Annotated in this window: 40 protein-coding genes; 28 read left to right on the top strand and 12 right to left on the bottom strand. The window is 67.7% G+C overall.

The features are described from left to right. Positions 1-106: 106 nt before the first annotated feature. Positions 107-2,995: a TonB-dependent receptor gene (locus VNF92_11755; GenBank protein HVA58552.1), complete on the bottom strand. Its 2,889-nt coding sequence runs from the start codon at positions 2,993-2,995 to the stop codon at positions 107-109. Between the two features lie 105 nt (positions 2,996-3,100). Beyond that, positions 3,101-3,712 (bottom strand): CDP-alcohol phosphatidyltransferase family protein, encoded by a 612-nt coding sequence (locus VNF92_11760; GenBank protein ID HVA58553.1) that lies wholly within the window; start codon positions 3,710-3,712, stop codon positions 3,101-3,103. 123 nt (positions 3,713-3,835) lie between these two features. Between VNF92_11760 and VNF92_11765 the strand changes: the two genes are divergently transcribed. From VNF92_11765 to VNF92_11785, 5 genes are read left to right on the top strand one after another with little or no spacing between them, the layout of a single operon-like run. Next, positions 3,836-4,099, top strand: coding sequence for a hypothetical protein (locus VNF92_11765; GenBank protein HVA58554.1), 264 nt, complete (start codon positions 3,836-3,838; stop codon positions 4,097-4,099). After that, positions 4,096-4,635, top strand: a complete 540-nt coding sequence (locus tag VNF92_11770; GenBank protein ID HVA58555.1) for a DUF2911 domain-containing protein — start codon at positions 4,096-4,098, stop codon at positions 4,633-4,635. Before VNF92_11765 ends, VNF92_11770 begins: the two co-directional genes overlap by 4 nt. A gap of 50 nt (positions 4,636-4,685) precedes the next feature. Then, positions 4,686-5,129: a DoxX family protein gene (locus VNF92_11775; GenBank protein ID HVA58556.1), complete on the top strand. Its 444-nt coding sequence runs from the start codon at positions 4,686-4,688 to the stop codon at positions 5,127-5,129. 24 nt (positions 5,130-5,153) lie between these two features. Continuing rightward, complete coding sequence (locus VNF92_11780; GenBank protein ID HVA58557.1) at positions 5,154-5,636, top strand: glycine/sarcosine/betaine reductase selenoprotein B family protein; 483 nt, start codon at positions 5,154-5,156, stop codon at positions 5,634-5,636. Positions 5,637-5,639: 3 nt separating this feature from the next. Next, on the top strand, positions 5,640-5,894 hold the full coding sequence (locus tag VNF92_11785) for a hypothetical protein (GenBank protein HVA58558.1): 255 nt from the start codon (positions 5,640-5,642) through the stop codon (positions 5,892-5,894). 34 nt (positions 5,895-5,928) lie between these two features. Here VNF92_11785 and VNF92_11790 read toward each other — a convergent pair whose 3' ends face one another. From VNF92_11790 to VNF92_11800, 3 genes are read right to left on the bottom strand one after another with little or no spacing between them, the layout of a single operon-like run. Beyond that, complete coding sequence (locus tag VNF92_11790) at positions 5,929-6,789, bottom strand: patatin-like phospholipase family protein (protein HVA58559.1); 861 nt, start codon at positions 6,787-6,789, stop codon at positions 5,929-5,931. Further along, positions 6,786-7,466 (bottom strand): VTT domain-containing protein, encoded by a 681-nt coding sequence (locus VNF92_11795; protein HVA58560.1) that lies wholly within the window; start codon positions 7,464-7,466, stop codon positions 6,786-6,788. The genes VNF92_11790 and VNF92_11795 overlap by 4 nt, the downstream gene beginning before the upstream one ends. Then, a complete protein-coding gene (locus VNF92_11800; protein HVA58561.1) occupies positions 7,463-9,019 on the bottom strand; it encodes a mercuric reductase in 1,557 nt (518 codons plus the stop codon). Before VNF92_11800 ends, VNF92_11795 begins: the two co-directional genes overlap by 4 nt. Before the next feature lie 158 nt (positions 9,020-9,177). On the opposite strand from VNF92_11800, the gene VNF92_11805 reads away from it, so the two are divergent. The 3 genes from VNF92_11805 to merA all read left to right on the top strand — a co-directional run bounded on the left by VNF92_11805 (position 9,178) and on the right by merA (position 11,443). Then, positions 9,178-9,591, top strand: coding sequence for a MerR family transcriptional regulator (locus VNF92_11805; GenBank protein ID HVA58562.1), 414 nt, complete (start codon positions 9,178-9,180; stop codon positions 9,589-9,591). Beyond that, positions 9,572-9,967, top strand: coding sequence for a MerC family mercury resistance protein (locus VNF92_11810; protein ID HVA58563.1), 396 nt, complete (start codon positions 9,572-9,574; stop codon positions 9,965-9,967). The genes VNF92_11805 and VNF92_11810 overlap by 20 nt, the downstream gene beginning before the upstream one ends. 75 nt (positions 9,968-10,042) lie before the next feature. Beyond that, positions 10,043-11,443, top strand: a complete 1,401-nt coding sequence (gene merA, locus VNF92_11815) for a mercury(II) reductase (GenBank protein ID HVA58564.1) — start codon at positions 10,043-10,045, stop codon at positions 11,441-11,443. A gap of 77 nt (positions 11,444-11,520) precedes the next feature. Here the strand turns inward: merA and VNF92_11820 are convergent, their stop codons facing one another. Beyond that, complete coding sequence (locus VNF92_11820) at positions 11,521-11,970, bottom strand: DUF6789 family protein (protein ID HVA58565.1); 450 nt, start codon at positions 11,968-11,970, stop codon at positions 11,521-11,523. Positions 11,971-12,063: 93 nt separating this feature from the next. Between VNF92_11820 and VNF92_11825 the strand changes: the two genes are divergently transcribed. Together VNF92_11825 and VNF92_11830 are read left to right on the top strand one after the other, a co-directional pair. Next, entirely contained in the window at positions 12,064-12,312 is a 249-nt protein-coding gene (locus VNF92_11825; GenBank protein ID HVA58566.1) for a carboxymuconolactone decarboxylase family protein, read from the top strand. Continuing rightward, entirely contained in the window at positions 12,313-12,597 is a 285-nt protein-coding gene (locus VNF92_11830; protein HVA58567.1) for a peroxidase-related enzyme, read from the top strand. It begins immediately after the preceding gene. A 33-nt stretch (positions 12,598-12,630) separates the two neighbouring features. Here VNF92_11830 and ytxJ read toward each other — a convergent pair whose 3' ends face one another. Beyond that, a complete protein-coding gene (gene ytxJ / locus VNF92_11835; GenBank protein ID HVA58568.1) occupies positions 12,631-12,996 on the bottom strand; it encodes a bacillithiol system redox-active protein YtxJ in 366 nt (121 codons plus the stop codon). A 210-nt stretch (positions 12,997-13,206) separates the two neighbouring features. Between ytxJ and VNF92_11840 the strand changes: the two genes are divergently transcribed. Then, positions 13,207-13,809: a sigma-70 family RNA polymerase sigma factor gene (locus VNF92_11840; protein ID HVA58569.1), complete on the top strand. Its 603-nt coding sequence runs from the start codon at positions 13,207-13,209 to the stop codon at positions 13,807-13,809. After that, entirely contained in the window at positions 13,806-14,078 is a 273-nt protein-coding gene (locus VNF92_11845) for a zf-HC2 domain-containing protein (GenBank protein HVA58570.1), read from the top strand. The genes VNF92_11840 and VNF92_11845 overlap by 4 nt, the downstream gene beginning before the upstream one ends. A 35-nt stretch (positions 14,079-14,113) precedes the next feature. On the opposite strand, the gene VNF92_11850 is transcribed toward VNF92_11845, so the two are convergent. Beyond that, positions 14,114-15,367, bottom strand: a complete 1,254-nt coding sequence (locus VNF92_11850; GenBank protein ID HVA58571.1) for a glycoside hydrolase family 57 protein — start codon at positions 15,365-15,367, stop codon at positions 14,114-14,116. Then, positions 15,360-16,592 carry a glycosyltransferase family 4 protein gene (locus VNF92_11855; protein HVA58572.1) on the bottom strand — a complete coding sequence of 411 codons (1,233 nt, stop codon included), beginning with the start codon at positions 16,590-16,592 and terminating at the stop codon, positions 15,360-15,362. Before VNF92_11855 ends, VNF92_11850 begins: the two co-directional genes overlap by 8 nt. 159 nt (positions 16,593-16,751) lie before the next feature. Here VNF92_11855 and VNF92_11860 point away from each other — a divergent pair, with 159 nt between their 5' ends. The 16 genes from VNF92_11860 (at position 16,752) to VNF92_11935 (ending at position 37,447) form a co-directional block, all read left to right on the top strand. Beyond that, positions 16,752-19,427, top strand: coding sequence for a hypothetical protein (locus tag VNF92_11860; GenBank protein HVA58573.1), 2,676 nt, complete (start codon positions 16,752-16,754; stop codon positions 19,425-19,427). Further along, a complete protein-coding gene (glk, locus tag VNF92_11865) occupies positions 19,424-20,434 on the top strand; it encodes a glucokinase (GenBank protein HVA58574.1) in 1,011 nt (336 codons plus the stop codon). Before VNF92_11860 ends, glk begins: the two co-directional genes overlap by 4 nt. Positions 20,435-20,481: 47 nt before the next feature. After that, on the top strand, positions 20,482-21,480 hold the full coding sequence (gene gnd / locus VNF92_11870; GenBank protein HVA58575.1) for a decarboxylating 6-phosphogluconate dehydrogenase: 999 nt from the start codon (positions 20,482-20,484) through the stop codon (positions 21,478-21,480). Then, positions 21,477-22,847 (top strand): glucose-6-phosphate dehydrogenase, encoded by a 1,371-nt coding sequence (gene zwf / locus VNF92_11875; GenBank protein HVA58576.1) that lies wholly within the window; start codon positions 21,477-21,479, stop codon positions 22,845-22,847. Before gnd ends, zwf begins: the two co-directional genes overlap by 4 nt. A 3-nt stretch (positions 22,848-22,850) precedes the next feature. Beyond that, on the top strand, positions 22,851-23,444 hold the full coding sequence (locus VNF92_11880) for a histidine phosphatase family protein (protein HVA58577.1): 594 nt from the start codon (positions 22,851-22,853) through the stop codon (positions 23,442-23,444). Beyond that, the gene (gene pgl, locus VNF92_11885) at positions 23,444-24,142 is read left to right on the top strand and encodes a 6-phosphogluconolactonase (GenBank protein HVA58578.1); all 699 of its coding nucleotides are present in this window, start codon (positions 23,444-23,446) and stop codon (positions 24,140-24,142) included. Before VNF92_11880 ends, pgl begins: the two co-directional genes overlap by 1 nt. A 10-nt stretch (positions 24,143-24,152) precedes the next feature. Next, entirely contained in the window at positions 24,153-26,204 is a 2,052-nt protein-coding gene (gene tkt / locus VNF92_11890) for a transketolase (GenBank protein HVA58579.1), read from the top strand. Then, the gene (locus tag VNF92_11895) at positions 26,201-27,790 is read left to right on the top strand and encodes a glucose-6-phosphate isomerase (protein HVA58580.1); all 1,590 of its coding nucleotides are present in this window, start codon (positions 26,201-26,203) and stop codon (positions 27,788-27,790) included. Before tkt ends, VNF92_11895 begins: the two co-directional genes overlap by 4 nt. A gap of 51 nt (positions 27,791-27,841) precedes the next feature. Then, on the top strand, positions 27,842-28,993 hold the full coding sequence (gene tal, locus VNF92_11900; GenBank protein ID HVA58581.1) for a transaldolase: 1,152 nt from the start codon (positions 27,842-27,844) through the stop codon (positions 28,991-28,993). A 14-nt stretch (positions 28,994-29,007) separates the two neighbouring features. Beyond that, entirely contained in the window at positions 29,008-29,742 is a 735-nt protein-coding gene (locus tag VNF92_11905) for an NAD(P)H-hydrate epimerase (GenBank protein HVA58582.1), read from the top strand. Next, entirely contained in the window at positions 29,742-31,736 is a 1,995-nt protein-coding gene (locus tag VNF92_11910; protein ID HVA58583.1) for an amylo-alpha-1,6-glucosidase, read from the top strand. The genes VNF92_11905 and VNF92_11910 overlap by 1 nt, the downstream gene beginning before the upstream one ends. Positions 31,737-31,794: 58 nt before the next feature. Then, positions 31,795-32,481 (top strand): haloacid dehalogenase type II, encoded by a 687-nt coding sequence (locus tag VNF92_11915; GenBank protein HVA58584.1) that lies wholly within the window; start codon positions 31,795-31,797, stop codon positions 32,479-32,481. A gap of 153 nt (positions 32,482-32,634) precedes the next feature. Continuing rightward, positions 32,635-34,197 carry an efflux transporter outer membrane subunit gene (locus VNF92_11920; GenBank protein ID HVA58585.1) on the top strand — a complete coding sequence of 521 codons (1,563 nt, stop codon included), beginning with the start codon at positions 32,635-32,637 and terminating at the stop codon, positions 34,195-34,197. A 9-nt stretch (positions 34,198-34,206) separates the two neighbouring features. Beyond that, entirely contained in the window at positions 34,207-35,406 is a 1,200-nt protein-coding gene (locus VNF92_11925) for an efflux RND transporter periplasmic adaptor subunit (protein ID HVA58586.1), read from the top strand. Then, positions 35,403-36,716: an FtsX-like permease family protein gene (locus tag VNF92_11930; GenBank protein HVA58587.1), complete on the top strand. Its 1,314-nt coding sequence runs from the start codon at positions 35,403-35,405 to the stop codon at positions 36,714-36,716. The genes VNF92_11925 and VNF92_11930 overlap by 4 nt, the downstream gene beginning before the upstream one ends. Positions 36,717-36,727: 11 nt before the next feature. Next, positions 36,728-37,447: an ABC transporter ATP-binding protein gene (locus VNF92_11935; protein ID HVA58588.1), complete on the top strand. Its 720-nt coding sequence runs from the start codon at positions 36,728-36,730 to the stop codon at positions 37,445-37,447. A gap of 837 nt (positions 37,448-38,284) precedes the next feature. Here the strand turns inward: VNF92_11935 and VNF92_11940 are convergent. From VNF92_11940 to VNF92_11950, 3 genes are all read right to left on the bottom strand, one after another. Further along, the gene (locus tag VNF92_11940) at positions 38,285-39,526 is read right to left on the bottom strand and encodes an IS256 family transposase (protein HVA58589.1); all 1,242 of its coding nucleotides are present in this window, start codon (positions 39,524-39,526) and stop codon (positions 38,285-38,287) included. A gap of 506 nt (positions 39,527-40,032) precedes the next feature. Further along, a complete protein-coding gene (locus VNF92_11945) occupies positions 40,033-40,914 on the bottom strand; it encodes a hypothetical protein (GenBank protein ID HVA58590.1) in 882 nt (293 codons plus the stop codon). A gap of 264 nt (positions 40,915-41,178) precedes the next feature. Next, positions 41,179-41,820: a hypothetical protein gene (locus VNF92_11950; protein ID HVA58591.1), complete on the bottom strand. Its 642-nt coding sequence runs from the start codon at positions 41,818-41,820 to the stop codon at positions 41,179-41,181. Positions 41,821-42,308: the final 488 nt, after the last annotated feature.

Consider the following 42,308-nt stretch of genomic DNA (forward strand, 5'->3'; position numbering starts at 1 on the left):
TTCAGCCGCGCGGCGCCCGGCGGCGCCGCGGTCCGTCCGCAACCACCAAGTACGGCGGCCGCGCAGAGCGCGCCACCGATCGCGCGGTGATGTCTCATGCCGAAAGCTAGAACGTGTACCGCGCCGACAGCTGCACGCGCCTCGGCTGTGCTGCCGTGGTGTACACAATCGGATCCCCGGGGCGCCCCACCTGCACCCGCGGGCCGCCGCCCGCGATGCCGTTGGCGAACCCGGACTCCTGCACCGAGTTCAGCGCGTTGAACACGTCCAGCCGGAGTTCCAGCCCCCGGGACCGGCCCATGGGCACGATGTAGCCGGCCCCGAGGTCCAGGTTGAACACGCTGGGCAGCCGTCCGCTATTGCGGCCCAACCCCGGAAACCGATCGAGGTTGCCCAAGTAGACGTCGCCGAAGCCGGGGGTGCTCCCGTTCAGATCGTAGTAGGTGGCCGTGCCCGTGGCCGGGTCGTACTTCCCAGCCACCCAGTTGATCGGCTGGCCGGTCTGGAAATCCGCGATGCCGCTCAACTGCACCCGCGGCACGGGCGTGTACACGGAGCGCAGGCGGACCACGTGGCGGCGATCGTTCACCGCGTCCGCCCACTCGTTCTTGAAGTTGTTCCCCTGCGTGGCGGCAAAGTTCACGTCTTCGGTGTTGTTCCGCGCGTGCGACCAGATCCAGTTGAGATCCGCCGTCCAGGTATCACTGAAGCGGTGCTGGACTTCCGTATAGAGGCCGGCGTACTCGCTCCGCCCGCCCGCGTCGGTGGTCGTGAGTTGGCGGAAGCTCCCGGGCCGCGGAGTGACGGGCCGGTGGGCATCGCCGAACGATGGCGGCCGATTGATCGTATCGCCGGCGGTGAGCGTGTAATTCACCGCGTTGAGGTCCCACAGCCGGGGCAGGTGTTCCGTGGCCGCGTACACGACATCGAACGACACGCCCCAACTCGGACCGAATTGCTGGCTGTAGCCGAGCGTTGCCTGGTAGCTGCGCGGATTCTTCAGGCCCCGCGCGAACGTCTGCCGGATCTCGCGCGGCGGGAGCTGCCCGCGAGCGGCCAGCAGTTGCTGCTCGCTCGGCGCCTGACCGAACGCTGGCGCGCCCGCGCCGTCGAAGGTCACGGCGGCGCTTCCGTTCGAGCCGAACTGCGTGGCGTCCGAATAGACCGTATACGGGAACTTCCCGATGTAGACGCCAGCCCCACCGCGGAAGACGCGATCGGGGGCAAAGGTCCAGTTGAAAGATGCCCGTGGTTGGAAGTTGGTGAGATCGGGCGAACTGGCGCCCCGGGACGTGATATCATCGTAGTCCCACCGGAGCCCGTAGGTGACGTTGAGCAGCGGCGTGGCCCGCCACGCATCCTCGACATAGAGCCCGTACACGGCCTGCGACTGGTCCACGTGCTGCAGGATCGCGTCCACGGTATAGCTCTTGACCTGAACGTTGGCCGGGATGTCCCGAATCGAAATGAACCCGCCCGACCGGGTGATATTGCCCGTGTTGGCCACTTCGTACAGGCCGTGCGGATTCGTGCCCGCGCCGTCGAGCCGGAACCCGGCGGCGATGACATCCGTTCCAGCCTTCAATGTGTGCGTCCCCGCCTGGCGGACGAGCTCATCGCGCAGACTCACCTGGGTCTCGCGTTCGTCGAACTGAAAGCCCGAAGAGCCAACGATGGCCTGCAGCGCACCCTGCGGCGACTCGATGTACACCTGCGGCGTGTTGAGAGAACTCGCCGTGGGCGGGTAGTACCAGTGGTAGGTGGCCACCTGCACTGACACCATGTTGGACGTGTGAGCCGTGACGTCGCTGCGGTGGGTAACGCTTCCGATGATTCCCAGCCGGTACTGGCCCACATCCGCCTCGGGCACCACCAGCCCCCCGCCCTCGCCACGCAACTGCAGGTTGCTGGCCGCAACCTTGAACGTCGTTGTCTGCGTACCGCTCCACACCTCATCCAGTCGGCCGAACAGCTTGAGCTGCCGCCGCTCCTGCGCCCCCGCTCCGTTTCCGAACGCCGTGGTCACGGCCTGGGGAGTCTTCTCGTCCAGGTACTCCGCCGCGCCGAAGACGAACGTCCGGTCGCGGTCCAGCGCTCCTCCGCCGGATCCGCCCAGTTGGTATCGATGAAATCGCTGCGGATCAGTGTTGGATGGCGTGAATGTCGGTCGGGCATCGAATCCACGGCCGGGGCGCCCGTACGCGAAGAGATCGCCGTGCCAGTCGTTGGTGCCGCTGCGGGTGACGTAATTGACAATTCCATTGGAACTCCGCCCGAATTCCACGCCGTATGTGTTCGTCTTCACGTCCACGCGGCGCAGGGCGGACAGCGGCAGGTCCACCCGCGTTCCGCCCAGGAACCCCTCGTTGTTGTCCAACCCGTCAATGAAGTACTGGGTATACAGGGAATTGGAGCCGTTGATGCTGAGCACGGGGGCCGTATCGAAGAACCCCGTGGCCTGCGTGACGCCCGGCACGTAGAACGCGAGCTTCAGGGGATCGCGTCCGTCCGAGGGGAGCGCCTCGAGATCCCGCGCCGTGAGCGTGCCACCGGTGGCGGCATCGGTGTGATTCACCAGGGGCGGCTCCACGGACGCGCGCACGGCGAACACCCCGAGCTGCGTCATGCGCGTCAACACCACGTCGACCCGGTGCACGTCGCCAGGCTGCAGCGCGGGAATCGCGATGGTGAACTCCGCGAACCCGGCACGTTCCACGTGCAGGGCGAATGGCTCGCCCGACGGAACGCGCAGGGAGAACGCACCGGCCGAGTCCGCGCGTACCGCGTGAGCGCTGTCTATCCGCACACGAGCGCTCGGGACGGGCGCACCGCGCGGGGTATGAACCGCGCCCGCCACGATCGAGGAGTCGGCGCGCTGGGCGTGTGCAGGCGCAGGAAACGCAGGCACCGCGGCAAGAAGCAGCAAAACGAAGGACCGGCGAATAAGCATGGAATGGATCTGCGTGGTGTCCACGGGGGAAATGGCCGCCGACATCCCGTGCCGCCGCCCGCAGAGGCGGCGGCCCGGCGGGCGGTCATGTCGCACCCGGGCAACACACAGGGGGCCCCGATGGTTCCGTGATGCTGGCCTGCGGCCTGTTCAGCGCAGAATCCGCCACGCCCATACGAGGCGCTGGGCCACGGTTGCCGCGACGAGCACGGCCATGGCCCCAAATAGCAGGACGATGTGCCCAGGCCAGATGAAGAACAGCGTGTACGCGACCGCGGTCTCGGTTCCGGCAACCAGCCCAGGCGGCATCGTGACGCTGGTCAACTCGCCGTTCGCCGCGGCGCCGAGCGCGCGCCGCTCGAGGAGGGCGGCAAGGTACATCCACGACGCGGCGTTCACGTAGAACACGCCGACGAGCACCACCGCCGCCAGAATGGTCGTGCGGCTGGCCGCCGCGATGGCGAACCCTATGGGAATCGCGGCGTAGACGGCGAAATCCAATACGATATCCAGGTAGCCGCCAAAGTCGGACTGGCGGCCCGACGCGCGGGCCACGGTGCCGTCGAATCCATCGAGGAAGCGATTGACCAGCCAGAGCATCAACCCCAGCGTGTACGCCCCGCGCGCGCCGGCCCCGGCACTCCCCATTCCGACAACGAACCCGATCACGGTGACCGCGTTCGGATGCACCATCCCGCCCAGCCGCCGCGCCAGCGGGGCCAGCAGCCGGTCTTTCAGCGCACGCAGATAGTCGTCGAACATGGGAGGTGAATGGCCGGGGACTGGGTTGGTTGGGAAATATACGGTCGGTGGAACGATTCCGACCCATCGACGGTTGCCCCGTCTGAAACGATCTCGGCGCGTGCGCCATCAGACGAGGACCCCATGGCTCGACCCGATCCAGAAATTCCCGCGTGCTGCCGGGGGCGCCAGGTGCTCTCGGCCTCGGTGCGCACATCGGTCATCGTGGGCACGGCACTCACCGCGATCAACCAGTGGCCGGCGTTGATCGGTGGCGGAATCGCGGCCGGCGTCCTGGTGCGGGTGGCCTTCAATTACCTGGTGCCGTTTCTGGTGGCGTACTATTCGCGCGCCGCGTTGGCCCGTGAACTGATGACGACATTCGTCCGCGGGCCGGTGGACGCATGAAGCGTTGGAAGGCAGCCGCCACCATCGCCGGCGTGGTGGCCGTTGCGGCCGGGGGAGTCGCGTACTGGCGATATTCCACCCGCGCGCCGCGGAAGAGCCAGCCGGCGAGCGTCATGCAGATGCTGGGGGCCACCCGGATCAGTGTTCACTACAACCGCCCGTCCGCCCGCGGCCGCACCCTCTTCGGCGGCATCGTGCCATACGGCCAGGTGTGGGATCCCGGGGCCGACGAGGCAACGACCTTCGAGACCGACAGGCCGATAATCTTTGCCGGCCAGGCACTCGCGTCGGGCAGCTACAGCGTGTGGGCCATTCCAGATTCGGCCGAGTGGACGGTGATCCTCAGTCGCGCGGCCCACGTGTACCACATCCCGTATCCCGAAGGTCACGACGCCCTCCGGGTGCGAATTCGGCCGGCGATCGGGCCATACGTCGAAACGTTGGCGTTCGAACTCCCGCAGGCGGATGCGACGCACGCGCTCTTGGTGCTGCATTGGGGCACTACGATGATCGACATTCCCATCGCGACGCGGTGATGCCGCCCGTCGGGAACAGAACGACTCTCGCACCCACCGGAGGATAGGCCGTGGAACGTACGTCCCGTTGGACCATGCCCCTGCTGCGGATCAGCATGGGAGTATTCCTGTTGCTGTGGGGAGTGGACAAACTGCTCGCCGCGCAGGGCGCGGGGCGGATCTTCAGCCACTTCTATCACGTGCCGGCGGGGCCCGTCCTGGTTCGCGCCGCCGCGGTGTTGGAAATTCTCGTGGCGATCTGCGTGGCCATCGGCCTATTTCGCCGCGCGTCGGCGTGGGCGGCGCTGGTCATGTCCGCCGCGTCCACGATCGGCAGCTGGAAGGAGATCCTGGACCCCTGGGGGCTGCTCGGCCTCACGACGGGGGGCACGCATCTCTTCCTGGCCTCCATCCCCCTCACGGCGGTCGCCGTGGTGCTGGTGCTGAATGCGTCCGACGACACGCTGGCACTCGATGCGCGCCTGCACAGACCGTCCAGGCCCGTATCGCCATGACCCCGCACGGTAGGAGCACCGCGAATGGCTGATTTTTCGGAGCTACCGCTCGGCATGCGCATGCAGCTCGCGCTGTATCCGTGGCGGCGCATCGATCCGGTTCCGTGGACGCCGATGCGGGTGCCGCTCGCCTCCGCGCGGGTGGCCCTCGTCACGAGCGCCGGCATGTATCGCGTCGGGATAGACGCGCCGTTCGCCCCCGTGCGGGGCGGCGACTCGAGCTATCGCCTGATCCCCGACGACACGGCGACGCAGGACCTAGTGGTCGGCCAGGTCAGCCACGCGTTCGACCGCGGGCCGGCCGAGCGTGACCCGAACATCGCGTTCCCGCTCGACCGCCTCCACGAAATGGTGGCCGATGGCACCATCGGCCACGCCGCGCCGCGGCACGTCAGCATCAACGGGTCGATCACCGCCCCTGGGCGTCTCGTGCGCGACACGGCGCCTCGCATTGCCGCGGAGCTGCGCGACGACGGGGTAGACGTCGCGCTGCTCGTGCCCATATGACCGATGTGCACGCAGTCCGTGGGACTGCTCGCGGGTGTGTTGGAAGGTGCCGGCATCAGTACCGTATGCGTCGCATTGGTCCGGTCGGTAGCGGAACGGGTGCGGCCTCCACGGGCGCTGGCCGTGCCGTTCCCGTTCGGCTCGGCACTCGACCGCGCCGGGGACCCGCCGCGCCAGCGTGCCGTCATGAGAAGGGCATTCGACCTGTTGCAGTGTGACGGGCCGGGGCCGATCCTCAAGGATCTACCAACCGACTGACCACACGGTCCGCTCGGGGCCCCGATACGGCGTTCTACATCACGTGTTCGTGTGGGCCCAACGCCACCGGGATCTTCGACGATTCAAGCCCTCCGTCTCTGATCCACGCTCCCGTCGCCTCGGCGGCCCGGTCTTCCAGCAGGGCTGCCTGCGAGAAGTCGTAGGCGCTCACGGGAAGCGGACACAGCGGCGGAACGATCGCGATCGGCGCACGCGCGCCGAGCCGCTCGACATCGTACACGAGCTGGCGCGCGACCAGCAGCGTCATCGTATGCAGCACCATCGCGATGGCGTTGCTCGGGGGTTGCGACGTGGCGCAGGTGAATCCGGTGGGCAGCACAATCACCCGCGAAGCGCCCATGGCGAGCGCCGTCGAGATCGGCGCGTTGTTGGCGATCGCCCCATCCACGAGATCGCGCCCACCGACGCGCACGGCCGGCAGGAGCACGGGAATGGACGCGCTGGCCATCAGCGCATCGCTCGCCGGCCCGCTCGTCAATACCACTTCCGCGCCGTTGCGCACGTCCGAGGCGACGATGGCGCACGGGAGCACGAGGCTCTCCAGCCGGGCATTCCCGAAGTGTGTGGTCAACAGGCGTCGCAGCCCCGATGGCTCGAGCAGGTGCTCCCGATGGCCGAACACGCCCCGCATGGCGCCTAGCGGATTGAGCGGAAACACGTCGCGTCTCGTGATCGATGCCCAGATCTGCCCGAGGCGCGCCACGCCGGCAAGCGTCGGATCGGCCGCGAAGTACGCGCCGTTGATGGCGCCCACCGACGTTCCAACCACGAAGTCAGGCCGCACGTCGGCCATCAGGAGCGCGCGCAGCATCCCGACCTGGATGGCGCCGAGGCTTCCGCCACCGGCCAGGACGAAGGCCGTGCGCTCGTTCATGACTGGCGCCTTGTCCGGCGGACCAACGACGGCAGAAACGACAGCGCCAGCAGCAGGAAACTGGCGGCTACTACCTGGAGCCATGCGGTCCGCGACGTGCCCGAGATGCCCAGCGCCAGACTCTGCGCGAACCAGGTGTACACGAGTGTGCCGGGGATGATGCCCAGCGCCGTGCCCACGACGAACGCGCGCGTCGGCACACGCGCCAGTCCGGACGCGACACTCAATCCGTCGAACGGAATGAGCGGAATCAAGCGAAGGCGCCCGATGGCCATCGCACCCGTCCGCGACGACAACGTGTCGAGCCGCGCGGCGTGGCGGCCCAGCAGGAGCCGGATCGCGTCGGCGCCGAGCGCACGCGCCAGAATAAACGATCCGGTGGCGCCAATCGTCGCGGCCATCCAGTTGAGCGCCGACCCCTTGGCGAATCCAAACACGATGCCTCCGGCGAGCGTGAACGGCGTGGCCGGCAGCGCCAGCGTGGCCGCCACGGCGTACACCAGCACGAACAGTGCCGACGCTCCCGGGGCACTGCGGAGGCGCGCAGCCAGTCCCAGCGGATCGCCGAGCATTCCGGCCGCCGTCCCCCGGAGGGCCAACCCGGCGGCCGCGATCAGGGCGACGAAGATGCCCAGCCGAATGAGGGCCGCACGGCGCGAGATGGACGGCGTACTCATCGAAACAGCGAGAACCACGCGCCGAACAGCCGGCGCGCCAGCGGCGTCAACCGCGTGCGTCGCCAGGCGTCCGCGGCTCGACGATACACTTCGGCCTGGGTCGGATACGCGTGGATGGTACCGCCCAGCGCACCCAAGCCCAAACGGTTGGTGATGGCCACCGCCAGCTCGCCGATCATCTCCCCCGCGTGATCCGCAACGAGCGTTCCGCCGAGAATACGATCGCTGCCGGCCCGCAGATGGACCTTGAGAAATCCACCGTCGGCCCCGTCGAGCACGGCGCGGTCCACGTGCGACAACTCCACGGTGACGGTCTCCACCTTGCGCCCGGCGGCCTCCGCCTCGGCCGGCGTGAGCCCCACGTGCGCCACTTCGGGCGACGTGTAGGTCACGCGAGGCACGACAAGTTTGCTGTTACGTCCCCCACCGATGCCGAAGAAGAGCGCGTTGGGGACGGCCAGCCGGGCCTGGGCATCAGCGACGTGCGTGAACTGGAGCGGCGACGAGACGTCGCCGATAGCGTACACGCGACGATTGCTGGTGCGCAGCCGGTCGTTGACGGTGATTCCGGTCGGCGAATACGCAATGCCGGCCGCGTCGAGCCCGAGGTTGTCCACGTTCGGCGCCCGCCCGGTCGCGATGAGCAGCCGGTCGCCCCGAATCGTCACGCTCCCCTGCGCGCCCGTCGCCGTCACGGTGAATTCCGCTCCGGCATACGACACGGACGTCAGGCGGTGATCGTGGTGCTGCGCGACGCCGTCGGCCCGGAGCGACGCCGAGACCAACTCGGCCGCGTCGGCGTCTTCGCGCGGCAGCAGGCGCGGACCGGCATTCACCAGGGTGACGGCCGTGCCCAATCGCGCGAACGCCTGCGCCAACTCCGCGCCGATCGGTCCGCCACCCACCACGATCAGATGTCGCGGGCGTTCGGTCACGGTGAAGATGGTCTCGTTGGTGTCGAACGGCGTGTCGGCAAGGCCGGGAACGAGCGGCACGGCGGCGCGCGCGCCGGTCGCGACGATGGCGCGACGGAATCGCACCGTGCGGTCTCCGATGCGCACCGCATCCGGCGCCACGAATGCCGCGTCGCTCAGAAAGACGTCGACGCCCAGGCCGCGGAACCGCGCGGCCGAATCGACGTCGCTCAACCCCGCTCGCAGGCCGCGGAGCCGGGCCATCGCCGCGGCGAAATCGCCGTCGCCCGATGCGCGCGGCCCCCCGAAAGCGGCGGCCGAGCCGCGCGCGTCATGCCACCCGCGGGCGGCACGGATGACCGCTTTGGACGGCACGCATCCCACGTTGAGGCAGTCGCCGCCGAGCATGGCGCGTTCAACCAGGGCAACGCGCGCGCCCAACCCCGCGCCGATGGCGGCGCTCACGAGACCGGCGGTGCCGCCACCGATCACGACCAGGTGATAGCGATCGCGTTTCGGCGGCAGCGGCCAGCCGCGAGGACTCACATTGCCCGCCCAGTGCGCGTTCGGCGCATCGAACGGCGGCGCCGCGAAGCGCCCGGGCCAGTCAGCCGGCGGGTCAGGGAATGTTCGTGTCACGTCGGCGACGGTCCTTGAAGAGTTGCGTGCGGTGCGTCGTGTAGCGGGGCAACCGGCAGCTGCCCGGAAAAGTTCAATGCACGACGCGGCGATGCCTCTTGACCCTATACCAAGGTATAGGGTGTAGGATTCAGGATCACGCGATGAGGAGGGGGGCGATGGCGCTGTCAATCGGTCAGGTCGCCGCAGCGGCCGATGTCAACATCCAAACCATTCGGTACTACGAGCGCCGCGGCATTCTTGTCCCCGCGAGTCGGACACCCGCGGGGTACCGCAAATACGGGGACGACGCGGTGTCCCGGCTGCAATTCATTCGCCACGCCCAGGCGCTCGGGTTCACGCTCGGCGAGATCGACGAACTGCTGGCCCTCCGCGTCCGCGATGCCGGCGCTTGCCGTCACGTCGAGAAACGGACGCGCGAGAAGATCGATGACGTGGACCTCCGCATTCGCGAGCTCCGGAAGATCAAACGGACTCTGGAGCGCCTCGCGGCGACCTGCGAGAGTCGACGGACCACGAACGCGTGTCCCATTCTGGAGGCACTGGAAGACAATGCCGATTTTGGAAGATAAGGGAACGACCTCGGCCGTTGGCGGACTCGCCGGGGCCGCCGCAAGTTCCGTCGCGTTGCTCTGTTGCGCAGGCGCAGGCCCGGCGCTCGCATTAGCCACTGCCCTGGGTCTCGGCTTTCTGATCCACGATGCAGTGCTGATCCCGCTGCTCGTCATCGCGCTGGGCGTCACCATGTGGGGGCTGAGCGATGGGCGAGGCCGCCATGGCAAGCCGTGGCCCCAGCATCTCGGAACCGTGGGTGCGGTGTGTACCCTGGGCGGGATGTTCGTCTGGCTGCCGCTTGCGTACGCCGGACTCGGCATGATCATCGCGGCCAGCGCGTGGAATCTCTGGCTGACGCATCGGTGCGCGGCCCCCGACCGGCAGACCATTTGACGGATTGTCTCCCACGACGTGAGGTGCATGATGGCTAAGGGCAGCGGCACAAAGCACGTCCACGCCGGTCGCGGTATGGAATACGACGTAGCCGTGATCGGCGGGGGCTCGGCCGGCTTCGCGGCCGCGATCCGTGCCGCGGAACTGGGCGCCCGGGTGGCCATGCTCGAGGGCGGCACGCTCGGCGGTACGTGCGTCAACGTGGGGTGTGTACCATCCAAGACGCTGATTCGCGCCGCCGAAGCGCAGCACCATCGCCAGCACCACGGGTTCCACGGTATTGCGACATCTGATGGCGTGCCCGACTGGGCCGCGGTGCGCGCGCAGAAGGACGAACTCGTCGCGACGCTGCGACAGGCCAAGTACCGCGACGTGATCCAGGGGTACGAGTCGGTGACTCTGTTCGAGCAACGGGCGGCCATCACCTCGGACCACGGCATCGACGTCGCCGACGGACGCCGGATCCGCGCTGGCAAGATCATCATCGCGACCGGCGCCTCGGCGTGGGCCGCACCGATTCCGGGGCTCGCTGAAGCCGGGTATCTGGATAACGATTCAGCCATGGCGCTCGACGAGTTGCCAGCGTCTCTGATTGTGATCGGGGCGAGCGCGGTGGGACTCGAACTGGCCCAGATGTTCTCGCGTTTGGGGGTACATGTCACCGTGCTCGAGGCGCTGCCGACCGTCGTGCCCATGGAAGACGCCGACGTGGGACGCGCGCTCGGCGACTATCTGCGCGCGGAAGGCCTGGACGTACGCGTCGGCGTCCGGATTGCGCATGTGGCGCGCACGGATGGGGCGTACCACGTATCGCTCACCGACGACGGCCGGCCGGAGACCGTGCACGCCGCCCAACTGCTCGTCGCAACTGGGCGGCGGCCGAACACTCACGGGTTCGGTCTCGAGGCGACTGGCGTGATGTTGGGGAAGAAGGGAGAAGTCGTCGTGGACGAGTTCTTGCAGACCGCCAACCCCGACATCTATGCGGCGGGCGACGTGATCGGCGATCCGGCGTTCGTGTACGTGGCGGCGTATGGCGGGTCGCTGGCCGCGGAGAACGCGCTGACCGGAAACGCGCGGCGCTTCGACCTGACCGCCCTACCCAAGGTCACGTTCACGGACCCCGGCGTGGCGTCGGTGGGCCTCACCGAGGTCGAGGCGCGAGCCAACGGGGGGACGGTCGTCGTGTCCATCCTCTCGATGGAACACGTGCCGCGCGCGCTGGCCGCCCGCGACACCCGCGGGTTCGTGAAGCTCGTGGCGGACGCGGCCACACGAAAGATCGTCGGCGCGCACATCCTCTCGACCGAAGCGGGCGAGATGATCACCGAGCCCGCGCTGGCCATCAAGTTCGGACTGACGATCGAGGATCTGAAGGCCACCTTCCACCCCTATCTGACGCTGGCCGAAGCGATCAAGCTCGCGGCGCAGACCTTCGACAAGGACGTGGCCAAGTTGTCGTGCTGCGCCGCGTGAGTTCCGGTTCCACCGGATGGGAAATGGCACGGGTCGGCGCGTGATGCGCCGACCCGTTCACCGTACCGTCCGCGCGTCTATGCGCCGGTTGGCACCGGCCCGTAGATCGCGCCGACGGTCGCACCGTACAGGAGGTGGCCGATCAGGGCGCCCATGGCGCTCATCATCGATCCCGAGAACAGCGGCATGCCCATCATGGGCAGCATGACGATCTCAAACACCAGCCAGGGTGCAATGCCGTAGATTGCGCCCCGCAGCCAGGGGGCGCCCGGAAGCCGCGAGGCCACGGCTGCGTAGATCAGCGCCAGAACCACGCCAACCATGAAGTGCGCTACCCACCCCGCGGCCATGTTGCCGCCCATCTTGCCGGCCAGCATCGCCGCCGGATTCATCTGAGGGATTCCCATCATCGGCGCCGCATACAGGCCGACGACCGTCAGCACCACTGTTCCGACCAGCCCGCCGACCACCGCCTTGCCGTAATTGATCTTCATGACCATCACCCCACGGTTGGAGAGAACGCGCATGGTAGATCTGCGCTGCAGGGGCAAGCATCGACGGGGCTGAATCGTCCCCCAAAGCGCTACGTTATGATGTAACCGTCTACGAGGTGGTACGCCATGACCAGTTGGATCGAGCTGCCAGATGAAGATCGGGTGGAGGGACCCCTTGCCGAGGCGTATGCGCGCGTGGCCGCCGCCCGCGGCGCGGTCGGGAACATCCTCAAGGCGCACGCGACGCGTCCGGCGGCGCTCGTCGCGCATCTCGACCTGTATCGCGAACTCATGTTCAGCCGCTCCGAATTGAGCCGCGCCGAGCGGGAATTGATCGCGTCCGTGGTCTCTTCCGTGAACGGGTGCCGGTATTGAATGCACCATCACGGAGGGTCGCTCCGTCAGCTCACGAAGGATCCGGCGCTGGTCGATGCCGTGCTCGCCGACCCGCGGGGAGCATCGTTGCCACCGCGCTGGCGCGTGCTCGCCGACTTCGCGATCGCGTTGACGGTGCAGCCCAGCGCGGTCTCCGGAGCCGACGCGGCTGCCTTGCGGGCCGTCGGCCTGTCCGACGCGGGGCTGCACGACGTCGTGGCGGTGACCGCGTATTTCAACTTCGTCAACCGGATGGCGGAGGGGTTGAACATCCCGCTGGAGTAACGCGAACCAGCGCGACGGCGCGCCGGTTCCGTCTCACGGCCCGTGCACGGCTGCCACGTCCTCGCGGCCGGCCAGGGCGGTCTCCATCGCACCCACTGAGATCGCGAAGTGGGAAGCGCTCCAGAGCGCGGTGCCGTCGCGCAGCAGGATCACCTGCGGCGATGCGTGGCCGATGCCCAGCGTGTCGGCGACGCGCTGCGACGTCTCGCGCTGCGTGAGCACGTCGATCAGGACCACCGGCACGTCGTCGTGACGCTGCGCATACCTCGACACTTCTCCGAGCGCACGCAGCGATGTCGGGCACGCCGGGCTGTGCTTGAATACCCAGCGGACCCCCGGCGAGTGGAGTTCGGCTGGAATGGTCGATCCGGGCTGACGGGCAAGGCGATGTATGCTCATGGGGTTCCTGATCCTGGCAGAAGGGACGACCGACGCGGGGGGCGGTCGTATTGCTCCGCGACTCCGTGTGGCAACTGGACAAGTGTTCACCCCGTCGTTCAGTTCCATGGCACGCCACAACGCCCGAGCGCCAACCCCGGGAAGTCGGGCCGCTCAACCGAATAGAGTCGCGATGGAACCATTCCAACGGAGGTCCGGTTGACACCGTCAATGCCGGACCATGACGACGCCAAACGGGAACGCGACAAGCAGTTTCGCGAGGAAGCGCTCCGCTGGCTTCCGCAAGTCGCACGATTCGCGTTGTCGCTTGCCCGGGACCAGTCCGATGCCGATGATCTCGTGCAGGAGACCTACCTGCGCGCGTATCGCTCGTGGCACCTCTACGAGCCAGGCACGGAGTGTCGTGGGTGGCTGTTTACCATCTGTCGGAATGAGTTCCTGCGTACGCGCGCGCGGCAGCAACGCGAGGTGGATCTCGATCCACCGGAACTCGAAGCTCGTCAGGCCGCGGCGGTGCACGAATCCGTCCGCAATACGATGCTCGAGGACATCTGGCTCCGGGTGGACCTCGCGCCTGCCATTCGCCACGCGCTTGCCGCCCTGCCGGAAGTCCTGCGGACCGCCGTGATTCTGGTCGATCTGCAGGATCTCAAGTACGAAGAAGCTGCCGTGGTCCTGGGCGTACCGGTTGGCACGGTGCGTTCCAGACTGTTCCGGGGCAGGCGACAGCTGCAGGAACCGCTGCTCATTCACGCGCAAGATGCGGGCTATGCCCCGCGACGACCGACCTCGGACGGGGGGGACATACCATGACGGAAGAACATTCGCACGACCACGAGATGCTTGACTGCGAGACCGTCATGCAGCAACTGTGGGATTACCTGGACGAGGAGCTGACGCCGGATCGCATGGCCGCGATCCGGACCCATCTGTCCATGTGCGCCCGGTGTTATCCCCAGTACGAGTTCGAGCGGGCGTTCCTCGCGGCGCTCAATGGCGCTCAGGCAGAGCATTCGGACCCGGAGGCGCTACGGGAGCGCGTGGCCGACGCGCTGCGCGCCGATGGCATGCTCGAGGTCTAGCCCCCGCGCGGGGCTCGACCGCGAGGCGTCTGGACTCACGCACGCACGAGCCGGGAGTGCCTGTCGGGCACGACCGGCTTTCGCGTCTCCGGCGGTGATGCGCGGACGGCGCGGCCGCCCATAGCGCGGGCGGTCTGCTCGAGATCTTGCAGGACGTTCATGAACGTGATGAACGCATCGTACGGCGTGTCGTACGGGCTGAAGTACTTGTGGACGTCCCCGTCGTTCGACCATTTGGTGCAGATGTAGTAGAGGTGGTCACTCGTGGTCAAACGGCGCCAGACCGACAATAGATGCGCATCCCCCGCGGCGGCGACTGCGGCTCCGACCTGGAACAGGCGGTCGCGCGCCGCCTCCTGCAGTGGGTTTCCCAGCCACGCCGTCACCCCGCGATCCTCGTCCGCCCACGACGTGGGTCGGGGGAACGACAGCGTGCCGACCGGCGCGCGTTCGGCGAGCGTGGACGGATGCACGAACCGGAGCCCCCGGCGCCGGCAGGCGTCGGGCAGGTGCCGCAGAAACTCGAAGATTCCGGTGTCGGCCCATTGGTGTTCGCCGAATGTCTCGTAATCCAGAAAGAGATGGATGCTGTCGCCGGGCGAGGCGGCCAACCAGTCGGCGTAGGTTTCAGCGGTCAGTGGCCAGCGGGCCCAGTCCCGGTTGGAGAACCGGAAGCCGACATCGTCGCTCAGGCGATGGTTCCGCGGCAGCAGCCGCAAGCCCGGGGCGGACGCGGCCGCGTATACATGGTTCGCCGAACGCCACCCAAGCACCTGGTCCGCCCCCTCCACCATCATGCCCGTATACCCGAGGCCCTCGATGGTCGGGGCCAACTCGTCGAAGTAGATGAGTTCGGTATTCCGGAACACACGCGGGCGCTGATGAAAGTGGCGCGCGATTGTGCGGCGATGGAGAAGGACCTGTTCGCGAAACTCCGCCGGCTGCCCGAGGCTGGCCAGACTGTGGTAGGACGTCTCCGACAGGAGTTCCACGCCGCCGGTGCCGACGACCCGTTGGAAGCTCTCCAGGACGTCGGGAGCCGTATCGGACATCTGCTCGAGGACCGTGCCGCTCAGGCTCAACGCAAAGCGGAATTCCCCTTCGCTCTGCCGGATCAGCTCGCCGAGCAGGCCGTTGGTGGGCAGATAGCACTTGTCGGCGACCCGCCGCAGCAACTCGCGATTGCGCTGGTCGTCGAAATAAGCCTGCCCGGTGCCGATGTCGAAGAACCGGTAGCGGCGCAGCCGGAACGGCTGGTGCACCTGCGCATAGATGCAGATGTCACGCATTGGCCGCTCCGGCGTGCGCCGCGATAGCCCGTTGATACACCGCTTCGACCCGCCGCGCCGGTTCGCCAAGGGAGAACCGCGGGCCCGCCACCTCGTCGCGCCCGCGCACGGCGAGTTGGTCGCGCAAGTCGCGGTGGCCCAGGAGGCCGACCACGGTGCGCGTCATCTCGTCGAGATCCCAGAAGTCGATCTTGATGGCATGCGTCAGCACCTCGGCGACGCCGGCGGTCGGCGGCACGATACACGGCGTGCCGGCCCGGAGACTCTCGAGCGCGACCAGTCCGAACGGTTCGCTCACCGACGGCATGACGCACACGGTGGCCATCTGGAACGCCCGATCCACCTCGACACCAGCCACGGCGCCCGCGAAGTGGACCCGATGCGCGATGCCCATTTCGGCCGCGCGCGTGACCATCCGCGGCACCAGATCACCGGTGCCGGCGACCACGAAGTGGGCCTCCGGGACGAGGGCGGCGACCCGGCCGGCGACATCGAGAAAGTACTCCGGACCCTTCTGCCGCGTGACGCGCCCGAGAAAGAGCACGATCGGCGCGTCCGGCGGCAGCGGACTGGCCGGTCCCGCGTCCCAGCGTTCGTATTCGTCGTCGATGCCCCAGTGGACCGCCGTGACGTGATCCGCGGGAACGCCATAGCGGCCGACGGCCTGCTGCTTGAGGGCCCGGCTGTTGGTGATGACGTGATCCGCAGCCTGGAGGCCGTCCCGCTCACGGGCCACGATCCACTCGTTCGCGCCGTCGCCCGCGCGATCGAACTCAGTGGCATGCAGATGGGCGACGAGCGGCTTGCCCGACACCGCGCGGGCGGCGACTCCAGCGGCGTAGGTGATCCAGTCATGCGTGTGGATGACGTCGTGCGGTTCGTCCTGCGCGATCGCTCCCGCAATGCCCGTCAGGCGGTCGACTTCCGCGAACAGGTTCGCGCCGTAGACCGCGGTGCCTTCCGTTCCCGCCAGGTGGGCACGCGACGTCAGGTAGAAGTCGCTCCCGCCGTACGGCTGCGCCGGCGACGGGATCCGGATGTGCCGGACCCGATGGCGCCCCCAAGTGGCGCTGACCAGTCGCAGACCGGCGATCTGCGGCTCGCCTACCGGGAACGGCACCACCAGCGTCACGGCGACGCCGCGGTGCACCAGGCCCTTCACCAGACCGACGGTCGCCGTCGCCAAGCCGCCGCTCAGGTGCGGAGGAAACTCCCAGCCAAACATGAGAACTCGTATCACAGGGCCGCTGCCTTTCAGAGCGAGAAGAGCGGGACGCCGCGTCGCCGCTGCACCCCAACGTGGCTTCACAACCGCCGATAGTGCCGGTTGGTTCCGTTTGTTTCCGAGCGGAACCATTCATCGGTGTCGTTGGTTGCCGACCACATGAAGACGCGAACGAACACTCCCGAGCACCGGCGCATGCGCGCGGTCAGCGAGGGCAAGGCCGATTGGCGGCGCTTCGGTCCCTATGTCAGCGACCGACAGTGGGGCACGGTCCGTGAGGACTACAGTCCGCACGGGACCGCATGGGACTACCTCCCTCACGACCACGCCCGGAGTCGCGCGTATCGATGGGGCGAGGATGGCCTCGCCGGCTTCTGCGACGATCAACAGCGACTCTGTCTCGGCCTGGCCCTGTGGAACACCCGCGACCCGATCCTCAAGGAGCGGCTCTTCGGCCTCACGGGACCCGAAGGCAATCACGGGGAAGACGTCAAGGAACTCTACTACTACCTCGACGCCACTCCGTCGCATGCGTACATGCGAATGCTGTACAAGTATCCGCAGGCGCATTTTCCGTATGCCTCGCTTGTCGCGGAGAATAGGGCGCGCACGAAGACCGATCCCGAGTTCGAACTCATCGACACCGGCGTGTTCGACGACGGTCGCTACTTCGATGTCTCGGTCGAGTACGCCAAGCGTACGCCTGAGGACATCCTCATGCGCGTGCGCGTGCGCAATCGCGGGCCGGTGGACGCCCCCATCGTCGTCGTCCCGCAAGCGTGGTTTCGCAACACCTGGTCCTGGGGCCGGTGGCCCGAGCGTCCGAGCATGCGGCGCATACGTGCTCGCGCGGTCGAGCTGACCCATCCGAGCCTGGGGACGTTCATCCTCCACATCGATGGACCGGACCGCTTGGCATTCTGCGACAACGACACGAACCACCACCGCCTGTACGGAGGCCCGGAACATCCGGGGTTCTTCAAGGACGCCTTCCACGAACTCGTCGTGCACGGGCGCGAGGAGGCGGTGAATCCGGCCGCGACGGGGACGAAGGTGGGCGCCATCTGGAGTCGTACCGTGCCGGCGGGTGGCGAAATCGAGATGCGCCTCCGCCTGACCCGCCCCGGTGCGGCGGCACCCTTCCGCGACTTCGACGACGTCTTCGCGCGCCGGCAGCGCGAGGCGGACGACTTCTATGACGTGCTTCACGGAGGCATCACGAACCCGGATGTCCGTCGCGTGCAGCGCCAGGCCCTGGCCGGCATGCTGTGGAGCAAGCAGTTCTACTACTTCGACGTCCCGCAGTGGCTCGAGGGCGACCCCGGTCAGCCGGAACCGCCGCGCGAGCGGCTCACCGGCCGCAACCACGATTGGACGCACCTCAACAACGCCGACGTCATCTCCATGCCCGATAAGTGGGAATATCCCTGGTATGCGGCGTGGGATCTGGCGTTCCACTGCGTGCCGCTCGCCCAGGTCGACCCCGACTTCGCCAAGGACCAACTGCTCCTGCTCACCCGGGAGTGGTACATGCACCCCAATGGCCAGCTCCCGGCCTACGAGTGGGCGCTCGGCGACGTCAACCCGCCGGTGCACGCATGGGCGGCTTGGCGCGTGTTCGAGATGGACCGTGCCCGGCGTGGGGACGACGGCGACCTCGAGTTTCTCGAGCGCATCCTCCACAAGCTGCTGCTCAACTTCACCTGGTGGGTGAACCGCAAGGACCCCCACGGCCTCAACCTGTTCCAGGGCGGATTCCTAGGGCTGGACAACATCGGTGTCTTCGATCGCAGCGCGGCGCTCCCGGTAGACGGCCACATGGAACAGGCAGACGGCACCGCATGGATGGCGATGTACGCGCTGAACCTGCTGCGCATCTCGCTGGAGCTCGCGCAGCACCGCCCGGTGTACGAGGACATCGCGACCAAGTTCTTCGAACATTTTCTCTCCATCGCCGGCGCCATGCGCGATGTGGGCGGCCATGGGATCGACCTGTGGGACGACGACGACGGGTTCTTCTACGACGTGCTCCATTACGACGACCCGGGACGGAGCCGTTGCGAGTCGCGGCAACTCAAGATCCGGTCACTGGTGGGCTTGATTCCGCTGTTCGCGGTGGAGACGCTGCAACCCGAGCTCCTCGAGCGGGTGCCCGGCTTCCGCCGGCGCATGGATTGGTTCCTGCGATACCGGCCGGACCTGGCGTCGCTCATCTCACGCTGGCAGGAACCCGGCGAGGGAAGCCGCCACCTGCTGTCGCTGCTCCGCGGCCACCGCATGAAGCGGATTCTGCGGCGCATGCTGGACGAAACCGAGTTCCTGTCGGATTTCGGCGTTCGCGCCCTCTCCAAGCATCACCTCGAGCATCCGTACCGCGTCGAGTTGGGAGGGGTGGTGCGCACGGTGGGCTACCAACCGGCAGAATCGGACAGCGGCCTTTTCGGCGGCAATTCGAACTGGCGCGGTCCGGTCTGGATGCCGGTGAACTACCTGCTGATCGAGTCGTTGCGGAAGTTCCACGCGTACTACGGCGACGACTTCCGCGTGGAATGCCCGACCGGCTCCGGCAACCTGCTCAGCTTGCAGGAGGTGTCCGACGAGTTGTCGTCCCGCCTGTCGCGACTCTTCCTAGCCGACGCCGACGGGCGGCGTCCGAGTCTGGGCGACCACCCGACGTTGCTGCGGGATCCCGGGTTTCGCGATCTCTGTCTGTTTTACGAATACTTCCACGGCGACAACGGACGGGGCGTGGGTGCATCGCACCAGACCGGGTGGACGGGCCTCATCGCGACGCTGCTCACCGAAGCCGCATCGGTCAGGCGGGAGGAGTCATGATTCTCGCCTGCGATGTCGGGGGCACCAAGACCAACGTGGCGCTCTTCGAGCGCAACGATCGCGCGTGGCGCATGGTGCGGATGGATTCGTACCCCAGCCACGACCAGGGTTCGTTGCACGAGATCATCGCCGCCTTCGTCGGCGATGCGTCGCTCCAACTCGAGGCCGCCGGATTCGGCGTCGCGGGGTCCGTGTCGGGAGACCGGGCGGACACCACGAACCTGCCATGGGCGGTGGACGGGCGCCGCCTCGCCCGCGTGCTGGGGATCAACCGCGTTTCCCTGCTCAACGACGTCGAGATCCAGGCATGGTCGCTGCTCGCGCTCGAACCGACCGACCAGGTGACGCTGCAAGCCGGCCCGCGTGGCGCCGGCAATCTCGCCGTGATCGCGGCGGGCACCGGGCTCGGCATGTCGGCCCTCGTGCGCGGCACCGGCGCCACCCGCTCGCTCGCCAGCGAGGGCGGCCACGCCGACTTCGCACCGAGCGACGAGACTGACCTCGCCCTCCTACGGTATTTACGAAAGCGGTTCGGCCACGTGAGCGCCGAGCGCGTGCTCTCGGGCCCGGGACTCCACAACGTCTACGAGTTCTTTCGTGATCGGGACGGCGGCACGGAGCCGTCCTGGCTGGCCGCTGCGATCGCGGCGGGCGACCCCGCTGCGACGGTGGCCCACGCGGCCATGGACGGCAGCAGTGCCCTCGCGGAGCAGGCGGTCCTCCACTTCCTCGGTGCGTATGGCGCCGAGGCCGGCAACTGGGCATTGCGGACCATGGCGACCGGCGGCGTGTGGTTGGGCGGCGGCGTGGCGCGCAAGCTGCTCGTGGGGCCGGCGGGAACGCCCGACGCCTGGCAGGCGCGGGCCCGCGACGCCTTTCTGGCCCGGTTTCGCGACAAGGGACGGCTCAGCGGGATTCTCGACGCGATGGCCGTCCACGTGATCGTCTGCGATGAGGCGCCGCTGTTGGGGGCGGCCCACTTCGCGCTCTCGGAGATCGGCCGTTGAGGCCGTCACGGTCAACACCAGAGGAAGACAGGTATATGCAAATTGGAATGATCGGCCTCGGACGCATGGGTGCGAACATGGTACGCCGGTTGCGCCGGCGCGGACATGACGCGGTCGTGTTCGACCGCGCCCAACCGTCGGTGGAGGCCCTCGTCCGGGAAGGCGCCGAGGGCGCGACCTCCCTCGCCGACCTTGCGCGGCGGCTCGACGCGCCCCGGGTAGTGTGGCTGATGGTGCCGGCGGCGGTGGTTGACGCGACGATCGCCGAGTTGGCCCCGTTGCTGGCGCCCGGCGACATCATCGTGGACGGCGGGAACTCTTACTACGTCGACGACCTACGACGCGCGCACGACCTGGCCGCCCACGGCATTCACTATGTCGACGTTGGCACGAGCGGCGGCGTCTTCGGGTTGGAGCGCGGCTACTGCCAGATGATCGGCGGCGAAACCGACATTGTGCGGCACCTGGATCCCATCTTCGCCGCCCTGGCGCCACCGAAGGAATCGGCGCCGCCCACGCCGGGCCGCGAGGGAAGATCCGGCACCGCCGAATTGGGCTACCTGCACTGCGGGCCGTCCGGCGCCGGGCACTTCGTCAAGATGGTGCACAACGGCATCGAGTACGGCATCATGGCAGCGTATGCCGAGGGGCTGAGCATTCTGCGCCACGCCAACGTGGGACGCGCGCCACAGGAACACGACGCCGAGACGACGCCTCTCCGCAATCCGGAGCACTACCAGTACGACCTCGACGTCGGTGAGGTCGCCGAGGTGTGGCGGCGTGGCAGTGTCGTGTCATCCTGGCTTCTCGATCTGACGGCCGAAGCGCTGCTCGGCGCCCCCGATCTATCGAGTTACGCGGGCCGCGTCTCCGATTCGGGCGAAGGACGCTGGACAGTCAAGGCCGCCATCGATGAGGCGGTGCCAGCCCCCGTGCTCACCACCGCACTCTACCAACGGTTCTCCTCGCGCGGCGAAGCCGACTATGCCGACAAGATCCTGTCCGCCATGCGGGCCGCCTTCGGCGGCCACCGGGAGAAGCCATGACGCCGCCGCGGTCCGGAGCGCTGGTCTTCTACGGAGCGACCGGCGACCTCGCGTACAAGAAGATCTTCCCTGCCCTCCAGCGCATGGTGAAGGCCGGCGTCCTGGACGTGCCGGTGATCGGCGTGGCACGTCAGGGCTGGTCGCTCGACCAGCTCCAGGCCCGGGCCCGCGAGAGCGTCGTCCAACATGGCGGCGGCGTCGATCCGGTGGCGTTCCCCACGCTTATGCGCCTGCTCCGCTATGTGGAGGGCGACTACGCGGCGCCAGGGACCTTCGACCAACTGCGGCGTGAACTGGGCGACGCCACACACGCCCTGCACTACCTGGCCATCCCCCAGTCGCTGTTCGAGGTGGTGATCAGCCAGCTCAACCGCACCGGCTGCGACCAGAGCGCGCGCCTCGTCCTCGAAAAGCCGTTCGGCACCGACCTGGCCTCGGCCCGGCAACTCAATGGCATCCTGCACCGATGCTTCGACGAGTCCGCGATCTTCCGCATCGATCACTACCTGGGCAAGGAAGCCGTGCAGAATCTGGTCTTCTTCCGCTTCGCCAACACGTTTCTCGAGCCGATCTGGAACCGGCGTTACGTCGAGAACGTGCAGATCACCATGGCCGAGCCGTTCGGCATCAAGGGGCGCGGCGCGTTCTACGATCAGACGGGAGCGATCCGCGACGTCGTTCAGAATCATCTGCTCCAAGTGCTCTCCAACATCGCTATGGAACCGCCGCCGCGGAGCCACGACACCGAGACCCTGCGCGACGAGAAGGTCAAGGTGCTCAAAGCCATCGCGCCACTCGACCCCCGCCACGTGGTGCGCGGCCAGGTCCGCGGCTATCTCGACGAACCGGGCGTGGCGCCGGGGTCTCGCACCGAAACGTTCGCCGCGCTCCAACTCCGCATCGAGTCGTGGCGTTGGGACGGCGTGCCGTTCTTCATCCGCACGGGCAAGAGCCTGCCCGCGGCCTGCACCGAAGTCGTGGTCAAGCTGCGCCGCCCCCCGCCGGTCGCGGGCGTGCCCCTGGTCTCGAATCACGTGCGCTTTCAACTCGGTCCGGCGTTCCAGATCGGGCTCGGCGCGACCGTCCGCGAACCCGGGCTTCCGCAGGGCCACCCACTCGAACTGCTGGCCACGCACGACCACAAGGGCGCGGAGACCGATCCCTACGCCGAGTTGCTGGGCGACGCGATGCGTGGCGAGACGTTCCGCTTCGCGCGCCAGGACTATGTGGAGGAGGCGTGGCGCATCGTCGATCCGATTCTCGACGTCGCGACATCACCCATCATCTACGAACCCGGGTCGTGGGGCCCCGCCGAAGCGCTGAAGCTGGTGCCGGGCGGATGGGCGGAACTCCCGAGGAGATCATAGACCATGTCTGACGCGCACCCGACACTCTGGCTGTGCCGCCACGGCGAAACGCCCTGGACGGTGCTCGGCCGCCACACCGGCCGCACTGACGTCGCGCTCACCCCACGAGGCGAGCGGCAGGCGGTGGCGCTCGGCCGACGCCTCGCGTGTCGGCCATTCGCCCTCGTACTCACCAGTCCCCTCGTGCGCGCGCGCGACACCTGCCGGCTCGCGGGCTACGGCGACACGGCGGTGATCGAACCCGACCTGCAGGAGTGGGACTACGGCGCGTATGAGGGGCTGACCACCCAGGAGATTCGGGTCGAACAGCCGGCGTGGACCAACTGGAAGGACGGCGCTCCGCTCGGCGAGAGCCCCACCGACGTGGGGCGCCGGGCGGACCGCGTGATCGCGCGGGTGCGCGGCATCGACGGCGACGGGGCGGTGTTCGCCCACGGCCACCTGCTGCGCGTGCTCGCCGCCCGCTGGCTCGGCCTCCCGCCGAGCGCGGGCGCCCTGTACGCGCTCGACACGGCGTCGGTCAGCGTCATGGGTTTCGAGCGGGAGCAACGCGTGATCCACCACTGGAACGAGATCTGCCATCTGGAGGAGGCGTGATGCGCGAGGAAACCCTGCCGGACGCGGAATCCGTGGCGCACCGGGCCGCCCAGGTCATCGCGGAGGACGCGCGACGTGCCGTAGCGGCGCGTGGCCGGTTCCTGCTGGCCACGAGCGGCGGCACGACACCCTGGCGCATGCTGCGCCTGCTCGTCGACGAGGACGTGCCCTGGTCGCAGGTGCACCTGTTCCAGGTGGATGAGCGCGTCGCGCCGGAGGGCCACCCCGATCGCAACCTGACGCACCTGCGGGAGTCCCTGTTAGCGCACCTCCCGGTGCCGCCCGCCGGCATATATGCGATGCCGGTGAACGCGCCCGACCTCGAGCGTGCCGCGGCGGAGTACGCCGCAACGCTACACAATGAAGCGGGAAATCCACCGGTGCTGGACCTCGTGCACCTCGGCCTCGGCGAGGACGGTCACACCGCCTCCATCGTGCCGGGCGATGCCAGGCTCACCGCCGCGACCGCCGATGTCGCGGCCACAGCGACGTACGCGGGCTACCGGCGGTTGACACTCACCGTGCCGGCGATCAATCGCGCGCGAGCAATTCTGTGGGTCGTGACCGGCGCCGCGAAGGGGCCGGCACTCGCGCGCCTGCGCCACGCCGACCGGCTCGTCCCGGCCGGGCGCATCCGCCGCGACGGCGCCACCATTCTCAATGACGCGGCCGCCGATCTGGCGTCGCTCTCACGCTGACCGAGGCCCCATGCCGCTCCAGACCGATATCGACCAACTCTCCATCGCGACGATCCGCACACTCTGCATCGACGCCGTGCAGCAGGCGAACTCTGGCCATCCGGGCACCCCAATGGCCATGGCGCCGGTGGTCTATGCGCTCTGGCAGCGGGTGCTGCGATTCGACCCCGACGATCCGATCTGGCCCAATCGCGACCGCTTCGTGCTGTCCATGGGCCACGCGTCAACGCTGCTCTATAGCCTGCTCCATCTGACCGGCACCAGGGCGGTGGACAGCGACTACGAGCGACTCGGTCACGTCGCCGTGTCGCTCGACGACCTCCGGCGGTTCCGTCAACTCGAGAGCCGCTGTCCCGGGCATCCCGAGTATCACTGGACCTCTGGCGTGGAGACGACGACGGGGCCGCTCGGCCAGGGCGTGGCCACCAGCGTGGGCATGGCCATCGCCGAGCGCTGGATAGCCGCCAAGTTCAACCGCCCGGGGTTCGACCTCATCGACTACGACGTGTACGCGCTGGCCGGTGACGGCTGCATGATGGAAGGCGTATCCGGCGAGGCGGCGTCCCTCGCCGGTCATCTCGGGCTCGGCAACCTTTGCTGGATCTACGACAACAACCGGATCACCATCGAAGGGAGCACGTCGCTCGCCTTCTCCGAGGACGTCGCCACGCGATTCATCGCGTACGGGTGGAACGTCACGCGCGTCGGCGACGCGAACGATCTGGAGATGCTGTCGCGGGCCCTGGCCACGTTCAAACGCACCACGGGGCGGCCCACGCTCATCATCGTCGATAGCCACATCGGCTATGGTTCGCCCAACAAGCAGGATTCGCACTCGGCCCACGGCGAGCCGTTGGGCCAGGAGGAGGTGCGCCTCACCAAGCGCGCGTATGGATGGCCGGAAGACGCCCAGTTCATGGTGCCCGACGAGGTGCGCGCGCACTTCGCGCGCACCATCGGGGCCCGCGGAGCCGGCCTGCGCGCGGAATGGACCAAAGGGTTCGCACAGTACCGCGCGCAACACCCCGATCTCGCCGATGAGTTCGATCGCATGCAACACCGCCTGTTGCCGGACGGGTGGGATCGGAACGTACCCGAGTTCCCGGCCGACCCCAAAGGGGTCTCGGGGCGCGACGCGTCGGCGCAGGTGCTGAACGCCATCGCCGCGAATCTTCCGTGGCTGGTGGGCGGATCGTCGGACCTCGCACCCTCCACCAAGACGCGGTTGACGTTCGACGGCGCCGGTGACCTCTCGGCCGCGAATCCAGCCGGCCGGAACTTCCATTTCGGGGTGCGCGAGCACGCCATGGGCTCCATTCTCAACGGACTCGCGCTCTCCAAACTGCGGGCGTTTGGGTCGCAGTTCCTGATCTTCAGCGACTACTCGCGCCCCACGCTCCGGCTGTCGGCGCTCATGGAACTGCCGGTCATCTACATCTACACGCACGACTCCATCGGTGTCGGCGAGGACGGCCCCACCCACCAGCCCGTGGAGCAGATCGCGTCGCTCCGTGCCATTCCGGGCCTGCGCGTGTTCCGTCCAGGCGACGCCAATGAGGTGGTCGCCGCGTGGCGCGCCATCGTCCCGCTCCGGCATGAACCGGTGGCGCTCGTGCTCTCCCGGCAGGCATTGCCCACGCTCGATCGGTCGCGCTACGCGTCGGCCGACGGCGTGGCCCGCGGGGCGTACGTCCTCGCCACGGCGCCGGACGGCCCACCCCAGGTGCTGCTCCTCGGAACCGGCAGCGAGGTGTCCCTCTGTGTGGCCGCGCACGAGCGCCTCATCGCCGAGGGCATTCGCAGCCGCGTCGTCAGCATGCCGTGCTGGGAGCTGTTTGAGGAGCAGGACCAGGCGTACCGCGACGCCGTGCTCCCGCCCGGCGTCACGGCGCGCGTCGCCGTCGAACAGGCCTCGACCTTCGGCTGGGAACGCTACACCGGCCTCTCGGGGCGCGTCATCGGCATGCGATCGTTCGGGGCTTCGGCCCCCCTCAAGGAATTGCTCACGAAATTCGGATTCACGGTGGACGCCGTCGTGGCCGCCGCCAAGGAGATGCTGTGAACACCACGCAGTTATGGGATCGGTACCGGGAACGGCTGTGCATCGTGGACGCCCTTGGGCTGTCGCTGGACATCTCGCGCATGCGCTTCGACGACGGATTCCTGGAGCGGATGGCGGCGCCGATGGCGCGGGCGTTCCAGGCCATGGAGGCGCTCGAACAGGGCGCCGTGGCCAACCTCGACGAGCAGCGCCGCGTGGGACACTACTGGCTGCGCGCGCCCGAACTCGCGCCCGAGGCCGCCATCACCGACGCGATCGTCGCGGTCCAGCAGCAGGTGCGTGCGTTCGCCGCGGACGTGCACGCAGGCCGCGTGGCACCCGTCCGCGCGGAGCGTTTCCGCCACGTGCTCGTGATCGGCATCGGCGGCTCGGCCCTCGGGCCGCAGCTCGTGGGCGACGCGCTCGGCACCGCCAGCGATCCGCTGGCCGTACACTTCTTCGACAACACGGACGCTGACGGCATGGCGCGCACGCTGGCGCGCCTGGGCGACGGGCTGGCCAGCACGCTCACCCTGGTCATCTCCAAGTCCGGCGGCACCAAGGAAACCCGCAACGGCATGCTGATCGCCGCCAAGGCGTACGAGGGTCTGGGCCTCCCGTTCCCGCGCCACGCGGTGGTGGTTACGGGCGCCGACAGCGCCCTCGACCGTACGGCGCGGGCCGACGGGTGGCTGGCGCGGTTCCCGATGTGGGACTGGGTGGGCGGTCGCACGTCCGTGCTCTCGGCCGTGGGGCTGCTTCCCGCCGCGTTGCAGGGGTTCGACATCGACGCCATGCTGGGCGGCGCGCGCGACATGGACGTGGCCACGCGCCACCCCGCCGTGGCCCGCAATCCCGCCGCGTTGCTCGCGCTCATGTGGCACCACGCGGGCGGCGGCACCGGCGCCAAGGACATGGTGGTCCTGCCCTATCGGGATCGCCTGCTCCTGTTCTCGCGCTATCTCCAGCAGTTGGTCATGGAATCGCTCGGCAAGGAACGCAATCTCGCCGGCGAGATCGTACACCAGGGGATCGCGGTGTACGGGAACAAGGGCTCCACCGATCAACACGCGTATGTGCAGCAGCTGCGCGACGGCGTGGACAACTTCTTCGTCACGTTCATCCAGGTGCTGCACGACCAGGCCGGGACCCCGCAGGAAGTCGAGCCCGATACCACGTCGGGCGACTATCTGCTCGGATTCCTGCTCGGCACCCGCGAAGCCCTGTTCCAGAACGGCCGTGAGTCCGTCTCCATCACCGTCCCCGACGTCAGCGCCCGGACCCTCGGGGCGCTGATCGCGCTCTATGAACGGGCCGTCGGTCTCTATGCCTCGCTGGTCGGTATCAACGCCTACCATCAGCCAGGCGTGGAGGCCGGGAAGACGGCGGCGACCGCGGTGATCGCGCTGCAGCACGCTGTGCTCGGCGCGCTCCGCCGCACGCCGGGCACGTCGCGCACCGCCGCCCAGTGGGCAGCGGCGGCGGACGCGGCCGATCAGTCCGAGACGGTCCACAAAGTGCTCGAACACCTGGCGGCGAATGGTCGCGTCGTGCGCACGCCCGGCGGCCCCACCGATTCACGGTATGCACTGCCGCAGGTGCGCTGACCCACACCCCGCATACACGCCCAATCGGCCTCCTCACACACCGGATGTCCCATGTCGAATCCTCTCGTCACCTTGCAGCAACTCGGCCAGTCGCCGTGGCACGACAACATCCGCCGCGATCTCATCACGAGCGGGCAACTCGCGCGGATGATCGTCGACGGCGACATCACCGGCCTCACGTCGAACCCGACCATCTTCGAACAGGCCATCGCCAACACCGACGCCTACGACCACACCATCCGCACCCTGGCGGCGGAGGGCAGGAGCGCCGAACAGATCTTTGACGCCCTGGCCATCGCCGACATCCGCGACGCGGCGGACCTGTTCCTGCCGGTGTTCGAGCGCACCGAGGGGAGCGACGGCTATGTCAGCATCGAGGTGGCGCCCACGCTCGCCGACGACACGGCGGGCACGCTCGCCGAGGCCCGCCGCCTCTGGCGCGCCGTGGACCGCCCGAACCTGCTAGTCAAGATCCCGGCGACGCTGGCCGGACTCGGCGCCATTGAGGGCGCGATCGCCGAGGGCATCAGCGTCAACGTCACACTCATCTTCTCGCTCGAGCGATACGCGGCCGTGATGGCGGCGTACATCGCCGGCCTGCGAACGCGCACCAATGCCGGCAAGGGTCTCGGCACCATCTTCTCGGTCGCGAGCTTCTTCGTCAGCCGCGTCGACACGGCGGTGGACCGGCTGCTCGACGAGCGGATCGCGGCAGCCCCCGGCAACGCCGCGGGGCTTGCCGAACTGTGGGGCAAGGCCGGCATCGCCAACGCGAAGCTGGCGTACGCCGCCTGCCAACGGGTGTTCGGCGGCCCAGGATTTACGCACTTGGCCGCGCGCGGCGCCCGGCGTCAACGTCCGCTCTGGGCGAGCACGTCGTCCAAGAATCCGGCGTACCCCGACACCTACTATGTGGAGGCACTCATCGGCGCCGACACCGTCGACACCATGCCGCCCGCCACGATCGCCGCGTATCGCAACCACGGGGCGCCCGCGCTTCGAATCGGCGACGGCCTGGATGCCGCGGGCGAGACAATCGCCGCGCTCGGCGCCGCTGGCATCGACCTCACGGGTGTGCTCGGGCGCCTCGAAATCGAGGGGGTCGCGTCATTTGGCAAATCATATGATTCACTCCTCGCGGTGATCGCCGAGCGCGCGGCCGCGACGGGCCGCCTCGCCCGTACAATCGGGCGGGCGGGATGACCGCCATTCCCAGAATGTCCGACCAGGCCGCCGCCGAGCTGCCATGGCTCACCGTGACGCAGATGATCGAGGTGGATCGCGCCATGGTCGAGGACTATGGGATCGTCCTGCTGCAGATGATGGAGCTGGCGGGGCGGCACCTGGCGCACCTGGCCCGCGCGCGTTTCCTCGGCGATACGCCGGGCAGACGCCGGGTGGTCGTGCTCGCGGGGCCCGGCGGAAACGGCGGCGGCGCGCTGGTCTGCGCCCGGCGACTGGCCGGATGGGGCATGGATGTGTCGGTATTCGTGACCGCAGCGGCAGATCGTTTCTCCGAAGTGCCACGCCACCAGCTCGACATCGTCGCCCGACTGGGACTCGACGTGCACGACACCGACGATCCCTTGCCCGAACCACCTGACCTGGTCATCGATGGCATCATCGGCTACAGCCTGCGGGGTGCGCCTCGCGGACGCACCGCAGAGTTGATTCGCTGGGCCAACCGCGGCACCGCCCCCGTGCTGGCACTCGACGTCCCCTCTGGGCTGGATGCCACGACTGGCGCACCGACGGACCCATGCGTGCGCGCCACGGCGACGATGACCCTGGCCCTGCCCAAACAGGGGCTGGGCGCCGAACGCGCCACCGGGCCCGTAGGCCAACTGTATCTCGCCGATATCGGCGTCCCACCCGAGCTGTACGCGCGGCCACCACTCGGCGTACGGATTCCCGACGTCTTCGCGGGCAGCGACGTCGTGCGGTTGCGGTGATGGCGCCGACGCCGCTGAGCATCCGGTTCGGCCGCGACGCGTGCGGCACGCTCGAGCGCGCCGAGCGCCTCGAATGGCTGGTCACCAATGGCATCGGCGGCTACGCGTCGGGATCGGTCGCGGGCGTTCGCACACGCCGCTACCACGGGCTGCTGGTGGCTGCGCTCGACCCGCCCGGGGAGCGCACGGCTCTCGCGGCCGAGGTCCATGAGACCGTGGGTGCGGGCGAGGACGAGACGCCGCTGCACGCATCGCGCTGGCGGGACGGAACCGTGAACCCGCGCGGCTTCGAGCATACCGAGGCGTTCTGGCTCGAGGGTGGCGTCCCGGTGTGGCGCTTCTGCGTCGGCGACGTGTGTCTGGAGAAGCGCGTGGCGATGGCACGGGGAAGGAACGCGACGGTGGTGGCCTATCGCCTCGTGCGCGGCTCGGGCCCCGTGCGACTGGCCGTCAAGGTGCTGGCGCTCCATCGGAACTTTCACGGCAACACGCGGGCCGGCGCATTGCCAATGGACGTGACGGACGCCGGCGACGGCATCACGGTCACGCCATACCCCGGCGGCCGGCCGCTGTACGTGCGGAGTGCCTCCATGGCGCTCGCGCCGGACCACGGGTGGTACGACGGCTTCCTGTTCGACCGCGAACGCGAGCGCGGACTGGACGCCCTCGACGATGCACTGCACGTCGCGACCGCGACCGTTGAGCTGCAGCCCGGGGCGGAGGCCGCACTCGTCCTCGCCGCCGAGCCCGGCGACATCGATCCAGCCGGCGTGTTCGCCGAGGTCGAGCGCCACGAAGCGGACGTGGTAGCGCAGTATGACGCACGGCAGGGAACACGCGCCGACGCGGTAGGTGCCCGGCTCGCCCTCGCAGCCGATCAATTCATCGTGCAACGGGGCGTCGATGGTCACCAGGGGTGGGGCGTCATCGCGGGATACCATTGGTTCGGCGAGTGGGGCCGCGACACGATGATCGCGCTCCCCGGTCTCGCGCTCGTCACCGGCCGGTCCGACGTGGCACGGCATGTCCTGCTCACGTATGCGGCCTTCGTGGATCGTGGCATGCTCCCCAACCGGTTTCCCGACGCCGGGGGGCCGCCCGAGTACAACACCGTGGACGCCACGCTCTGGTACCTTGAAGCGATCCGCGCCTATACGGAAGCCACGGGCGACCTGGACGTCGCGCGCGAACTGTGGCCTGTCCTGGAGGGGATCATCGCCGCGCACGAGCAGGGCACGCGCTACGGGATCGGCGTGGATGTGCGGGACGGCCTGCTCCGATCCGGGGAAGACGGTGTGCAGCTGACGTGGATGGACGCCAAGCTCGGCGATTGGGTCGTCACGCCGCGACAGGGCAAATGCGTCGAGATCAATGCGCTCTGGTACAACGGGCTGGCCGCGATGTCCGAACTGGCCGGCCGGTTGGGTGGCGATGTCGCCCCCTGGCGTGCGCGCGCCGAACGCGCACGGGCGGGCATGCGGCGATTCTGGAATGCGGAACTGGGACATCTGGTCGATGTGCTCGATGGCCCGTCGGGAGACGACGGGAGCCTGCGGCCGAACCAGATCTTCGCCGTCTCCCTGCCCTTCAGCGCCTTCGATGCCGGGCAGCAGCGCGCGGTGGTCGATGCGTGCGCCCGGAATCTCGTGACGTCGCACGGCCTCCGCAGTCTGGCGCCGAGCCACGCGGACTACCGGCCGCAGTATGACGGCGATGTCGCGTCGCGCGACGGCGCGTACCACCAGGGCACCGTGTGGGCATGGCTGCTCGGGCCTTTCGCCCTCGCGCACTACCGCGTGTACCACGAGGCCGAGACGGCCCGCGCATTTCTCGATCCGCTCGTGGATCACCTGCACGCCGACGGGCTCGGCTCGATCGCGGAGATCTTCGACGGCGCCCCGCCCCACCGTCCGCGCGGGTGCATTGCGCAGGCGTGGTCGGTGGCAGAAACCCTGCGCGCGTGGACGGCGCTCCGCGATGACGCGCCCCGCTGATGGTCGTCGCCGGTCGCGAGACCGGCATCAACCGCACCCCCACTCGAGACTCCCATCCATGACCCAACTCACTGGCATCCGCGCCTGCGTATTCGACGCCTACGGCACCGTGTTCGACTTCGCGTCGGCCGCCGCGCACTGCCCGGATATCCCCGACGACCGGCGCGCCGCATTGAACGCGCTCTGGCGCGACAAGCAGCTCCAATACACCTGGCTCCGCGCGCTCCAGGGGCGTTACGTGGATTTCTGGCAGGTGACCGGCGACGCCCTGGACTACACCCTGGACAGCCTCGGGTTGAACACGCCGAATCTGCACGACCGGTTGATGGATCTCTATCGTACGCTGCCCGCCTTTCCCGAAGTGGCCGGCGTGCTTCGCGCACTGCACCAGGCCGGGTTCACCACCGCCATTCTCTCCAATGGATCGCCGGCGATGTTGGCGGCTGCTGTGGCCGGTGCGGGTCTCACCGGCCTGTTCGACGCGGTGCTCTCCGCCGATGCCGTCCGCGTCTACAAGACACATCCGAAAGTCTATCGGTACGCCGTTGGCACGCTCGGGGTGCCGGCCGGGTCAATCGCGTTCCAGTCGTCCAACGCCTGGGACGCGCACGCGGCCTCGGATTTCGGCATGCGGGTCGTGTGGTGCAATTGTTACGGCCAGCGTCCTGAGCGGTTGCCGGGGTCGCCGGACCGCGAGATCCGAACGCTTGCCGAGTTGCCGGGGCTGCTCGCGCCGATTGCGTGAGATGACGAGCAGAGCGCCCCGTGCTGGGGCGTACGTCAAGCTGGTATATAGCAGGATCAGGTGGCCCCGATTCCACCCCTTGACTCCGTACCATAGTACGGACCCTATACTGCAGTGAGAGGTGGGGCCGTGCAACCAATCGCGATCAGCGAAATGAGGACGCGTTCAATCCAATTCCGACGTCGTGGCAATCGCAATGTCGTCGCCCGAGGGGTGCTCGCGACTCTCCTGGCCGGGTGCGCGGCCGGGCCGAATTTCGTTCCGCCGGCACAACCGGTGGGTGCCGCGTACACTCCGAGGACAACGGCGCGGCAGTTGGCGGCCGGCGACAGCGAACCCTCCCAGCGTCTCGTCGTCAATCAAGCGATTCCGGCTACGTGGTGGACCCTATTCCGATCGCCGGCGTTGGACAGTCTGGTGCAGAGCGCCATTGCGAGCAGTCCGACCACCGAGGCAGCCAGAGCACGGCTCGCCGAAGCGCAAGAGGGGGTGATCGAAGAGCGAGGCGCCTTGTACCCTCAAATCGACGCCGGCGCCCTGGCCGAGCGACAAAAGGGACCTCCATTCGCCCTCGGGCTCCTGCGGCCACGGCCGGTTCCCACCTTCAATCTCTACGCCGTGGGCCCGACCGCGAGCTACGCGCCCGATGTGTTCGGCCTCACGGCACGCCGCGTGGAAGAGAAGCGCGCGTTGGCTGAGACGCAGGCCTACCAGTTCGTCGCGGCGCAACTTGCCGTCACCGGCAATGCGGTGACGGCGGCGCTGACGATCGCGTCGATTCGCCTTCAGATCGATGCGCTCGAGGACCTGACGGCCGACGACGAACGGAACCGCGCGCTTGTGCGGCAACGCCTATCGGCCGGCCGCGCCGCTCGCACCGACGAACTGATGGCCGCGGCCCAGTTGGCGAACGACCGCTTGCCATTGCCGCCGTTCCGGCAGCAGGTGGCTGTTGCCGAGAACGCCCTCGCCGTTCTGGTCGGCAGGTCCCCTGGGGAATGGACGCCGCCCGCCTTCACGCTGGCCGATTTCACTTTGCCGGCCGAGCTGCCGGTAAGTCTGCCGTCAGCCCTCGTCCACCAGCGGCCCGACATCCTGGCGGCGGAGGCAGAGCTTCACGCGAGCAGTGCCGCGATAGGCATCGCCACCGGACGGTTGTACCCCACGATCACCCTGTCCGGATCGCTCGAGCCCGCGGCGCTGGCCACAGGGGCGCTGTTCGACGGGTCGAGCGTGCTGTGGAATCTGGCCGCAGGCATCACGACGCCGATCTTCCACGGGGGCGTACTGGCGGCGCAGAAACGGGCCGCGATCGACGGATTTCACGCGTCGCTGGCCACGTATCAGCAGACCGTATTGGAGGCCTTCGGCCAGGTCGCGAACATTCTGCGCGCCCTCAGCCACGATGCCGACCTGCTAGCGGCCGAGCGACAGGCACTCGACGCCTCGCGCGCCGCGCTCGCGCTGCAACGCCTCCGCTACGCGGCGGGCAAGATCAACATGCTCGAGCTACTCGCTGCCGATCGCAGCTATCAGCAAGCACGTCTTGGGTACGCTCGGGCGGAGGGTCAACGCTTTCTGGACAGCGCGCAACTGGTCGTGGCCCTCGGGGGCGGATGGTGGGATGATCCGTCCCTGTGTGGGGATTGCCGCGCACGGTCCGACTCTGCGGGCAAAGGCGCCTCCGCGAGTCCGTTCCCTTCCCTGCACCCGTAGCCCATACTCATGAGATCGATCGTGAAGTATTTCCGTTCCGCGCCGCGCCCGACGGCGGCGACACCAGATGGGTCACCGCACGCGGGCCGCACCAGGCCGCCGTCAGACGCATGGCACCGTGTACGGCAGGGTGCCGGTGTCCTGTTCGTCGTGGCCGCGCTGGTCGTGGCCCTGCGATCGACGGTGATGCGGCCGCCGGTGGTTACCGTGGCGACCGTGACACGCGGGGACGTCGTGGCCGAGATCGAGGGGACTGGCACGGTAACGGCGGACGTTCTGGCGGATGTCAGTTCAAAGATCACCGGTCGGGTCGAGCAGGTCTTCGTCAACGAGGGCGATCGCGTACGGCGAGGCCAGGTCATCGCCGCCCTCGATCAGGCGGATCTCCGGTGGCAGGTCCAGGCCGCGCGCGCGACGCTGGCCGGAGCCCGGGAAGCGGCCGAGGAGCGCCAACGGGAATGGGCCCGCGAACAGACCTTGGTCGCCTCCGGGGCCGTGAGCACGGAAGATTGGCAACAATACCGCGAACGCAACGCCGTGGCGCAGAGCGCGCTGCACGCGGCCGAAGCGGACCTCGGATCTGCGGCGTACCGGCTGACTCTCACGCGAATCCCCTCGCTGGTCAGCGGGGTTGTGACCCAGCGATGGGTCGTGCCGGGCGCTTCGGTGGTGCCCGGCCAGCCGCTGTTTACCGTGGCCGACACCAGTGTGATCTACGTGAGCGCCTACATCGATCAGGACTTCACGGGGAAGATTCGCAAAGGCGAATCGGCGTCGGTCCTGCTTCGCGGCCGGGAGCGGGCCCCGTTGTCGGGATACGTCCTGCGCATGCGTCCGCGCGCGGACGCGGCCACGGAGGAGACCGTGGCGGAAGTCGCAGTTTCGCTTCCGCTCGAAGAATTCCAACTCGGGCAGTGGGCCAACGTCTACCTCCAGGTCGGGAAGGCGACCAATGCGCTGGTCATTCCCAGGGCCGCGCTCATGGCGATGGGCGACCGCGTCCTCGTGTTCGCGCTCGACGGACGAAACACGGTTCATCAGGTGCCGGTGACGGTCATCGCGAGCAGTCCGCGCGCCTCGGGGGTCGCGGTCACGGGGAATCTCCGCACGGGCGAGCGCGTCGTGCTGATGCCCATGGGCTTGCGCGACGGTCAGACGGTTCGTGCCGCCCGCGCGGACACGGGTCACGCGGCGATGACCGTGCGATGAATCTCGCCATCAGGGACGTCAGGCACTCCAGCTTCAAGTTCTTCAGCTCGACAATCGGCGTCTCGTTGCTGATCATGGTGGTCGTGGCGATCGGCGGGATCGTCCGAGGGGTGATCCTCGACTCGGCGACGATCGTCGACGAGACCGGCGCCGACCTCTGGGTGGTTCAGGCTCGCGGCACACGCCCCCACGACGGCACGCTGGGTCCGTTTGTGGAGATTTCCCGACTTCCAGAAAGCATCTACCACGCCATCGAGGCGATCCCCGGCGTGGCGCAGGCGAGTCCGCTAGCGACGGCTTGGGAACACGTGCAGACCATGCCCCACCCGACGCGGCTCATGAAATTCATGTACCTGAACACGTTGCTCAACACGGCGACGATGGTGAAGCCTGGATGGATGGCGATGCCTCAGACGCAGCGGTTCATCATCATCGGGTATCAGCGCGGAAAGATCGGCGGCCCGCCCACCCTCGTCGCCGGCCGCACCATCGACGCTAGCCATTACGAGGTCGTCGCCGACATCACGACCGGGTTCCAGGTCGGGCAACGCCTGCGGTTGGGCAACTTCGACTACACCGTGGTGGGCCTCACGAGGCACATGGTGGCCTTCACCGCCGATCCCGTGGTCTACACCACCCTGCAGGACGCCGAGCGCATCATCTTCCAGGCGGACCCCAATATGCTCCGCCGTGAACGACCACTCGTCGCGCAAGGCGTTGCGAACCTGGCCGCCGCGCAGCCCGGCCTGGTCGCGCCGTTGACAGGCCAGGTGCTGACATCGTTTCAGAATACGCTCTTCATCAACGCGGTGGCGGTCAAGGTGCGGCCGGGCGCGTCGGCGACGGCCATCGCGGCGCATATCGGTCAATGGCAACATCTCCAGGTCTATACCGCACCGGAAGCGATCAACATCCAACTGATGGGATCGAATCGGCTCATCCTGTTCCAGCTTGCCCTGTTTCGCGACATCCTCATTGTGATCGTCGGCGTCGTGATCGCGCTCATCATCTATACCTCCACCCTGGACAAGCTGCACGAGATCGCGATGCTCAAACTGCTCGGCGCGCCTGGCCGAGTCATCTACCAGATGATCCTGCAGGAAGCACTGTTCATGGGAATCGTCGGCACCTTGTTTGGGAGTGCGCTTGAGCTGCTGATCGAACCGTACTTTCCGAGAAGGGTCGTGGCGACCTATGGCGACATCGCGCAGATGCTCGTGGTGATGGTTGGCGTCGCCGCGCTGGCGAGCGCGCTCGCAGTGCGACGGGCCATGCGCGTCGATCCGCGCAGCGTTCTCGGAGCGGGGTAAGCATGGAGCGAGTGAACGACCCCCGATACGCCATCCTGGCCGAGCGACTCGTCAAGGTGTACGGCCAGGGCCGGACCCGCGTGGAAGCGCTCAGAGGAGTTGACCTCGCGGTGCGCCCTGGGGACTTGTGGGCCATCATGGGTCCGAGCGGGGGTGGCAAGACCACTCTTCTCACGATTCTCGGCCTGGTGACCGAACCAACCGAAGGACGCGTGCTGCTCGACGGGGAAGACATTTATGGAGGAGGGCGGGCCCCCGATGTGGCGCGTATCCGACGCGAGAGCATCGGCTTTGTCTTTCAGTCCCCCAACCTGATTCCGTTCCTGACCGCGAGAGAGAACGTACTGCTGCCGCTCAGCTTGGCCGGTGTCCGCGGCACGCCGGCCGAAGCCCGGACGGCGGAACTGCTCGAGTATCTGGAAATCGCGGACCGCGCGGCTCAGTACCCGAACCAACTCTCCGGCGGCGAGCAGCAGCGCGTCGCCATCGCGCGCGCGCTGGCCAACAATCCGAAGATCCTGCTCGCGGACGAGCCGACGGCGAGCCTCGATACCGACCGCGCACTCGCCGTGATGCGGCTGCTGCGCCAGGTCTCAACCACGTACCGCACGGCGGTGCTGGTGGTCACGCACGATCACCGTTTGATCGGGAAGGTCGACCGCGTGATTGAGATGCGGGATGGCCGGTTTGTCGAGGACGTCGCCAGCGGCGCGATGTCCGGACCTCCGTGAGGGAGCCGCCCGGCCAGTAACGGCGGCCGGGGCTGGGCCCGCCGCGCCCCGCCACGGCCGCGATTGCCACCGTACCACGGTACCGTGCTTATACTGCATCACCGAGGAGCCACCATGGGAGACCGTACAATTGGAAGGGCCGCCCGCGACGCGGGCGTCAGTGTCGAAACAATTCGCTTCTATGAACGCCGTGGGCTGATCGAACAGCCCTCGAGACCTTCGCCCGCCGGATTCCGATCATACGCGCCCGATCAGATCGAGCAGGTCAAATTCATTCGTCGCGCACAGCATATCGGGTTCTCACTGCGCGAGATCCAGGAGCTGTTGGCGCTCCGCGTCGACCCGTCTGCCGACTGTTCGACGGTCCGGGCACGGGCGACGGCGAAGCTCGTGGAGGTACAGCACAAAAGCGAGCAGCTATGTGAGATCGCGGCGGCACTGGAATCCCTCATCGCAGCCTGCCCTGGGCGCGGCGCACTCCGCTCGTGCACGATCCTCAACGCACTCGCCGCGCCCGGGCATGAGGCGTCGTCCCAGTCCGGGGCCGATCGCGCCTTCTCCAGCCCGCGATCCGAACACGGGCGGACTGAATCGCCCCGGATCTTCCGGAGACTGGTTTAGTTGGGTGCCCCGGCCGTTTTGGTGGCCCGGGCTTGGTGATACTGTGCTTCGTGCTCCGCGGGGGGCAAGTAGCCCAGCGGTTCCATCAGGCGCTGGCTGTTGTACCACGCCACCCATTCGCTTCGAGAAGTAGCGCTTCAGCTACGGGCGGAAGTGGCATGCGGAGCGCGTGCGGAGGTCGGCGATGAGCTCTTGTCAAGAAGTGTGTAAATGGCGTCAGGCGGCGCGCAGCTTTCGGGTGGGGGTGATGGTGCGGATGCCGTCGGGAAAGGCGACGCCATCCGACACGGCGGTACAGAGGTGCGGGGCATTCAGTTTCCGGAAGTGGTGCTCGACGACCAACAGCGTTTTCCAAACCAGTGCCGTGGCATTCTCGACGATCTTGAACCGCTTGGCCGCGGACGTGCGCAGGCGCACCGCCGCGAACGGAGACTCGATGACATTCGTCGTACGGAGATGCGTCCAGTGCTCCTGGGGAAACGCGTAGTAGGCGATCATCCGCTCCCAGTCGTGGGCCAGCCGCTCGACCGCCTTGGGGTGCGGCCGGCGATAGGTGCGGGTGAAGCGCTCGCGGAGCACGGTGGCCGCGTGGGCCGTGTCGGCACTCGCGATAGCCTGCAGCGCGGCCTTGACCTCGGCCTGGTGCTTCTTCGGCACCGTATCGAGCACGTTCCGGAGTTTGTGGTTCCAGCAGCGTTGCTCCGCACTCTCGGGATAGACCGCGGCGAGCCCGCTCCAGATTCCCAGATGCCCATCGGCGATCGTGAGCTTCGGCGCGCGCAATCCGCGCCGCTTGAGATCGCGCAGCACCGCCGCCCAACTCTCGGTGGACTCGCGCTGCCCGCTCGTGACCGCGAGCACCCGCTTCTGCCCCTCGGCATCCGCGCCGATCAGCACGAGCAGCGCGGCCTTGCTGGTCTCGAGCCCGGCCTTCACGTACACACCGTCGGCCCAGAGATAGATCAGGCGGCAGTCGGAGAGATCGCGCTGCTGCCAGGCGCTGTACTGCGCCTGCCACGTCGCTTTGAGGCGCAGGAGGGAGCTCGCACTCAGCGGCGCGGCATCGCCCAGCAGGCCCCGCAGCGCCAACTCGAAATCGCCGAGTGCGAGGCCGTGGAGGTAGAGCGCCGGCAACAGCGCCGCCACTTCCGGCGTCCGGCGTTGGAAGAGCGGGAGCAGCCGGCTCGCGAACCGCGCCTCCAGGTCGCGCACGCGCGGCCGCCGCACGGTGATCGTGCCATTCATCAACGCGAGCTGCCGCGGCTTCCCGTGCCCGTTGCGGGCCCCGGGCGGCGCATCGACCGCCCCGCGGCGCGCCGACTTCGTGCGGCCCAGCAACTCGGTCACTTCGTCCTCCAAGAGCTGCTGGAGGAAGCCCTGGATGTGCAGGCGGGCAAACGTCTCGAGGGTGTCCCAGGTCGGCCTTGACGCGGCGGCTTCTCGGTTCATCTTCTGCATCGGGCGGTGGCTCCTTTTCGTGGCCGGGCATTCGGCCCGGGGTGATTGATCTCACCCGAGAAGGTGTCACCGCCTTTCGCCTATTTCCACACTTTTAGAGAATAGCTCGGCTCGTTCTGCTTCATGTACTGTCAGAGAGAGTACAGCAAGAACCGGACGTTCATCCTCCGCAAGCAGTGAGGCGGTGGGCCGGGCTACCGGCCGGTGCGGGCTTCGCGTTCATCAGGACGGCCGGATGGAGCGGCGGTGGCCTCGGCCATCCTCGCCGCGAATCTCCTCATGCTGGCGCGCGCCCAACTCCCCTGACGCCCGCCCGCGATCATTTCCCTGCGCGCGACTCCGGCGCGCGGCCTTGCCGTCCCCACGATCGTCGTGCCTGATGCCGCCGGGGGCCCGTCATCCCTCATCGGCGCGGCCCCTCGCCAATTCCGCGCCCCTCAACCACATTCGAGGGCAGACATCGCCTCCTGACGCGTCTGATATGCCAGTTTCAGGATGGACCCCAGCTAGCGCGAACTGTCTGCGCCCGTCGTTCCGGCTCCCACTCGCGTCACAACCTCGTTCATCGTGTAGTGGACAAACTGGCGGCCCAGTTCTGTCAACAGGTATGGCTTCGACCCCTCGAAGGCAGATTCCATGGTCGTGGCTGCCGGCCGACCGCTCTTTTGTGGACGGCGACGTACGAACTGTCCCATGGCGTTCGTATCCCGTTCCTGGCGAATGACGCCGCCGGTGCTCAGATCCCGAATCATCAACTTGAAGAGATCGGCCTCGGCAGAATCTTCACGCGGAAGTACTTCTCCATACAGCGACGTCCAAATCTCGTAACGTGATGAACCCGGATTTTCGAAGATCTCTCGGACGACTGCGAAATGCACCTCGTGGTAGAGTTCGAGCCAGTCGATGAAGAGGCGAACAACATCGTCGGAACAGATACGCGTACCCGCGGCGTTGACTACGAGATTCGCGGCGTAGCGGCGCTTCTCTTTGGTATCTGCTTCGTCCCAGGTGCGGAACGCACGCCTGACGATGCCAAGATACTCCTCACTCTGGATGCGGTCCTCGACTGTAGCCCCCAGCTTGTCAAAGCGCTGCTCAACGTCGCTCAGCGTTTCTCGGAGGTCGTCGATCTTTTGCTGGTGTTCGCCAAGCCACTGCGTCTGCAGATCGTCCCGATGAGCGGCGCGCTCGTCGTCTCGGATGGTCGCGGCGGCCGCAAGAAAGCCGCCAACCCAGGGTATCGCGCCGAGCGCGGCGACGACAAACTTCTCCGCCACACGACGCTTTCGAGACGGCGGCGCGGTCGTGAGCTCGGACGTGATGTGGGCGACATCCTGGGCGCTAGAACGAGGGTCAGGCAGGTCAGGCACTTCTTCCCGTGTCGGCATTCGGACCGCTCCAACAAACAGGCACAAGGGGCCATGGGCTTCTGCGGCCCGACGGCAGGGTCGTGTGGCGTTCGCGTATCGCGCGCGCCGCGGGCATCGGGTGCCAGCGGGAGACAAGACCAGCGGCGGATCCGGTGAAATTGAAGTTCAGCCGACCAATGGAACAGTCCGGAAGTGATGCGATGCAGCTCCCCGCCATCTTTGCCGGCGCAACCGTGCCATGCCTGGCCCCCTCCTTGAGAGGTGGACCAGGTTGCTCGTCGGTCAGATGCTGGGCCAAATGCTTTCGATGTTCGTGCATGCCGCCTCGATGTCCCGAAGCGTTCGTGCTCCCGCTCGAGCGGCTTTGAATTCGCGGCCCCGGGTGACATCGAGGTACCTGATGGACGAGCTCCTGATGTCCGGGACGCGTCCTCTGGCGGCTTCGAGCATCACCTGCGACACAATCTTGACCGTTTCTTCTTTGGGCGCCTCCACGGCGAAGTCCAGCTTGATGAGCTCCGGCTTGTCGCGTTCGACGGCGTGAAGGTCTGGGGTCACGGTGATCACGACGTCTCCCACTGCCAATCGCAAGCGCAACTGGCGCTGGATTTCGAAATGCCGGTCAGCAAAGTGTCTCTCGTACGCGGCAAGGGCACGCGCGTTATGGCGGAGTCGGGTGCCGGCCCTACCCGGTGTCAAGCGCGCCAGATCTGTCAGGTCTGAGACCTTCGCGCGAAGCCACTCTCGGCCGTGAGACGATCCGTGATACGCACTGATTCGGTCCGTGGCGTCCTTGTAGTAGAGCCGCATTGCCGATGGCTCGTCTTCGTCCGGATACTTGTAGTCACGGAGGACCTTGCGCTGAGCCGCCGGCGATGAGGTCATGTATTTGGCCAATCCCCGGACACTGATCTTGATCATCATTTGCTCCCGCGCAGGAGTGGCATGCCGGCCACGACCCAACTATCGGCGCGCTAGCCAAACCGTGAGCCGGCCTGGGGTCGGCAATCTGCAGTGCGTCGCTCCGTATTCTGTGCTGCGTGCACCCAGACGAGCAAGGGATATCGGAAATCCACACTGCATTAGAAAAATTAGAACGAAGACAACACGCGTCCCCGGTGATGGATTGCTGCGCCCGTTGATGGTCATCGCCTGCGCCGTGACGCGTGCTACCGAGGGTAGATCCGGTGCTCGATCGGTGGCAGCCTTCAACGGGGAAAGAAGCGTCTGCTACGATAGGGATGCCCGGCAGGCGCCGACGGGGAACATGAAGAGACCGGCGATAACTCCAATCCCTCCGTCAATCCCGGCCTTGCGGCGGCCCCGCTCACGAGCATTGGCCCGGGTGCCGGCGGGGGGATCCCTCGCCGGCGCGGGTCGTGGATCGGGTAGGCTGAGCCCGAGAATGGAAG

The organism is Gemmatimonadaceae bacterium (assembly GCA_035533015.1).
In the GTDB taxonomy this organism is placed as follows: Bacteria; Gemmatimonadota; Gemmatimonadetes; order Gemmatimonadales; family Gemmatimonadaceae; genus JAGWRI01.

Excerpts from the sequence above, each read along its gene's own strand:
- VNF92_11755 (HVA58552.1), bottom strand. The coding sequence starts at position 2,995 with ATGTCGGCGGCCATTTCCCCCGTGGACACCACGCAGATCCATTCCATG.
- VNF92_11760 (HVA58553.1), bottom strand. The coding sequence starts at position 3,712 with ATGTTCGACGACTATCTGCGTGCGCTGAAAGACCGGCTGCTGGCCCCG.
- VNF92_11765 (HVA58554.1), top strand. The coding sequence starts at position 3,836 with ATGGCTCGACCCGATCCAGAAATTCCCGCGTGCTGCCGGGGGCGCCAG.
- VNF92_11770 (HVA58555.1), top strand. The coding sequence starts at position 4,096 with ATGAAGCGTTGGAAGGCAGCCGCCACCATCGCCGGCGTGGTGGCCGTT.
- VNF92_11780 (HVA58557.1), top strand. The coding sequence starts at position 5,154 with ATGGCTGATTTTTCGGAGCTACCGCTCGGCATGCGCATGCAGCTCGCG.
- VNF92_11785 (HVA58558.1), top strand. The coding sequence starts at position 5,640 with ATGTGCACGCAGTCCGTGGGACTGCTCGCGGGTGTGTTGGAAGGTGCC.
- VNF92_11790 (HVA58559.1), bottom strand. The coding sequence starts at position 6,789 with ATGAACGAGCGCACGGCCTTCGTCCTGGCCGGTGGCGGAAGCCTCGGC.
- VNF92_11795 (HVA58560.1), bottom strand. The coding sequence starts at position 7,466 with ATGAGTACGCCGTCCATCTCGCGCCGTGCGGCCCTCATTCGGCTGGGC.
- VNF92_11805 (HVA58562.1), top strand. The coding sequence starts at position 9,178 with ATGGCGCTGTCAATCGGTCAGGTCGCCGCAGCGGCCGATGTCAACATC.
- VNF92_11810 (HVA58563.1), top strand. The coding sequence starts at position 9,572 with ATGCCGATTTTGGAAGATAAGGGAACGACCTCGGCCGTTGGCGGACTC.
- merA (HVA58564.1), top strand. The coding sequence starts at position 10,043 with ATGGAATACGACGTAGCCGTGATCGGCGGGGGCTCGGCCGGCTTCGCG.
- VNF92_11820 (HVA58565.1), bottom strand. The coding sequence starts at position 11,970 with ATGCGCGTTCTCTCCAACCGTGGGGTGATGGTCATGAAGATCAATTAC.
- VNF92_11825 (HVA58566.1), top strand. The coding sequence starts at position 12,064 with ATGACCAGTTGGATCGAGCTGCCAGATGAAGATCGGGTGGAGGGACCC.
- VNF92_11830 (HVA58567.1), top strand. The coding sequence starts at position 12,313 with ATGCACCATCACGGAGGGTCGCTCCGTCAGCTCACGAAGGATCCGGCG.
- ytxJ (HVA58568.1), bottom strand. The coding sequence starts at position 12,996 with ATGAGCATACATCGCCTTGCCCGTCAGCCCGGATCGACCATTCCAGCC.
- VNF92_11840 (HVA58569.1), top strand. The coding sequence starts at position 13,207 with ATGCCGGACCATGACGACGCCAAACGGGAACGCGACAAGCAGTTTCGC.
- VNF92_11845 (HVA58570.1), top strand. The coding sequence starts at position 13,806 with ATGACGGAAGAACATTCGCACGACCACGAGATGCTTGACTGCGAGACC.
- VNF92_11850 (HVA58571.1), bottom strand. The coding sequence starts at position 15,367 with ATGCGTGACATCTGCATCTATGCGCAGGTGCACCAGCCGTTCCGGCTG.
- VNF92_11855 (HVA58572.1), bottom strand. The coding sequence starts at position 16,592 with ATGTTTGGCTGGGAGTTTCCTCCGCACCTGAGCGGCGGCTTGGCGACG.
- VNF92_11860 (HVA58573.1), top strand. The coding sequence starts at position 16,752 with ATGAAGACGCGAACGAACACTCCCGAGCACCGGCGCATGCGCGCGGTC.
- glk (HVA58574.1), top strand. The coding sequence starts at position 19,424 with ATGATTCTCGCCTGCGATGTCGGGGGCACCAAGACCAACGTGGCGCTC.
- gnd (HVA58575.1), top strand. The coding sequence starts at position 20,482 with ATGATCGGCCTCGGACGCATGGGTGCGAACATGGTACGCCGGTTGCGC.
- zwf (HVA58576.1), top strand. The coding sequence starts at position 21,477 with ATGACGCCGCCGCGGTCCGGAGCGCTGGTCTTCTACGGAGCGACCGGC.
- VNF92_11880 (HVA58577.1), top strand. The coding sequence starts at position 22,851 with ATGTCTGACGCGCACCCGACACTCTGGCTGTGCCGCCACGGCGAAACG.
- pgl (HVA58578.1), top strand. The coding sequence starts at position 23,444 with ATGCGCGAGGAAACCCTGCCGGACGCGGAATCCGTGGCGCACCGGGCC.
- tkt (HVA58579.1), top strand. The coding sequence starts at position 24,153 with ATGCCGCTCCAGACCGATATCGACCAACTCTCCATCGCGACGATCCGC.
- tal (HVA58581.1), top strand. The coding sequence starts at position 27,842 with ATGTCGAATCCTCTCGTCACCTTGCAGCAACTCGGCCAGTCGCCGTGG.
- VNF92_11905 (HVA58582.1), top strand. The coding sequence starts at position 29,008 with ATGTCCGACCAGGCCGCCGCCGAGCTGCCATGGCTCACCGTGACGCAG.
- VNF92_11910 (HVA58583.1), top strand. The coding sequence starts at position 29,742 with ATGGCGCCGACGCCGCTGAGCATCCGGTTCGGCCGCGACGCGTGCGGC.
- VNF92_11915 (HVA58584.1), top strand. The coding sequence starts at position 31,795 with ATGACCCAACTCACTGGCATCCGCGCCTGCGTATTCGACGCCTACGGC.
- VNF92_11920 (HVA58585.1), top strand. The coding sequence starts at position 32,635 with ATGAGGACGCGTTCAATCCAATTCCGACGTCGTGGCAATCGCAATGTC.
- VNF92_11925 (HVA58586.1), top strand. The coding sequence starts at position 34,207 with ATGAGATCGATCGTGAAGTATTTCCGTTCCGCGCCGCGCCCGACGGCG.
- VNF92_11930 (HVA58587.1), top strand. The coding sequence starts at position 35,403 with ATGAATCTCGCCATCAGGGACGTCAGGCACTCCAGCTTCAAGTTCTTC.
- VNF92_11940 (HVA58589.1), bottom strand. The coding sequence starts at position 39,526 with ATGCAGAAGATGAACCGAGAAGCCGCCGCGTCAAGGCCGACCTGGGAC.
- VNF92_11945 (HVA58590.1), bottom strand. The coding sequence starts at position 40,914 with ATGCCGACACGGGAAGAAGTGCCTGACCTGCCTGACCCTCGTTCTAGC.
- VNF92_11950 (HVA58591.1), bottom strand. The coding sequence starts at position 41,820 with ATGATGATCAAGATCAGTGTCCGGGGATTGGCCAAATACATGACCTCA.